This window comes from Afipia sp. P52-10, from assembly GCF_000516555.1.
In the GTDB taxonomy this organism is placed as follows: domain Bacteria; phylum Pseudomonadota; class Alphaproteobacteria; order Rhizobiales; family Xanthobacteraceae; genus P52-10.
This window is the reverse complement of the sequence record NZ_AZSJ01000003.1, coordinates 1,602,457-1,660,127: the sequence shown is the minus strand read 5'-3', so window position 1 is coordinate 1,660,127 and position 57,671 is coordinate 1,602,457. Positions and strand designations below refer to the sequence as shown.

The following is a 57,671-nucleotide window of genomic DNA, read 5'->3' as shown; positions in this document are numbered from 1 at the left end:
GATGGACTGGCACCTGCAGTTCCTCATCACCGCGCGTCAGCTCGTGCCGTTGGCAGCGCGCCTCAGCAAGTTGCCAGTCCCCTTCCTGATCGACCACATGGGCAGTGTGAAGACCACGCAGACGATGCAGAACGAAGGCTTTCGCACGCTGGTTTCGCTGGTGCGCGACGGCGGCTGGGTCCGCCTCTCGGGCGCCTATCGCAACAGCGCCGAGGGGCCACCGTATCGTGACACGGTCCCGTTCGCGCAAGCGCTGATCGAAGCCGCCCCCGACCGTTGCGTCTGGGGATCGGACTGGCCGCATGTCACCAACTGGGGCGTGATGATGCAGGTCGCCGACCTGCTCGATACGCTCGCCGATTGGGCGCCCGACGCAACACTGCGCAACCGCATCCTCGTGGACAATCCGCAGCGGCTGTTTGGCTTTCCGGAGGTCTGAGGGAGTAATGCAACCGGCGTGCGCGGGCCCTTTGTTTATTTAAGCATGATCTGTTCGGAAAACCGCTGCACCTTTCCGGATCATGCTTTAGCGCGCCAGCGCGTAGGAACCGCCGCGCGCCAGCGCGCGCAGATAGGCCGCCCTTGCGTGAATCTTCTCCAGGAATGCCATGCATTTCGGCCGGCCGGCCGAAAGCCCGCCGCGCGCGGACGCGGCTTCCAGCGGAAAACTCATCTGGATGTCGGCGGCGGAGAATTCGTCACCGGCGAACCACTCGGACTTGCCGAGCTCCTGCTCCCAGTAATCCATATGCCGCTTCAGGGCAGGATCGACGAGGTTGGCATTCAATTGCCTGGACACCATCGTCATTACCGGCCGCAGCAACACCGGCGCCCGGCTCGGCAACCGCGTGAACACCAGCTTCTGCAACAGCGGCGTCATCGCCGATCCTTCCGCGTAATGCAGCCAATAGGTGTAGCGCAGGCGTTCCGGCGTACGCGGCCGGGGGATCAGATGGCCGTTCCCGTAATTCTCGGTGACGTATTCAAGGATTGCACCGGACTCGGCGATGGTATGGCCGGCATCGGTGATCACCGGTGACTTGCCGAGCGGATGCACGGCGCGCAGCTCCTTCGGCGCCAGCATGTCCGGGCCGCGCTGATAGAACTTGATCTCGTAGGGGACTTCCAACTCCTCGAGCAGCCAGAGCACCCGCTGCGAACGGGAGTTGTTGAGATGATGGACGACCAGCATGGACAAGCCTATTTCGGTTCACAGGGCCGCCCGCCGGGTCGCTTAACCCCAAGTCAGGCAGCGAACGCCGCTTGCGGAACGACGGGAGCGAGATTCGCGAACCACACCTTACGCGGTTCGCGCGCAGAAAACGGCGGGCGATCATGCACGGTGGCGATGTTATCCCAAATGAAGATATCGTCGCCACGAACCAGCGAACGCCAGCGGCGCGGCGACGCCTCGACGATATCCCAAAGCTCGGTCAGGAGCGCCCGGCTCTCAGCCGCCTCCATTCCCAAAATCTTGGCGTCGCGCCTGACGGACAGGAACAGCGTGGGCTCGCCGGTGTTCGGGTTGCGCACCACCAGCGGATGGTCCGGCCCCGTTTCGCGGATATCAGCGGGAAGATCTTTCAGATCGCGATGAACGCCCGCCGACACGACCTCCGGATAGGTCGGATGGACACAGCGCAGGGGATCGATGGTCCGTTTCAGCGTCGCAGGCAGATCGCGATAGACCGCCTGCATGTCGATCCATGAATGCAGGGCCGGCTCGCCGGGATGGGTCTTGGTGTTGACGATCGCGTAAGCCGGCGGCTCGGCCAGCCCGGCCGAATCGTGGTGCAGGATCTGCGCCGCATCGCGATCCTTCTGCGGATCGGCGTCCGGCTTGCCTGCGCTCTCGAACTGGATGAGAGCATCGAATCCCGGCAGCCGCGGCCCGCGATTCACCGAGGGCGGACCGAGACGCGCGGCGATCGCCGCCAGCGACGCCGCCTGGAACGGCGGCGCATCGATGCGGATGACGAGGTGCTTCGCCAACAATCCGACCAGCGCATCGGCGAATCCGGGTTGCGCCACCAGCGCATCGAAATCGTCATGGGTGATGACGGCGCCGAAGCCGCCCGCCTCCGCACGAACAACAGAAGCAGGTTCGAACGTCACTTGTGCGGTCATGCGGCAGTTTCCTTCGCGGCCCACGAAAACGAAAATCGCACACAGACCTTGATGCGCCGGCTCATCACGGTCAATGCGCAAGGGCTGCGCCACGAGGAACGACACCCCTGCCGCATCGGTCATGCAGGGGGGCCGCGCGCGTGCGCTAGGCGATGGAGGGCGTTGGTAAACGAAACGGCCGGTCAGCCACCGAGCTGCCAGCCGGACGCCGCGGCAAAGCTCTTGAAGAAGTCGAGGGTATAGGCCGCTTCCGGATTTTCACGCACGCGCTTGTCGAGCAGATGCGCGTCGTCGCCAACCAGAATGCGCCAGCGATCAGCCTTCACACCGTCGAGGATGACCTTGGCTGCCGCCGCCGCCGTCATCGGCGCCTCGTCACGGAAGCGCCGCGCGCGGTCGGCGGACTTCGCCTGGATATCCGCATCGGACAATTGCGCGACGTCAACGCCATACGCCGCCAGCCGCTTGCGGGCGGCCTCGAGTTCCGCAGCGCTCAGCTCGCCCGACTCGCTTCCGGTCTGCACCATGCGGGTGTTGGAGACGATCGAGGTGCCGATATGGCCCGGCATCACCACCGAACATTTAATGTGCGGCGCGTTCATCGCCAGGTCGTTGATCAGCGCTTCGGTGAAGCCCTTCACGGCGAACTTCGCCGCGCTGTAGGCGGTGTGCGGCAGGCCAGGGCCAATCGAGGCCCAGAAGCCGTTGACGCTGGAGGTGTTGACGATGTGGCCCTCGTTGGCCTTCTGCAGCATCGGCAGAAAGGCGCGGGTGTTGTAGTAGACGCCGCCCCAGCAGACGCCGAAGGTCTTGTCCCACTGCTCGCGGCTGTTGCTGAGCATGCTGCCGCCACCACCGATGCCGGCGTTGTTGAACAACAGATGGATGCGATCGGTGGCTTGCTGTTCGGCGACCTCGTCACGGAAACGCAGCACCTGATCTTCGATCGAGACGTCGGCGATGTGTGTGGTCACGCGCAGGCCCTGCGGCAGCTTCTCCGCCTCGCACAGCCGCTTGGTCTCAGCCATGTTCTCCGCCGACACGTCGCACATCGCGACATTGCAGCCCTCGGCGACAAGCTGGCGCACCAGTTCGCGCCCCATGCCGGTGCCGCCGCCGGTCACGACAGCGATTTTACCTGCGAAATCCTTCATCGATGCGGCCCTCCCAAAGGCGCGGTGCTCTATCGTTGGTCCTCGTCTGCGAGGTTGTCTGAAACGCTCGTCACGGGGAGAAAGCCGGACCCTGGTTTCCGCAGCAAAGAAACAAGAGGCCGCGCGTCCTGTCCAGCCTGCCGGCGAGAACGCGAGCAGGCCAGCGCTGTGATCCTGATGGAACGGTGGAGCCGCATCAGAAACGCCGCATCCAGGCGCTCGGAAGCGCCGATCGCTTGGCTCCGAAATACGAGTGATCGGGATTGCAAGGAATATTGGGCGGCAGGCCAAGACGCTGACGCCGTCAGGACGTCATACCTTCAGGCTATACCCTGGGCAGCAAACAACGAGATGATTGGAATTTAGGAGATTGCTCTGGAGCGGGCGAAGGGATTCGAACCCTCGACCCCAACCTTGGCAAGGTGCCCGACGAGCTTTCGCCGCCATATCCGGCTTCACGCTACGGCACGATTTAACACTATAAATCAATATGGTATCTGACATCAGTCTCGCCGAACCTATCCGGAAGGTAGCCGCCGACTTGCTTCGAAATGCTTGGAATCGGCTTCGATAGAGGGTATGGTAAGGCGATTCTAAGCAAAAATTCGACAAGGTGTTGATATGGCGACGGAAAAGATCACAAAGCGGATCGTGGACGCGCTCAAGGCTCCGAAACCTTCGAGAGATGGGGTCAAGGTTCGGGAGCATTTCGTGTGGGATCGCGAGCTGCGCGGGTTCGGCGTGCAGGTGATGCCGTCGGGCCTCAAGAGCTTCGTCATCCAGTATCGCACCCCGGAAGGGAGGAACCGGAGAGCCGTCATCGGGCGATATGGGCTGATGACGGTCGAAGAAGCTCGCAAGCTCGCCCATGAGAAGCTGGTCGCGGTCTCCAAGGGCGTCGATCCGGTCGCCGAGGAAGCGAAGGCGGCGGGCCTGCTCACCGTCGCCGAAGTCTGCGACTGGTATCTGGCCGAGGCGGAAGCCGGGCGGATCCTCGGCCGCCGTCGGCGGCCGATCAAGCCGTCCACGCTGGCGATGGACCGCAGCCGCATTGAGGCGCACATCAAGCCGCTCCTCGGCCGCCGCCAAGTCGCGTCCCTCAAGCTCGGCGACGTCGAAGGCGCGCAGGCAGACATCGCGGCCGGCAAGACCTCGAAGCCTCGCGCGGGCAGCCGCGGCGGCGCCACCACCGGCGGCGACGGCGTGGCCGCGCGAACCATGTCGACGCTGCATTCGATTTTTGAGCACGCGGTTCGCCTCGGAAAGATCGAAGCCAATCCGGCGAAGGGCGTGCGCAGGCTCGCGAGCGCACCGCGCGAGCGCCGGCTCAGCCGGAGCGAGATCGAACGGCTGGGCAAGACGCTGCGGGCGGCTGCGCAGGAGGGCGAACATCCGACCGGCCTCGCCGCCATCCGCTTCCTCCTCCTGACCGGCTTCCGGCGCATGGAAGCGCTCGGGCTGCAGCGCACCTGGCTGGACGAAGAGGAATGCGCCATCCGCTTTCCGGATACCAAGAGCGGCGCACAGATTCGCGTGATCGGCCAGGCCGCCATCGATCTGCTTCTAGACCAGCCCAAAACCAAGTCCCCGTTCTTCTTTCCGGCCGATTGGGGCGAGGGTCATTTCATTGGCGTCGTGCGCGTTCTCGATCGCGTCTGTCAGAAGGCCGGATTGGCAGACATTACTCCGCACACGTTGCGGCACACCTATGCGAGCCTTGCGGGTGATCTCGGCTTTTCCGAGCTGACGATCGCGGCTCTCCTCGGCCATTCCGCCAGGGGCGTCACGCAGCGCTATGTCCACATCGACGAAGCACTCAGGATGACGGCTGACCAGGTGGCCGATGAGATGGCCGACCTGCTCGATGGGCGGGCGACGCCATCGCGTTCTCGCTCCTCTCGCCGTGGTCGGTCCGAGCGGAAGCTGGAAGCGACCGGGGCGTGAGTGTCCGAAGTTTGCCGCAGACTTCGGACAGCAGAGCAAGCCCTGTTTGTCCGAAAAATGTAGCAGCTTTCAGACATAATCTTGCATCTGTCCGAAAGATGTATCATATTTCGGACATGGCAACTTCAGCGCATGATATGGACCTCCGCTCCCGGCTCCTCGCCCGGATCGCCTCCAGCCCGAACGAGGTCTGGACGCCCGGCGATTTTGCCGACCTTGGCAGCCGCGCCGCTGTCGATAAGACCCTGCAGCGCCTTGCCGCCGCAGGCGATCTGCGCCGCATTGACCGCGGTCTCTACGACCGGCCCCGAAAGAACGAGCTGACCGGCCGCCCCGCCGTACCCGATTATCGCGCCGTCATCCGCGCCGTCACCCGCCGCGACCAGGCGCGCGCTGTGGTGGACGGCATGACCGCCGCCAACGATCTCGGCCTCACCACCGCAGTGCCCGCGCGCATCGAGGTGCTGGTTGATGCACGCCTGAAGCCGATCAAGCTCGGAAAGCAGGAGATCCATTTCAAGTTCGCCGCGCCCAGCCGCCTCTATTGGGCCGGCCGGCCGGCGATGCGCGTTGTCCAAGCGCTGCACTGGATGCAGGACATGCTCGCGCAGGACGATGAGCGCGCCCGCGTCCATGCCGCGCTGCGCCGCCTTTTCGCCGACCCGCAGCACGGGCAGCCTATCCGCGACGATCTGCGCGCCGGCCTATCGGCGCTGCCGATCTGGATGCAGGAGTTCTTGCGAGGCCTGCTCAGTGCAACCGATGCGGACGAGGGCCAGCCATGACCAGCGCCGCGTACAGGCAGGTCATCGCAGCGCCGCCGAATGACCGGCTCGATTTGTTTCTCACCACCGCCAATCGGCTCGGCACGCCGATCGGCAATGTCGAGAAGGATTTCTGGGTCTGCTGGACGCTGAATGCGCTCTATCACGAACGGCCAGCCGGCGGACCACGCCTGCTGTTCAAGGGCGGCACCTCGTTATCGAAAGCCCATGGCCTGATCGAGCGCTTTTCTGAGGACATCGACGTCACCGTCTTCCGCGACGACCTCAATGAGGTCGCTTCGGTCGAGGAACTGGAGGCTCTGTCGAACAAGAAGCGTCGCGCCAGGCTTGATGCGATCCGGGACGCGTGCCGTGCCTACATTACAGGCCCGCTTCACGAATTTCTCAGCGCCCAGCTCGCCGAGACCACCAATGGCGCCGGGCGCGTCGAGATCGACGAAGCCGATCCCGATGGCCAGACGTTGCTCGTCTGGTATCCCGAGGTCGAGCCACGCGACGGAACCTATGTGCGGCCGGCCGTGCGGATCGAATCCGGCGCAAAGTCGGCTCTCGACCCCAACCGCCCCGTCACGATCCATCCGTACATCAGCGAGGAAGCAGCAGGGCTCGACCTGGCGATCGGCGACGTGACCACCATCGAGGCAACGCGCACCTTCTGGGACAAGGTGGTGATCGCGCATGGCCTGCGCCGCTGGTACGAGCGGCGCGGCATTCTCCGGCAGGAAGGACAGCGCGTGTCGCGACACTATTACGACCTGCACTGCCTGCTTGGTTCGGAGGTCGGAAAAACGGCGCTTGCAGATCGCGATCTTGGCGCCGACTGCGTGCGCCACGCGCGCATGTTCTTCGACCGCCCCGATTATGATCTGGCCTCTGCCACCCCAGGCTCATTTGCCCTCGCACCTGTCGACGGAATGGTCGAGGCGCTCAGGCGCGACTATGGCAACACCACGGCCATGATCTTTGGCGCCGCTCCGGATTTCGCAGAGATTTTGGCGTCGATCGGCGAGATCGAGCGGAACGCAAATGGAGCGCTTGCTTGAGTGCTCGCTGGGGATCTTCAAATGTCTAACATTTCAGCCTCCCGCGCGTACTATATTAAGCTGGGCCGCGGCGGAAGCTGGGAAGCCGAGAGCCTGCGCAACTCGGTCTTGCGCTTCGGCTATCGTGAATCTCCCCACGACCTCTGCCTCGCCGGTGATTGGAATGGTGTGTGGGCTGCCATGAAGGAAATTCGTGGCGATGCCGGTGCCGCGACCCGCGACGTCTCGCAGATCCGCACCTTTTATGAGGCCGACGAGAACACCATTTTTATCACGTTCGTGGGTGGCCTCATGTACTGGTGCCGACCCGGCGGCCCCGTCGAACTTCTCGAGGATGGCAGCCACCGCCGCCCCACTGTCGATGGATGGCACAGCACGAGTTTGGGTGGCACCCCTCTAACTTCGGATCGCCTGTCTGGCCATTTGCTGAAAGTGCAGATGTTCCGCGGGACAATCTGCGACGTCAAAGCCATGAGCTACCTCATGCGAAAGCTCGGCGACGAGTTATCGCCAGAGGTCGCTGCAGCGGAAGAGGCCGAGCGCGCTCTGATGAAAGCCATCATCAGTCTCATGCGGCTACTCACTTGGCAGGACTTCGAGCTTCTCGTCGATCTGGTGTTCTCGACCAGCGGGTGGCGTCGAGTGAGTGTTGTTGGCAGAACTCAGAAAACCGTCGATCTAGAACTGGTTCTGCCGAGCACCGGCGAGCGTGCATTCGTGCAGGTGAAGTCGCAGGCCACGGCTGCGGCACTTTCCGATTACGTCGGCCGCCTCGCCGAAGCCGACGCTTACGACCGCATGTTCTTCGTATGGCACACGGGCAAAATCCCCGAGGATGAGAGCCACGATGGGGTGATCCTCGTCGGACCAGACAGGCTCTCTCGAATGATCCTTGATGCCGGTCTTTCATCTTGGCTGCGTGAAAAGGTGTCCTGACCCGGCATCGCCCTTCGGGCCGGGCTGTGGGCAGCCGGCCAGCAACGGCATTGCCGCAGCAAGAGCTCCCGTAAACCCGACTAAATACGACCCAATCTGACCAAACCAGCTTTATTTCGGTTTACTCTTGCTCGGTCGAGTGAAATACTTGCGCCCTGAATCGAGCTGGCTGCTGAAAGGCCGCACCATGTCCGACCGCTGGGTCTCCGTAGAGGAGATCGCTGAATATCTCGGTGTCAGCAAAGACACGGTCTACGGCTGGATCGCCAAGAAAGACATGCCAGCCCACAAGGTCGGTAGACTTTGGAAGTTCAAGACCGATGAAATTGATGACTGGGTCAGGACCGGAAAAGCATCGGACGATTATAAGGAAAATGAAGCGGCTGGGCTGACTTCACCGAAGGGGAAGCATGCAGGGGGAAAACAAGAGGATGAATGATATTGCATGCGTCGACCTTTTCTGTGGAGCCGGCGGGCTCACGCACGGCCTGATATCGGAAGGCATCAGGGTCGTCGCAGGCATCGACGTCGACGAAGCATGTCGTCACCCGTTCGAAGCCAACAACGCAGCGCGCTTCATCAAGGAAGACGTGGGGCGTATCTCTCCAAAGCGTATCAACGAGTTGTTTGGCGGTGCCGATATCCGGGTTTTAGCCGGGTGCGCCCCCTGCCAGCCGTTCTCGACATATGCCCAGCGTTACGACGTGGTCGGAAGCCCCCGATGGGGGCTGCTCTACCAATTCGGACGACTGATCAAAGGGACGCGCCCCGATCTTGTCACGATGGAGAACGTTCCGTCGGTTGCCAAGCACGCGGTGTTCGACGACTTCGTCGAGACGCTTCGGAAAATGGGGTACCACGTTCACCAGGATGTGGTTGATTGCTCCCTCTACGGACTGCCGCAAAATCGGCGACGCATGGTGTTGCTCGCCTCCCGCCTCGGCCCCATCGAACTGGTCGCCCCAACACATGATCGACCAACGACCGTTCGCGAAGCGATCGGCAAGCTCGTACCGATCACCCAAGGCGGAGCCCACCCGAAGGACCCGTTGCACGCGGCATCCAAGCTCTCCGAACTGAACCTCGAGAGAATTCGTGCATCTCGCCCCGGTGGCACTTGGCGGGACTGGCCGAAGCATCTCGTCGCCGACTGCCACCGTCGCGAGACTGGCCAAACCTATCCGGGCGTCTATGGTCGGATGCATTGGGACGAACCCGCTCCGACCCTGACGACCCAGTTCTACGGCTTCGGGAACGGCCGGTTCGGACACCCCGAACAGGATCGCGCCGTCTCGCTGCGAGAAGGGGCGATCCTTCAAGGATTCCCCAAGTCCTATTCCTTCATCCCGAAGGGAGGCCCCGTTCATTTCAAGGCCTTGGGCAGGATGATCGGGAACGCAGTGCCGGTCACGCTCGGAGAGGTAATCGGCCAAAGCATAGTGTCACACCTAGGGGCCGAGAGGACGAAAGGTAAGAGGAAGGGAGGCATCGCGAATGTCGCGCGTAAGTCCCTCGTCGCATGATGCAAGCCATCGGATGGCCCGCGTGCGGCAGAAGGGCACGCGAGCAGAGCTAGGTCTTCGCAAGGTTCTGCATGCCAGAGGCCTTCGCTATCGTCTCCACGTGCCGCTGCTGACCAAGCCCAGGCGCGTTGCTGATATCGTCTTCCCCAGTGCACGGATAGCCGTATTCGTCGACGGCTGCTTCTGGCACGGCTGTCCCCAGCACGCCTCCTGGCCGAAGAGCAATGCCGATTTCTGGCGCGAAAAAATCGAAACCAATCGCTCCAGGGATGCCGATACCGACCAGCGGCTGGAAGCGCTTGGTTGGGAGATCGTTCGGATATGGGAACACGAAGACGCCGGCGACGCCGCGAACCGGATCGCTGAGCTCGTCGAGGCGCGCAAGAAGAATGGGACCGACCTATGTCGATGACCGTAGAAGAAGTCGCAGCCAAGGTCGCCCATAATACCGCCCCCGAGCCTGGACAATTGGTTGAAGCACGGCGTCGCCAGTGGATCGTTTCAGAGGTGGATGGCGGCTCCGTTGCGCCAGGTCTCCCCAAGCGACACCTCGTCCGTCTTGCATCGATCGATGAGGACGCACTCGGAGAGGAAATTGAGGTTCTGTGGGAACTCGAACCGGGCGCTCACGTCATTGAGCGCGCCGGACTGCCTCGAGTCACGGGCTTGGACGATCCAGCGACGCTGCAAGCCTTTCTTGATGCCGTTCGTTGGGGTGCCGCTACTAACGCCGACCGTGGCTATCTGCAGGCACCTTTCCGCAGTGGCGTCAGCATCGAGGATTTCCAGCTCGATCCTCTTGTGCGCGCCATCGACATGGCTCGTACTAGCTTGCTGATCGCGGATGACGTCGGCTTGGGCAAGACCATCGAGGCTGGCCTCGTCGTTCAAGAAATGCTTCTTCGACACCGCGCCCGTACCGTCCTGGTGCTCTGCCCGGCCTCTTTGCAGGAGAAGTGGCGCATCGAGATGCAGGAGAAATTCGGGCTCGAGTTTCGGATCGTCGATACCGAATACGTGAAGCGTCTGCGCCGCGAGCGAGGACTGCACGCCAATCCGTGGACATCGTTTCCTCGTCTCATAACTTCGATGGACTGGGCCAAGCAGGGCGAAGGGCTGCGCCTCCTGCGCGACGCGCTGCCGCCGCACGTCAGCCATCCCCGCAAGTTCGATCTGCTAATAATCGATGAGGCGCACAACGTCGCGCCGACCGTCGGGCGTTACGCCGTCGAAAGCCTCAGGACACGACTGGTGCGTCTGGTCGCGCCCCATTTCCAGCACAAGCTATTTCTCACGGCGACGCCACACGACGGCTATACGGAGTCGTTCACGGCGTTGCTCGAGCTCCTCGACGACCAGCGGTTCGCGAGAAATGTCATGCCGAGTGAGCCTCAGCTCGCCCGGGTCATGGTGCGACGTCTGAAAAGCGATCTCGTCGATGCGAAGGGCAACCGCATCTATCCCGAGCGGCGTCTCGAAGCTCTTCCGATCGAGTATGCGGATGACGAGAGGAAGGTCCGACTCCTCCTCGATGCATATATAGCCAGCCGCGAAGGGGGATCGGACGGTGGGCGCGCCGTCGACCACTTCGTCCACCAATTGCTCCGCAAACGCCTATCGTCATCCCCGGCAGCCTTCGCAGCCACCCTCGAACGGCACATCGCGACCATCGAGGATCGGGCCTCCGGCGAGCGCAACCGGAAGAAACTGGATGATCGCATCCTTCGTCGAGCCATCGCGAAGACGGAAGAGGACTACGCGGACGATGCTCAGCGCGAAGCGGCCGAAGCGGAAGCGATCGAAGAAGCCGGCAAGCACGTGCGGCCACCAACCGACGAGGAACGGCGGATGCTCGGCCAATTGCGTTCTTGGGCACAGCAGGCGGCGCACAGAACAGACGCGAAGGCTCGCGCCGTGCTGGAGTGGCTGGCCACACACCTCAAGAACGGCGATCAGTGGACGAATGAGCGGGTGATCCTGTTCACCGAGTACCGGACCACCCAGCAATGGATGCATGAAATCCTCGCCGCACAGGATCTCGGCGGTGAGCGCTTGGCTTTGATCTACGGCGGCATGGATCCGAAGGAGCGCGAAACGGTCAAGGCGGCGTTCCAAGCCAGCCCTTCCGAGTCCCCCGTGAGAATCCTGCTGGCGACAGACGCCGCATCGGAGGGCATTGATCTCCAGAACCACTGCCACCTGATGATTCACTTGGAGATTCCCTACAACCCGAACGTCATGGAGCAACGGAACGGCCGTATCGACCGGCACGGCCAACGCTCCAGCGAGGTCGTCATCTGGCACCCAGTGGATGCCGAGGGCGGTCACGGTGACGATATCCTGCGGGCGCTCCGCAAGCTGGAGGCGATGCGGGCCGACATGGGCAGCGTAAACCCGGTCATCGCGCCTCAGTTGCCGGATCTCCTTGAGGGCCGCCGCCGCAACCTCGACACCCGTCTGGCCGAAGCCCGAATGGAGAAATCCCGGCGTTTCGTGAAGGCCGAACGCGACCTCCGTGACCGCGTCTCCAGGCTCCACGAACGTCTGACCGAGACCAGACAAGAGCAAAGCCTGTTGCCCGACCACATCGAACGGGCCGTCCGCACCGCACTTCGCCTCGCGGACAAACCCGACCTGGAACCCGTCACCCTTACCGGAGCGCCAGACGGGACGATCTTTCGCCTGCCGCCATTGTCAGGATCGTGGTCTCGCTGTCTGGAAGGGCTCGAACACCCCTATTCCCAGCGGGTCCGCCCCATAACCTTCGACCACGATGTCGCCAAAAGTCGTGACGACGTCGTTCTCGTCCACCTCAATCACCGTCTGGTTCAGATGAGCCTCCGTCTCCTGCGCGCGGAAATCTGGGCGCGGGACGATGTAAAAAGGCTCCACCGCGTAACCGTTCGCTCACTGCCCGACGGTCGCATTGAGGGACCGGCCGTGGTCGTCATGTCGCGGCTCGTGGTGACCGGAGGGAACCATCACCGGCTGCACGAGGAACTCACCGAGGCGGGCGGATATCTGCGCGATGCCGGGTTTCGGCGTGAGGATAGGGTCACAGAGGTGCGCCGCTGGCTTGACGACTCGCAACCGGCGACGCTTTCAGATTCGCTCTTCGACGCGTTGCGAACCCGGTTCGACAAACAGCGTGACGCCGTATTGGCGGCGATCGAAGCACGATCAAAGGACAGGCTGCGTTTCCTCGCCAACACGATCGACGCGCGGAAGCGTAAGGAGGCCGAGGACATCCGCCAAGTACTCGATGATCTAGAGCGGGCGCTCAGGACCGAACTCGCTGCGGAGCAGCAACCGCAGCAGCTCTCCCTCTTCTCTGAGGATGAGCGCACTCAGCTGAGACGCGACCGCGCAGCACTAGAGGCGCGCCTGGCACGAATCCCGCAGGAACGAGAGCAAGAAGTGCGCGCAATCGAACAAAGGCACTCGAACGCCATCGACCACACGTTTCCCGTAGCCGTGGTCCTGCTGGTCCCGAACTCTCTCGCGTCGGAGAAGCGCGGATGAGTAACGATCACGAGTGGCTGAACCTCATTGAAGTATCGGGGCCGTTCCTGGCGGTGCCGGTACTAAGGGACGTCTTCCCGCAAGGCCTCGAAGCCCTGCCTTCGGGTCGCCCGCAGCGCCTGCGCCGAACGTATGAGGAATGGCGCGACGCCGTAGACATGGACGACCTCGATTTGGCGGCGCTGCATGCGGCGTGGATCGACGAAGTCCTGGTCGGCGCACTCGAAATGGATGCCGAGGTATTACGACGCAACTCGGCCATGCCGGATCGCTTTGAGGTCTTGATGCCCGAGCACGGCGTGACGGTCGCGCCCGATCTGGCGGTGGTCAACCCGACGCAAGGGGACGAGCCACTCCTGCTCATCCACGTATATGAGCCCGACACTGATCTGGACGCGACGCGCCGCTTCGATGGCCTTGCTACGACACCAGCCGATCGGATGGTGTCACTGCTCCGGGCAACCGGCTGCCCAACTGGCATCGTAACCAACGGCGAACGCTGGATGCTCGCACACGCCCCCATTGGCAGCGTAGCCAGCTTTGCGAGCTGGTATGCCCGCTTGTGGGGCCAGGAGCCGGAAACCCTGCGCGCCTTCGTCAGCCTGCTGGGCATCCGCCGCTTCTTCGGGCCAGACGAGGGAAAGCTGCCAGCGCTCTATGAGCGGTCCCTCAAGCACCAGGACGATGTGACCGAAGCGCTGGGCGAGCAGGTCCGGCGCGCGGTCGAAGTACTCGTTCAAGCTCTGGATCGTGCCGACCAGGACCGCAACCGCGAACTTCTGCGCGATGTCGATCCGCAAGAACTCTACGAGGCTGGCCTGACGGTCATGATGCGGCTCGTCTTCCTGCTGGCAGCCGAGGAACGCGCCCTGCTGCTCCTCGGCGATCCGCGCTACGACTCTTTCTACGCCATCTCCAGCCTGCGGATGCAGCTGCGTGCGGATTCCGAAGAAATCCTTGAGCGTCGCCGGTCTGGTTGGTCGCGGTTGCTTGCCCTGTTTCGTGGCGTCTATGGCGGCATCGACCATCCGACGCTGCGCCTTCCGGCACTCGGTGGCTCGCTGTTCGATCCCGACCGCTATCCTTTCCTCGAAGGGCGCAAGAAGGGAACGAACTGGCGCAGTGATCCTGCGGAACCGTTGCCGATCGACGACCGCACCGTTCTGCTCCTGCTGGAAGCGATCCAGACCTTCGAAGGCCGCACGCTGTCCTATCGCGCACTCGACGTGGAGCAGATCGGCCACGTGTACGAGGGTCTCCTCGAACGGACGGTGAAACGCGTCGACGATGTGACCCTGGAACTCGACAGCGGCGCGAAGGCCAAGAGCCCACGTGTGACGCTCGGCGAGATTGAGTCGGCGCGTCTGGATGGCACGTCGAGGGTCGCCGAACTGTTGAAGGAACGCAGCGAACGCTCGGAGTCCGCCATTCGCAACGCCCTTGAGCGGGCAGCCGATGATCGTCTCGCCGCGCGACTCCTCACCGTTTGCCGCGGTGACATCGGTCTGCGCGATCGCATTCTGCCCTACGCCCCCCTCTTGCGGACGGATCCTTGGGGCTATCCGCTCGTGCACCACAAAGGCGCCTTCGTCGTCGTGCTCGGCGCGGATCGGCGCGAGAGCGGCACGCATTACACGCCAAGGAGCCTGACCGAGAAGATCGTCGAGGAGACCCTCACGCCGGTCGCCTATCGTGGGCCCGCCGAGGGCAAGGTGTCCGAGGACTGGGAGTTGAAGAGCGCTGAGGAATTGCTAGATCTCAAGATCTGCGATCCCGCCATGGGATCGGGCGCCTTCCTTGTCCAGGCGTGCCGCTGGCTCTCCGATCGGCTGATCGAGGCCTGGTCGGTGACCGAGGCAAGCGGCACGCGGATCGACAGCGAAGGCCGCCTTCTCAATGAAGGCGATGGCGCGGGTTTCGAGCCCCTGTCGCAGGATGCCGAAGAGCGTGCGATCCTCGCGCGGCGTCTCATCGCCGAGCGATGCCTTTATGGTGTGGATCGGAACCCGCTCGCCGTCGAATTGGCGAAGCTCTCGCTCTGGCTGACCACCATGTCCAAGGGGCGGCCTTTTGGTTTCCTCGACCACAATCTCCGCAGCGGCGACAGCCTTCTCGGTATTCACGATCTCGGTCAGCTCGTCGAGCTCGACATGAACCCGAAGGGAAAGGCTCAGCTACGGTTGTTCGGTCGGACCATCCGGTCAGCGGTCGACAAGGCGCTCGCACTTCGCGCGCGTCTGCGGGAGATCCCAATTCGCGACATAAAGGATGTCGAAGCGATGGCGGCACTCGATGCGCAATCGCGCGGCGAACTGGCGTTGCCGAATCTCATCGCCGATACGTTTGTTGGCATCGTTCTGGCCGAGGATCGGGCTGGCGATCGAACCGCAAGAATCGAGACATTGGCCGCATTCGCCGATGCCGCCGCGAGCGGCGACAGCCAAGCGAAGGATAAGCTCAAGCGCGATGCATCTAGCGACCTGGCCAAAGATTCCCCAGATGGGACGGTACGACGGCCATTCCACTGGCCACTCGAGTTCCCCGAAGTATTTCTGCGCGAGAACGGTGGCTTCGACGCTTTCGTTGGGAATCCGCCATTTGTCGGCGGCAAACGCATCAGCACTGTTGCCGGGACAGCCTACGGCGAGTGGCTGGTTCGCGCTCATTCTGGAAGTAGCAGGAATGCCGACCTCGTTGTTCATTTTTTCAGACGCACATGGAGCCATTTGCGCGAAGGTGGTGGCTTCGGTCTTCTTGCGACTAATTCGGTAGCCGAAGGAGACACTCGGCAAAGCGGGTTAGAATGGATGTTGCGGGACGGCGCTGTCATATACGGCGCATACCCAAATGAAGCATGGCCCGGAAAAGCGGCAGTCATAACCAGCCGGGTCCACGTGCACCGAGGTACATGGAGAGCTCCTTGCCACCTGACCGGAAGGGAGGTCGATTATATCTCCGCCTATTTGACCGAAGGTGAGGAGTGGAGCCCAACCAAGCTGCATCAGAACAGTGGACTTGCGTTCATTGGTTCATTCGTCAACGGCATGGGATTCGTCCTGACGGCCGACGACGCCCAACGCATGTTAGATGCAGATCCCAAAAATGCGGATGTAATCTTTCCCTATCTCAATGGTCAGGAACTTAACTCTGACCCCGAGCAAAAGCCGTCTCGCTACGTCATAAATTTTTGGGATTGGTCGGAAGAGAGAGCACGGCAATATGTGATGCCGTTCCAATGGCTACAAGATCACGTCTATCCAGAACGCCTTAAGAAGAGCAGAGAAAAATCGTACCGAGATATAATGTCAATATGGTGGCTGCACTGGCGACCACGCTCCGAGCTATACCACGCTATTGGGCGTGGGCATCACTTTGAACGGCATCCCACGGGATGGCGTGAGAGCAAGCGTCCAATGAGCCGTGTTTTGGCTGTGACGCGTGTAAGCAAAACGTTAGCGTTCAGTTTTGTTTCTCCAGAATTCGTCTATTCTGATGCGACCGTCATATTCGCAAGCGAGAAATGGGGGGATTTCGCTTCCGTTCAAAGCAGCATTCACGCGGCTTTCGCTTGGCAACACTCGTCGCGACTAAAGAACGATCTGCGTTACTCGCCTACAGACGCTTTGGAGCCGTTTCCTTTCCCGACTTCCTCCCTTTCGAATTCGCTGGAAGCGCTGGGTAACGAACTTGATCGGGCTCGTCGCGAGGTCATGACCGCCGACGGCATTGGCCTCACGAAGCTGTATGGCCGAGTGCACTCAGAAGCCGACAGTTCCAAGGAAACCAACCGACTTCGTGAGATACAGCGGGAGATCGACCATGCGCTCGCGGCCGCCTTCGAATGGGGCGACCTTGATCTCGGTCACGGTTTCCATGAGGTGCCCTACCTGCCCGAGAATGATCGTATCCGGTTCACGATCTCAGAGCCGGCGCGTCTAGAAGTTCTGCGTCGCTTGGCCGAGCTGAATCGGCAGCGTTACCAAGAAGAGGTCGATCAAGGCCTGCATAGCGAGACGGCTGGCTCCGGCAAGGCGCGTGGGCGCAGATCACGCGCTGCTTCTGCGTCCGAACCGACGCTCGACCTCGAAGATATTCTTCCGGTGACCATTGAGGGGGGCGATTGACCATGGCCGATCTGACCACGACCACCGAGCCATCCGTCAGCGCCTGGATCGTCAAGAGGACGTCCAGCGCGCCCCGTTATTCCGTGCGTATCGGCGTCGGGTCGACCGCTCACGGTGCAATCGAGGAGGGCCACTGGGCCGTCGTTCTGGACGATGGCGGCAACGTCTCCGAGGTGGGTCGTATCCTTCGCATCCGCTCGGACCTCGACGGCGCCACGATCCATTTCGACCATTGGCACGCCATAGGCCCGTCGGTGCCCCTCGTGGACCTCGGCCTGACCGCCCCGACGGGACCGGCCGCGCGACTGCTATGGGACGATTTCCTTCGCGTCCTGCCGCTGCTCGGCGTCGCAAAGCCGGGGGCGCTGCCGCTGATCGAAGACGTCGTCTACGTCCGGGATCTTCTCGAGCTGGCCGTGCGTGACGATCTGCTCGGCCCGGCCGGCGGGCCGCACGAGCTCATCAAGGATATGAGCGTCCGAGACCGCTACCTGGTCGGTAAGCTCGCACCACGTCGGCCCGATGAGGATGAAGCGCCCCGCGTCGAACCCGCTGCCGCAGCGGATGAAATTGGCGATCTCGAGGACGAACGAACGGCGCCGATCCACGAGCCTGGTGCCGAATTCGCAAGCGCATCGGGGCGTGTCGAACCAGAAGACGACGCTCTCGACGAGATCGACACCACGAACAACCAATCCCTCGTACCGTCGAGCATGGGTCTGACGTTCTGTGTTGCGCCCGATGTGAACTCGCTCGCCGTCGAGGCCCGATGGGGACGCTATGAGCGCGTGCCCAACGATGAGCATGATGTCGTAAAGGTCCGCAAAAATCGGGAGACCGGCAAGGAGGAAGAAACCAAGGTCAAGGTGTGGAAGCGAATTCCGTGCGGCGGTGTCGTCTCGTTGCCGCTCACAGACGGGCAGATAAGGCCCTCCACACCGGATCGGGAGCAGCCCGACGTTCGCCTCCAAGGCACCGTGCGGACCAACAGCAAAGGGGAACGGCTCGTCACCCTGTTCCTCGTGAACGGGCAGTTGGAGCCGGAAGACAACAAGGACCGGGCCTGGCTCTTCCAACCGGAGATCGCCGTCACCGCTCCCGAGGGTGCCCAGGATAAGTCGGTCTTCCGGCGACGTTCGAGCAGCGAGATCATCGTCGATGACCCCGAGCGCGACCGGCTAGCTCTGATTTACCGCGATCGTCTCGAGTTCGCGGTCGGGCACGGCGTGTCGGTTCATGCCGCGACAACGCCCGATGACGTTGCCAAGGCACATCACATTCGGACCGAGATCATCCCGCGCTATGAGGTCGCGGTGACGGAAACGCCGGGCCTCGATCCGAAGGACCGCCCGGCCATGCGCCGGATGGTCGATCAAGGCTGGCTCGACATGTCGCGCCTGGCGGAAATGGAATCGGACGAGCTGCGCGAAGCGCTCTCATGCTTGATCGACGACTACGCGCTCTGGATCGAAGAGCAGCGGAAGCGGCTGGAGACTGAAATCACCGGCTTCGACGATTCCGGCCGAGACGCGATCGCACGATGCGAGGAGACCTTGCGCCGTCTTCGCGAGGGTATGGGCACCCTCTTTTCTGATGACAGCGCATTGAGAGCATTTCGCTTCGCCAACCAGTCGATGGCTCTGCAACGGGTGCGCAGCCTCTATGCCCTCAAGCGGCGACGGAACGAGGAAGTCGACGTCACGACACTGGATATTCCAAAGAATAGGTCATGGCGGCCATTCCAGTTGGCGTTTCTGTTGTTGTCGGTACCATCGCTGGCCGATCCAGCCCACCCGGACCGCACGAAACCGGTAGAAGCGTTCGCCGATCTGCTGTGGTTCCCGACGGGCGGCGGCAAGACCGAGGCCTATCTCGGGGTGGCGGCGTTCGCCATGGCAATGCGCCGCTTGAAAAATGATCTCGGAGAGCTCGACGCATCCCGCGGGCTCGCCGTGATCATGAGATACACACTGCGTCTTCTGACATTGCAGCAGTTCCAGCGAGCGACTGCCCTACTCTGCGCGATGGAGGTGATCCGCCGCGCCGACGAGAAGATCTGGGGTAGGGAGCCCTTCTCGCTCGGGCTATGGGTCGGCAACCGAGTCACGCCCGGCAGGACCGAGGATGCGCATCAGGCGATCGAAGCTTTGCGCAATGGTGATCGGAACAGATCGGGCATCGCCTCACCCGCCCAGTTGACGAGTTGCCCGTGGTGCGGTTCCGAAATTTCTCCGGGCCGTGACATTGAGGTAGACAGGATCGTCGGCAGGACGCTCATCCACTGCGGTGACAAGCTCGGCCGTTGCGATTTCTCCAAAGCGCGCTCGAACGGCCAAGCTCATCCCGGCCTTCCGGTAAAGGTCGTGGACGAGGAGATCTATCACCGCCCTCCGACAATGATGATAGCGACCGTCGACAAGTTCGCCATGATGGCATGGCGGCCCGAGGTCCGAAATCTCTTCGGCCGAGTAGATCAGGAGTGCGAACGCCACGGTTTGCTTTGGCCGGGCCACGACTGCGGTACGGGCCACCGCGCTCGCGGCGCACATCCTGCCGCGAAGGTGAAGCCGGTACGGGCCATCCGGCCTCCCGACCTCATCATTCAGGACGAGTTCCACCTCATCAGCGGCCCGCTCGGCACGATGGTCGGCCTCTATGAGAGCGCCGTCGATGAGCTGAGCAGTTGGCCGCTTGGTGAGACCAAGGTCCGGCCAAAAGTCGTTGCTTCCACTGCAACGGTGCGGCGCGCCGAGGACCAGGTGCGCAACGTCTTCATGCGGCGAATTTCTGTGTTCCCACCTTCCGGCCTCGATGTCGAAGACAACTTCTTCTCCGTTCAGCGGCCCATCGAAGAAAAGCCCGGCAGGCGGTACATGGGAATATGTGCGCCCGGCAGCTCTCGCCCCGCCGTTCTGATCAGAACGTACACGGCCTTCCTCACCGCGGCCCAAGCTCTCTTCGACCGGTTCGGCCCAGTCGCCGATCCGTATATGACCCTCGTCGGCTACTTCAACTCGCTGCGTGAACTCGGCGGAATGAAACGCCTCGCAGAAGACGACGTCCAGACGCGTTCCTTCCGCGTGAGCATGAGCCTCGTCGATCGACCGGGCTTGTCGCAACGCCGGGTCGACGATGTCCGTGAGTTGACGTCGCGCGTCTCCAGCCACGATATCCCGCGCTACCTCGATCAGCTCGAAGTGCCCTTCGACGGGACATTCGATCCGGCCACAGGCAAATGGGCTTCGAGCAGGAATCCGGGAGATCCTCGCCCGATCGATGTCGTCCTGGCGACGAACATGCTTTCGGTCGGCGTCGACGTGAACCGGCTAGGCGTCATGGTCGTCAACGGCCAGCCAAAGGGCACGGCCGAATATATCCAAGCTACCAGCCGCGTGGGCCGCACGCCCCCCGGCCTGGTCGCCACCGTACTCACGTGGGCGCGGCCGCGTGATCTCTCGCATTACGAGACGTTCGAACATTATCACGCGACCTTTTATCAGCACGTCGAGGCGCAGTCGGTCACACCATTCTCACCCCGAGCGCTGGACCGCGGACTCACCGGCGCAATGCTCTCGATCATGCGCCACTCCTACGACCCGTTCGCCCCGAACACCGGTGCTGGTGCAATGAACAGCCCGAGCCGCAGCGAGATGCTGGAAACCATTCGAGCCGTCGCCGCCCGGACGTGGGAGGTCACGGAAGACTCGGGCAAGAAAGCATTGACCGAGGCGGAGTTGAAGAGCCGCGCAGACGAATGGGCCAATGAAGCTGGTGTCGGTGGCCGCACGCTCGTCTATCAGAAATATGGTGCGGGTCCGACTGCTTATCCGCTGCTCGAAGCACCAGGTGTCAAGCCTTGGACCGACTGGACCGTCCCGATGTCGATGCGTGAGGTCGAGCCCGGAGTGAGATTGGTGATGGAAGACGCACGCTCGACGAATGATCCGGCTTGGCGAGCTCGGGTGACCGAAGCGGACGGGGACGACCTATGAGCAAGACCCCCGTAGGCGAAGTCCGGCCCAGCCAGCTCTTGTGGACCTACGGTCCCGGTGCGCTGATAGACCTGCCCAACCTCTCTGTGGTCACCATGGGGATCGACCGTTGGGAAAGGGATAGATGCCAACCGATCCAGGAAGCTCGGCTGCTGGCGAACGTCCGAAGCGCGCTCGGTCCGCAAGTAGACTCCTTGCGTATGCCGCCGATCGGTGAACGCGACATCGTTGATCCATTCTCCGCCGCTGCACTGATCGGCGTTCCAGTGAAGCCTTTTCCGAGATGGCTGCGCTGCGTGAAATGCGGCTTGCTATCGCCGTATGACGCCGGCTTGTTCAAGCTGAAGGAAAACAGATATCGCCCGGAGCTGACCCGATTCGTCCATGAGGGTTGCCGCGGCTCGAACAATGATCAGCGAGCACGAGATGCCGACGCCGTTCCGGCCCGCTTTCTGATGGCTTGTCGCGCCGGGCATTTGGACGATTTTGCGTGGCATTGGTTCGTTCATGGCGGTCCGAGCGATTGTCGAGCAACGCTGAGATTCTTTGAGAGCGGCGCTTCGCTTCAGACCGAGAATCTGTGGGTCAAATGTGATGGCTGCGGCGCCTCGAAGAACATGGCCCAAGCCTTTGGACAGGCTGGTCGCGACAATCTCCCTAGCTGCCGGGGAAGGCATCCGCACGTCGATCGCTTCGACGATGATTGCTCCGAAGAGCCGCGCGCCATTCTGCTTGGCGCCACCAATAGCTGGTTCCCGGTGACCTTATCGGTCCTCGCCATCCCGCAAACCGGTAGCCCCTTGGCCCAACTCGTCGGAGACGGCTGGACTTTTTTTGAAGACGTCTCGTCTCCTGATGAGGTCGGTTTCGTCGTCAAGACGCTCAAGAAGACCGCACAGCTTCCCGGCATCGAGCAGTTCACGAACGATCAGATATGGGCTGCCATAGAAGCCCACCGGAATGGAGCGGCCGACGTCGGCCAAAGTGATCTCAAGGGTCCGGAATGGGATGTCCTCACCGCCGAGAATCCGCCGACCGACTATCCACATTTCATGAGCAAGAAGGTCGGAGTTCCACCGGGCTTCGAAACGACGATCACACGCGTGCTGCTCCTGGAACGGCTGCGCGAGGTGAATGCACTGCTGGGATTCACGCGTGTCGAATCTCCCGACGAAGGAACAGGGGACGTCGCCGCGCCACGTGCTCCGCTCGGGCGTTCGGCTCCCGATTGGGTGCCGGCAACCCAGGTCCATGGCGAGGGAATTTTCATTCGCTTCAACTCCGACGCCCTGAAATCATGGGCGAACAAGGATGCTGTCAAGTCGCTCGACGCCCGTTTGCGCACGGGGCATCGCGGGTGGCGCCATAAGCGAAATCTGGATCCGAATGAGGGCTATCCTGGCGCACGATATGTGATGCTCCACACGCTCGCGCACATGCTGATTAGGGAATTGGCCCTCGAGTGCGGTTACAATGCCGCCAGCATTCGCGAGCGAATTTACGCCGAAGTCGACGGCGACGAGGATCAAGCTGGCTTCCTCATCTACACCGCTGCCGCTGACTCTGACGGAACGCTCGGTGGACTGGTCGAATTGGGGAAGCCCGAGAACCTCGGGCGGTTGCTTCACCAAGCTCTGGATCGCGCGCATATCTGCGCGTCCGATCCTTTGTGCTCCGAGCACGACCCTAGCAAGGATCAGTCGCTGCATGGGGCGGCTTGTCACGCGTGTTCGTTCGTTTCGGAGACATCCTGCGAACGAGGCAATCGCCATCTGGATCGCGCCCTGGTGGTTCCCACGTTGGAAAATCCCGACGCTGCCTTCTTCGGGAGCTCGTGATGGCACCGCTCCTGCAAGCGGTCTCAGAACTCGTGGCCATGCTTTCGCCGTCGAAGATCGAAGCGATTGCATCGCGACTCCGCGGGACCGCTCCATCAGAACGGGATCGCGGGCTGCATCAGATGGTCGGCACGCCGGCTGCACGCGCCGCTCTGGATTCTCTCATCAGCATGTGGGAGCAATCTGCCCTTCCCGGCGATGTCGTGGCTGGAATCTTGATTGGTGCCGCTCACGCCCGGCTGCGGGCGCAACGCGATAGCAGCGTCGAATTGGTTTGGACTGGCCCGACGACACCGTTCGTGGCTACCCGACGCACCGAGCAGGTGCTTTTGGATCTGATCCAGCGTGCGAAGACGGAACTCTTCATCGTCAGCTTCGTCGCCTATGACGTCCCGTCAATCATCGCCGCGATCAATTCGGCGATCGATCGGGGCGTCGAAACCCGAATTCTCGTGGAGGCTTCATTGACTCAGGGCGGCAGCTTGCTTGTCGATCCTGTGGCGACGATGAGAGGCTGCGTTCCCTCAGCTCTGCTGTACGCATGGACCGACCGGCCGCATCCATTCACCAACGGCCGGGTGCATGCAAAGGTAGCCGTGGCTGACGACAGCATCGCATTCCTGACGAGTGCGAACCTCACCGGCCACGCGCTCGAAAAGAACATGGAGGCTGGCATCTTCGTGACAGGCGGGCACATTCCAGTCAGCTTACGGGCGCATCTCCACGCACTGGTCGAAACGAAGGTCATTCGCCCGGTTTGATGATACCGTTCCGCGTATCGCTGCCCGACCTTCACCGCTAAGAGATGTTGCGGCTACATGAAAAGGCGAACTGGATAGGAATGTGGCTCCAGCTTCGGCATACGCTTGACGATCGTGGCGAGTGTCCCGGCGAAATTTAGGGTGACCGGTAGCCGATCATACGGTCCGTCGTTGTTCCAGTCCATTTTGGTCAACGCCAGCGTCTCCCGACAAAGATCGTCCATCGGACCCAAACCAGCGTGCCGAACCAGCATCAACGGCTCGGGCGTTCCCTTCCCCTCCTTGTAATAGTCCTTACCACCCGCGACTTCGGGAAGGTTACCCTGCGTCCACAGCAGAGCCTCGTGCGGGCCGAGCTGAAATGTCGTGCCGCGCCGACACGGATAGCCATGCGGTTGCTGTGGCTTCTGGATCAGGATGCCCCGCCACCCACAGCTCTGCTGGACGTGAACCAGCTCGATGTTGTCGGCGTTGGGGAAGGCATCGAATACGCCTTCGACTTCCTCATCGCGGAACTCGGTATTCTTGTGGACCACGATGCGTTTCGGCGGATCACCCGAATGCTTGCGCTGATAGATGGCAAGGCTACGCGTCATCACCTTCAGCATCTGTTCCCGGCGCAGAAATGGGTTCTTCCCGAACATCTTGACCCCGTCTGCTTCATAGGCGACGAATTCCAGTCCCGATCCCTCGGCATCGAACACTTGGCTACAGCAAATGGCGAACCGTGTATCCCGTCCGTCGCCAGCTCGCAGAGCGTAGTCGATGCCGATGAACGCCGCGCCGGGATCGGCGTCTGCGAGCACCCAAGGCACACCACCGGCCTTCGTGTAGAGCGCAATTCCCAGCCGCCAGGCGACGCTGCATCGGCAGAAATAGTCGAGCGCACTTACATCCCGTAGAAACTGCACGCAGATTCCTTCGGAGGCCGCATAGGCCTTCACATAATCGTGTAGATCGAAATCATCACCGACCGGCCCGCGAAACCCGGTCTTCCATTCCTCGGTGAGCAAAATAACGACGACATCGAAAGCGTCGCGAAGGTTACGCAGTGCGAAAAGCGCCTGGGTCAGCGCCTCGGCAAGAACGATATGCGGCGTAGGTGAGGCCGCTATGCGATCGGAAAGGTCCGCCGGCAACTCGATGCTGGTGCCTGTCCCCCCACGAGTGAGGCGAACTCCAAAGATACTCTCGAAGCCGCGATACTGGGGCAGATAGGTCTTGCGTTCACGGGGTTGGTGAACCTGCTCCAATTCGCGGATCTGCCCCACCAGACGATCGGTCTGTCCAGCAGGCGCGATCATTCCGATCCGGATGGGGTTGGAGACGGCCGAAAGTTTGTCTTTGCTGTAAGGGCCGAAGCGTAACAAGCCTTCCATGGGATGGACATCGACATCGCGCTGATCCTTCGAGCCGAAGCGCAGCCGCGGCTCTTGCAGAACGATGTGACCCGGCAGGCGGTAGGGCTTGGCCTCGGCGTTCATGGGCGTCCCACCCCGCTGAACCCCGATGTCCGCAGAAGTTCGAATTCAGCATCGACACCGTCGCCGATATCGAAGGCTCGTAACCTCACGCTCTGGCCCTTGCCGATGATCAATGTGATCCATCCGTCGAGCAGGGCGTTGGCGTGACGGTTGTGCCGCCGGGCGCGACGCTCCCGAACGAACTCACGAACCAGTTCTACATGTTCTTCCGGCGTCTCCTCGGGAATATCGGTTATGATCGTCGGTTCGAGGAGAAGCCAAAGGCGATCGAATCGATGGTCGACGCGCAATCCACATGCTTCGGTCCACCCGATCTGCGTGCCCGAAACCGTGCCGGCGAGCCGGTCGACGGGTTTGACACGATCGGTGCCGAAGATCGAAGGCTGCACCTGCCGAGCATCTGGGACGAGAAAGAACCTCCGCCCCCTGCGCTGCAAAGTCACGCCAGGACACTTGCCGAGCGCGCGAAACAAGGCGTCGCGGACGATCGCTCGTTCTCCCGTTTCCTTGACGAGACGCCGGGACGCCAGCGGGTGGGTATCGAACACCTTGATCGCGAACGGTTCGAAGGTCTTTCGAACATCGGTGTCGCGTCCGAAGGCGAGCACCCCATCACGTATTCTATGTGCATCGATATCTACGCCCGCAGCACTAATCGCGTCCTGAATGTCCTGATAGCCGCCGATCTGGCAATCCACGAGGCGGCACAAGGCTGGCTGAGAGACCAGTGGAAGCGCGTTGGTTCGGATGGCAGGTGTGTTTCCCGTACTCGTGCGCGGTGTCGATTTCGCAAGTCGTGGACGTGTCGCACCTGCCAGGGCCTGCACCTTGTCCGCTGTCTGCGGCAAATAGCGCACGAGATCGGAGAAAAATTCGTCGAACGATTCGGTTTCGACGAAATGCGCCTCGACGCCCAGCGCCCGAGCGCGTTGAAGTAGTGCATCAACCGCAGGATAAGGCTCATCCTGGCTCCGCTTGAACCAAAACAGCCCACCGGGGAAACCACGGCCCTCATCCAGGGCCTCGGTCAGCGCCTCGATGATCGAGGCATCGCGCCCGCTGTAACCCACCACGGCGAGCCCTTGGCGACGGCATGCATCGATCAGATTGCGTCGCATCTCCACGTCCTGCGCACGCAATTCGGCATCGGTATTCTTCAGCGCGTCGGAGTGATAGTCGCCATGCAGCTTGCCATAGACTGGCCAACGCCCCTCATCATAGGCGCGTCGGAATTTCTCGGGCTCACCGAGATCGGCCGCGACCAGACACCCTGTGCTTCCCAAAACCTGAGCGGCTGCGTCCTCGACCGTTCGATCAAAGTTGGTCGTCCAGACGATGCGGCAGAGTTTCTCGCGCATCAGCAGGGCAAGAGCCAGATGACCGAATGAAGGCTTACCACGGCTGAGCAACTCGTCCAGGTAGGCCCGCCGGTCTTTTGCGGACGGATATGTCGCCTCGAAATAGGCAGAGTATTCTGTCTCCGACCCCGCCGGTGGAAGCTTGCCGATCGTATCGAAATGCGCTTGCAGCTTTCGTTGGACTACCACCTCCCCAATGTCGGTTATGGCGGATGGCGACAGCTTTTTCTGCGAACGGTAGAGTCGCTGCTTGAAGTCCCAAATCATGTCGCCGGCCGTTTTAATGCCAGCCGAACGCGAAGCGCCCGCGCCTAGGAACCACATGATCTGCGAGCCTCTCAACTGGAAAAGCCGCAAGAACGAGGGCAGATCCAACCTTGAGGCAACTGCCAAGGATTCGACCGAGCTACCCCGGTCGACGGGAGGGGGGACGAGATCGTTGACGTTGGATCCGTGCAAGCTCGAGGGCTTCCTTTCTCAAAAGCCACGACAAGGGAACGACCGTGCATCTCCGCTCAACGTAGCGAAGAATCGGGCACCATGGGATATCCTAGCGGCGCGAGAACAAAAAGGAAACCAGAGACCTGGGCGTCGCCCTTCGGGCCGGGCTGTCGGCAAAGCTGAAGCCCCGACAAGCGGGTCTTCCCCCTCCGGGCTTCGATCCCTGACGCGAGAATAGGGGCAAGTCGTACGCCGCGAATACGTTTCTGCGTCTCTACGCCTTTGAACGGGCGAGAGTGAGAGTGCGGACCGGGTTTGCCGTGACGGGTTGATGGCTGGAGGAGAGGCCTCCGGCGCCCGTCGCGGAGACCCGCGATGTCCAGACATGCTCCTCGCGCCCGTTCCGACTCCGACCGGACGAGCCTCTATGACGAAATCACCGAAAAGATCCTCGCCGAGCTGGAGGCCGGCCGGCTACCCTGGGTCCAGCCCTGGGGCACGGCGGCGGCGAAGGCGCCGCTCGCCATGCCGAAGAACGCCGCCACGAGCCGAGCTTATTCCGGCATCAATGTCCTGATCCTCTGGGGCGCTGTGATTGAGCGTGGCTTCCCGTGCCAGAGCTGGCTAACTTTCCGTCAAGCCCTCTCACTCGGTGGAAATGTGCGCAAGGGCGAACGTGGAACCACCGTCGTCTATGCCGATCGCTTCGTCCCCGACGATGAGAAGCAGCGTGCCCGCGAAACCGGGGAGGAAGCCCAGGCGATCCCGTTCCTGAAGCGCTTTACGGTTTTCAACCTGGCGCAATGCGAGGGCCTGCCCGACGACCTCGCCATTGTCGCACCGCCGCCCGAACCCGGCCTGATCGGGCCGAAGGTGGAGGCGCTGATCAAGGCGAGCGGGATCGATTTCCGTATCGGAGGCAACCGTGCTTTCTATGTGCCGGCGCACGATTATGTGATGGTCCCGCCGCCCCAGGCCTTCTTCGAGCCCATCAACTGGCATCGGACGGCCCTGCACGAATGCTCCCATGCCAGCGGGGCGCCGCATCGCCTGAATCGCGACCTTTCCGGTTCCTTTGGCACGAAGAAATACGCCTTCGAGGAGATGATAGCCGAGATTTCAGCGGCATTTTGCTGTGCTGCGCTCGGCATCGTGCCGACCGTGCGCCACGCCGACTACATCGGCTCCTGGGCCGAAGTCCTGCGCGAGGACAATCGCGCCATCGTCCGTGCGGCGTCGCAGGCCAGCAAGGCGGCCGACTGGCTGCTAAAGTTTGTGCCCGAAGATGGGCGCCCTGCTCAAGTGTCCGCCGACGCCGACGAGCGGGAGGCAGCCTGATGCGCGCGCCGACTTCAGCAGGCCGGCGACGCCTCCGGCAGGAGGCTGCGTCATCGCCCGCGGCCGGTCATGCGTCCGCGCCGGCGTGCAACTGCCCCACGCGCTGGCGGGGGAAATATCTCTTCGACAATGCGGTTGAGTTCCTCGCCGGGGCGCGCCACCTCGTGACGGCGGGCGATCCCCATTCGCGCGAGGTTCTCTTTCATCTCATCGGATGCGCCGTCGAACTGTCGCTGAAATCCTATCTGCATTTCGCGGGATGGAACGACGATCGGTGCCGCGATGAGGTCCGGCACGATCTGGTCAAGGCGTTGGCCGCCACGGAACGGCTCGGATTGCATCGGCGCCACCCGGACGTGCGGAGGCTGACGCGGATCTTGTCGCCCTACTATCGCTGTCATCGCATCCGCGAGCTGGCGAGGCTCGACCCGGCGCCGATATCGCCCGAACGGGCGATGCGGGCGGCCGAAGGACTGCTCGACGATGTTCTGGCCGCCGTGGCGAAGCGTCCCCGTTCCCGGCGCTGACACGATGACGGTGCCTGTAGCGCACGGGCCGCCGATCCTCCCTTCTCAATCCCCTCGGCCTTCGCTTTCGCCGCCGCGAGAGGAAGAGGGCCGAGGGGATTTTCGTGACGGGTTGGAGGCCGGGAGAGAGGCTTTCGGCCGCCCGTCGCGGAGAAAATCCCGATGGCTACTGCCGTTCAGAAGATCACCCTGTCGTCCTCGCGCGACATCCCCTTCAACAAGCTGGTGCTCAGCCAGTCCAACGTGCGGCGCGTGAAGGCCGGCGTCTCGATCGAGGAGCTGGCCGAGGACATCGCCCGGCGCGGCCTGCTTCAGGGCCTCAACGTCCGCTCCGTGCTCGACGCCGAAGGCAAGGAAACCGGCATGTTCGAGATTCCCGCCGGCGGCCGCCGCTACCGGGCGCTGGAACTGCTGGTCAAGCAGAAGCGCTTGGCCAAGAACGCGCCCGTGCCCTGTGTGGTGCGCGATGCGGCGACCAATATCCTCGCCGAGGACGATTCGCTTGCCGAGAACGTCCAGCGCGCGCCGCTCCATCCCCTCGACCAATTCCGCGCGTTCCAGGCGATGCGCGAGAAAGGGCGGTCCGAGGAGGACATTGCAGCAGCGTTCTTCACCTCGGCCAATGTGGTGAAGCAGCGCCTGCGGCTCGCCAGCGTCTCGCCGAAGCTGCTCGATCTCTATGCCGAGGATGGCATTTCTCTCGAGCAGTTGATGGCCTTCACCGTCAGCTCCGATCATGCCCGCCAAGAGCAGGTTTGGGAGACAATCTCCGGCTCCTGGTCGAAGGAGCCCTATCAGATCCGCCGCATGCTGACGGAATCGACGGTGCGCGCCTCCGACAAGCGCGCCGTCTTCGTCGGCATCGACACCTATGAGGCGGCTGGCGGCATCGTCCTGCGCGACCTGTTCCAGTCCGACGATGGCGGCTGGCTGCAGGATGCGGCGCTGCTCGACCGGTTGGCCGCCGAGAAGCTGAAGGTCATGGCCGACGAGATCGCCAATGAAGGCTGGAAGTGGATTGAGGTTGCCGTCAGCTTCCCCTATGGCGTGACCCATGGCTTGCGCGAACTGGAAGGCACGCCGATCGATCGCACGACCGAGGAACAGGCGACGCTCGACGCCCTGGGCGCCGAGTATGACAAGCTCCAGGCTGAATATGAGGAGGCGGACGAGCTGCCGGAAGAGGTCGATGAGCGCCTGGGCGAGATCGAGACCGCGATCAACGCCCTGGAAACCCGTCCCGTCCGCTACGATCCGGCCGACATCGCACGCGCCGGCGTTTTCGTCAGCATCGATTCCGATGGCTCGCTGCTCGTCGACCGCGCCTATGTGAAGCCCGAGGACGAGGCTCCGGCCACCGATGGCGGCGAGGATGGTGACGGGAAGACGGCGGGCGATCCCGACGGGGACGGTTCCAGCCAGCGCACGATCATCAGCATCGGCGGACAGCCCGTCGAGACGGATGACGAGGAGGAAGACGTCATCAAGCCTCTGCCGGATCGTCTCGTGATGGAATTGACCGCCGAGCGGACGCTGGCGCTCAGGGACAAACTTGCGGGCGACCCGGCAACCGCCTTCCTGGCCGTGCTGCACAAATTCTGCCGCGACGTCTTCTCGCGTTACAGCGCCCACGGCGTCGCGATGGAAGTCTCGGTGCGCGGCACGGTGTTTCAGGCGCAGTCGCCGGAACTGCGGGACACGCCCTATGCGCGTGCGATCGAGGCGCGCCACAAGGATTGGGAAGCGCGCCTGCCGGTCGATGTCGCCGACCTCTGGGATGCGCTCGCCGCGCTTGCCGGCACTGAGCAGGCCGAACTGTTCGCCCATTGCGCGTCGTTCGGCGTCAACGCGCTCTATGAGCGGGCCGACCGCTATGGTGGCGGCGCGATCTCCGCGCATGGGGTTCAGTTGCGCCTTGCCGAGGCCGATCACCTTGCCCGCGCCACCGGCCTCGACATGGCCGTGGCGGGCTGGCGTCCGACCGTCGGCAATTATCTCGGCCGCGTCACCAAAACGCGCATTCTCGAAGCCGTGCGCGAAGGCGCGGGCGAACGGGCCGCGCAGCTCATCGACCATCTGAAGAAGGGCGATATGGCCAAGGAAGCCGAGCGGCTGCTCGCCGACACCGGCTGGCTGCCCGAGCCGCTGCGCCTTGCCGGTGCCGAGCCGGCTCCTGACGTGGCGACGACGGAGGGAGAAACCGAGGCATTGCCGGACTTCCTCGCCGGCGATGACGACGAGTCTTCCACCAGCGCCGACGGCGAGGATGACCCGGCCCGCATGATCGCAGCGGAATAGCCGAACCATGCGGGGCGGCCCCGGCCGCCTCGCATCCCTTCACCCCATCCGCTTATCCGAGCCCGGCCCTCCGCAACGGGGAACAGCCGGGCTCCTCTCGTTTCAGGAGCCTGACATGGCCGACTATTTCACTCATTTCTCATGCCTGCTCGATGTTGGCACGCCGCAGAACGCAGCCCGCGCGCTCGACCTTTACAACAGGCTATCCGAAGACGGCGCGGCGGAAGACCCGCCCTCCGACGGCTTCCTGCTTTCGATCCAGCCCGAGCACGGCGGCACCCGGCTCTGGATCCGCGATGACGTGGCCGGCGACCCACAGCGCGTCATCGACTTCGTGCTGCTCTGCGCGAAGACCTTCGGCCTCACCGGCCGTTGGGGTTTCCAGTACGCCAACACCTGCTCGCGTCCGCGCACCGATGCCTTCGGCGGCGGCGCGCATGTGCTCGATCTCGGCGCCGGCCAATCCGTCGCGCGGATCGGCACGCACGGATGGCTCGCCGACATGCTTGCGACGGGAGGGTCGGACGATGCCGAGGATCGTTGAAACCACCGTCTATCAGCTCGGCGAGCTGTCCGTGGAGGCAAAGGAGAAGGCGCGCGCCTGGTTCCGCGAAAGCATGGACACAGATGGTTGGTACGAATTCGTCTACGAGGACTTCGAGGCGATCTGCGCCATTCTCGGGGTCCGGCTCAAGACCCGCACCGTGCGCCTCCATGGCGGCGGCACACGGCAGAAGCCGCGCGTTTATTTTCGCGGTTTCTGGTCGCAGGGCGATGGCGCCTGCTTCGAGGCCTTCTATTCCCATGCGAAAGGCGCTCCCCGCAAGATCAGGGCGCACGCGCCGCAAGATGGCGAGCTTCACCGGATCGCGGACGCCTTGCAGGCGGTCCAGAAGCGGAACTTCTATCAGCTTCGCGCCGATGCCACCCATCGCGGCCACTACTATCACGAATACTGCATGGCGCTCTCGGTCGAGCGCGATAGTCCAACCTGCCAGGGCATGACCGCCGATGCGGAGGAAGCCGTGACGGAGGCGCTGCGCGATCTTGCCCGCTGGCTCTACCGCCAGCTCGAACGGGAATATGAGTATCAGACATCGGACGCCGTGGTCGACGAGGCGATCATCGCCAACGGTTACACCTTCACCAATTCCGGGCGCCGCTTCGGCTAAGCGCCAAGGGTCCATCATCGGTCCGTTCAGAGGAAGAGGTCGGCCGGGACGGGTTTGAGCCGGTGCGGTCGAGAGAGAGCGCCAGCCGGTTCGTCCCGTCCCGCTCTCCTCGAGGTTCCCTCCATGACCATTGTCTCCGCTTCCGCGGTCGCCCTTGCGGCCACGTCTCTCCCGCTCGCCCCTGTCACCGATCCGGCCGCTCGCATGGCCGAGGCGGCGCGGCTTCTTCTCCCCCATCTCGAACGCGGCCAGCGCATCGACGCGGGCGTCCTGCGCACCGCCATGGAGGCAGCCTTCGGCGCCTCCGATGCGACCGGCACGTGGGACTGGAAGACCGCCTATGACGCCTGCGAGGCGGCGACCGTGCTGTTCCTGCGCAAGTACGGAAAGGCGCTTTCCCGCAAAGCCGGCTCTCCGGCTGCCATGCTGCCGATGCTGGCGAAGATCGCCGGCCTCCTTCCCACCCATACGCGCCGTTCGGCCGAGAGCGAGACCTTCCAGCAATTTTCCACTCCGATCCCGCTCGGCCTCGCAGCTGCGACCGCCGCGTCGATCACCGCCGCCGACTGCGTGCTGGAGCCCTCTGCCGGCACCGGCCTGCTCGCCATCCTGGCTGAGATCGCGGGCGGATCGCTGGTCCTGAACGAGCTGGCCGAGACCCGCGCCAGTCTCCTCTCCCACCTCTTTCCGGCCAATCCCGTCAGCCGCTTCGACGCCGCGCAGATCGACGATCATCTCGATGCGGCCGTCGTGCCGTCCGTCGTGCTGATGAACCCGCCATTCTCGGCGATGGCGAGCGTCTCGGGCCGGATGGCCGACGCCGCCTGTCGTCATGTCGCTTCAGCACTGGCGCGCCTGGCCGACGGCGGGCGGCTGGTGGCGATCACCGGCGCGAACTTTTCTCCCGACAACCCGGCCTGGGTGGCGGCGTTCACCCGCCTGCAGGCACGCGGGCGTGTGGTGTTCACCGCCGCCATCAATGGCTCGGTCTATGCCAGGCACGGCACCACCATCGACACGCGCCTGACCGTCATCGACAAACTGCCTGCCGATGATCCGGCGGTGTTCCCGACCTCGCCAGGCGTCGCGCCCGACGTCGCCACGCTGCTTGGCTGGATCGACACGCATGTTCCGGTACGGCTGCCGGTCGCCGTTTCCGCAGGCGTTTCCGTCATTCCCGCCGTCACGCACACCACCGCGCCGCGCTTCGTTCGGGGATATGCCGCACGGCCATCCACGCCCGTTCCGGCCAACCTCGCCGAGCCCGATGCGGTCGAACTCGATTATGAGACGGTGGACTGGACGCTGCCCGAGGGCGCCCGCCTGACGGACGCGATCTATGAGGAATACGCTCTTCAGTCGATCCGTATTCCCGGCTCTCAGGCACATCCCACCAAGCTGGTGCAATCGGCGGCCATGGCCTCAGTCGCGCCGCCTAAGCCGAGCTATCGGCCGCGCCTGCCGGCCAACATCGTCACCGATGGCCTGCTGTCGGACGCCCAGCTCGAGACGGTGATCTATGCGGGCGAGGCCCATGGCGAATTCCTCGCCGGGTCGTGGACCGTGGACGAGACCTTCGACATGGTCTCGGCCGCGCGTGACGATGCGCCGAATGCCGTGCGATTCCGGCGCGGCTTCATGCTCGGCGACGGGACCGGCGCGGGCAAGGGCCGCCAGTCGGCCGGCATCATCCTCGACAACTGGATGCAAGGGCGTCGCAAGGCGGTCTGGATCTCCAAGGCCGATCTCATCGAGGACGCGCGCCGCGACTGGTCGGCGCTCGGCATGGAGCGGCTGCTGGTGACGCCGCTGTCCCGCTTCCCGCAGGGCAAACCCATCACGCTCCAGGAAGGCGTCCTATTCACCACCTATTCCACGCTGCGGTCCGACGAGCGCGGCGAGAAGCTTTCGCGGGTCCGGCAGATCGTCGAATGGTTGGGCTCCGACTTCGACGGAGTGATCATTTTCGACGAAAGCCACGCCATGCAGAATGCCGCTGGCAGCAAGGGCGACCGTGGCGAGCAGGCCGCCTCGCAGCAGGGGCGTGCCGGCCTTCGCCTCCAGCACGCGCTGCCCAATGCCCGTGTGGTCTATGTGTCCGCCACGGGCGCGACCACCGTCCACAATCTCGCCTATGCGCAGCGGCTCGGCCTCTGGGGCGGCGAGGATTTCCCCTTCATGACCCGGGCCGAGTTCGTCGAGGCGATCGAGGCCGGCGGCGTGGCGGCAATGGAAGTTCTGGCGCGCGACCTCAAGGCGCTCGGTCTCTACACGGCCCGGTCGCTCTCTTATGACGGCATCGAATATGAGTTGGTCGAGCACCAGCTCACGCCGGAGCAGACCCGCATCTATGACGCCTATGCCGGGGCTTTCGCCATCATCCACAACCATCTCGATGCGGCGATGCAGGCCGCCAACATCACCGGCGAGCATGGCACGCTGAACCGGCAGGCGAAGTCGGCGGCACGCTCCGCTTTCGAATCTACCAAGCAGAGGTTCTTTGGCCATCTGCTGACCTCGATGAAGACGCCGACGCTGATCCGCTCGATCGAGCGCGATCTCGAACAGGGTCACGCCGCGGTCATCCAGATCGTCTCGACCGGCGAGGCGCTGATGGAACGGCGCCTTGCGGAAATTCCGACCGAGGAATGGAACGACGTCCGCGTCGACATCACGCCCCGCGAATATGTGCTGTCGTACCTGCAGCACAGCTTCCCGGTGCAGCTCTACGAACCCTTCACCGACAGCGAGGGCAACTTGTTGTCGCGGCCAGTATTCCGTGACGGCCAGCCGGTCGAAAGCCGCGAGGCCGTCGCCCGCCGCGATCGCCTGATCGAGAAGCTCGCCTCCTTGCCGCCCGTTCCCGGCGCGCTTGATCAGGTCGTTCAGCATTTCGGCACCGACACGGTGGCGGAAGTCACCGGCCGCTCCCGCCGTATCGTGCGCAAGACCGGCGCAAACGGTTTCGACCGCCTGATGGTCGAGAATCGCGCCGCTTCGGCCTCGCTCGCCGATGTGGCCGCCTTCATGGACGATCAGAAGCGCGTGCTTGTCTTCTCTGACGCGGGTGGGACGGGCCGCAGCTACCATGCCGAATTGTCGGCGCGGAACCAGCGGCTGAGGGTCCATTATCTGCTCGAGCCGGGCTGGAAGGCCGACGCCGCCATCCAGGGCCTGGGGCGGACCAACCGCACCAACCAGGCGCAGCCGCCGCTCTTCCGGCCGATCGCCACCGACGTGAAGGCCGAAAAGCGCTTCCTATCGACGATCGCGCGGCGGCTCGATACCCTTGGCGCGATCACACGCGGCCAGCGCCAGACCGGCGGTCAGGGCCTGTTCCGGCCCGAGGACAATCTGGAAAGTCCCTATGCGCGCGACGCGCTGCGGCAGCTCTACCTGCTGCTGGTGCGTGGCAAGGTCGAGGGCTGCTCGCTCCAGATGTTCGAGGAAGCCACCGGACTCTCGCTCATGGACGCGAACGGCATCAAGGACGAGTTGCCGCCGATCACCACCTTTCTCAACCGGCTGCTGGCGCTGACCATCGACCTCCAGGGCATCCTGTTCACGGCGTTCGAGCAGCTTCTGAATGCCAGGATCGAAGGCGCCATCGCATCTGGCACCTATGACCTGGGGCTGGAGACGCTCAAGGCCGAGAGCTTCGTCGTCACCGGTCGGCGCACTATCCATGTCCATCCCGGCACCGGCGCGGAAACCCGGCTGCTGACCATCACCCAGCGCGAACGCAACCGGCCGGTCGCGCTCGATCAGGCCCTTGCCCATCTTTCGGATCGCGCCGTGCTGCTCGTTAACGAGCGGTCTGGCCGGGCCGCCGTTCAGATCCCGACCAGCAGCGTCATGCTCGACGATGGCGAGATCGAACGGCGTGTCCGCCTGATCCGGCCGATGGAGGCGCACAATATCCCGGTGAAGATGATGGGCGAGACGCACTGGATCGAGGCCGACGAAGGCACGTTCGCCAAGGCATGGAACGCCGAGCTAGCCGAAATTCCGGAATTCTCTGACAGTACCATCCATGTCGTCGCTGGGCTGCTCTTGCCGATCTGGAAGCGCCTGCCGAACGAGTCGACGCGGGTCTATCGGCTTCAGACCGATGACGGCGAGCGCATCGTCGGCCGGCGGGTTTCACCGGCATGGGTGGCGGAAGCGACCGCCACCGGCGCCACGACGCTGACGCCGGACGATGCCTTCGCGGCCCTGATCGACGGCCGGACGATCCTCGACCTTGCCGAAGGACTTCAATTGCGCCGGGTCCGCGTCATGGGCGCCCATCGCATCGAGCTGTCGGGCTTCACCGACACCATGCGTGACCGGCTCCGCGCATACGGCCTGTTCCACGAGATCATTTCGTGGAAGCTGCGCATGTTCGTACCGACTGATGCGAGCGGCGCCAGTGTGCTGGCGAAGGTGCTGGAGCGCTACCCGGTCGAGCGCGTCTCCGAACGGGAGGCTGCGTAAATGGCTCGCCACGACGCATCCGAACTGGCGCGACGACTTGCCCGCCAGGCCGAGGCGGTGTGCCGGCACTATCTGCCCGCCGGTCATCGCGAGGGCCGCTACTGGCTGGTCGGCGATGTTCGCAACACGCCCGGCCGCTCCATGTTCGTCCGACTCACCGGGCCGGAGTCCGGCAAGGGCGCGGCGGGGNAATGGACGGATGCCGCAAGCGCGGAACATGGCGACCTGCTCGACGTCATTCGAGAAAGCTGCGGTCTCACCGATTTCAGGCAAGTCGCCGACGAGGCTCGGGCCTTTCTGAGCCTGCCGCGTCCCGAACCCGAACCGGATCGTCAACGGCGGCCAACGGCGGCGCCCACCGGATCGTCGGAGGCCGCGCGACGGCTCTTCGCCATGTCGCAGCCGATTACGAGCACAGTCGCAGACGCGTACTTACGGAAACGCGGCATCACGGCTTTGCACGGAACCGGATCACTCCGCTTCCACCCGCGCTGCTTCTACCGGCCCGACGAGCATTCGCCGACCGAGACGTGGCCGGCGATGATCGCCGCCGTCACCGACTTGGGCGGCAAGCTCACCGGCGCACATCGCACCTGGCTCGACCCTGACGGCTTCAGCGAAGCGACACTCGGCAAGGCCCCGATCGACACGCCGAGACGGGCTATGGGCGATCTTCTCGGTCACGCCGTGCGCCTCGGCGCGGCGGGCTCGGTGATGGCGGCAGGTGAAGGCATCGAGACCATGCTGTCGCTCAGATGCGCCCTGCCGACCATGCCGATGGTGGCCGCGCTCTCGGCCGCCCATCTCTCCGCCATCCTCTTTCCGGACATCCTGCGCCGGCTCTACATCGCGCGCGACGACGATCCGGCAGGCGACGGCGCGATGGCGGCATTGATCGACCGGGCCGAACAGGCCGGTATCGAGGCGATCGTGCTGTCGCCGGCGCTCGGGGACTTCAACGAGGATCTGCGGGTGCTCGGCATCGATGCGCTGCGGGCAGGAATCCGCGTTCAGATCGCGCCGCAGGACGTCGCCCGCTTCATGGAGCTGGCAGCGTAGCCGGAATGGGATGCGGGGCGGCTCGTTGTCGACCGCGTCGCCGGATGCTCCCCCATCGCAAGAGGCCCGCGCCTCGGCCTTCGAGAGGGCGATCGGCCGTCAAGCGGCCCGGCCGGGCAACCTTGTGGCCGACTATTTTCCGGCGGCCCTTCGGGCCTTTCCATCGCGAACCAAAATAGTCGGCCCCTTCGGCCCTCCGCTGCGCTTCGGCCCTGCGCTGTCGCTCCGGGTGCCAATCCGGCCCGCCCGACGGCTTCGTCGCCATGAAGGCCGCGACGGTCGCGGTCCAAACCGACGGAGCATCCCATGAGCGAGCATGACGACCATGAACCTCACCACACCTCTTCCCCGACCGACCACGCCCTGATCGAGCTTCAGCTCTATGGCTACCGCCCCTTCGCGGACGAACCCGATCCGCGACCGCTGCCCGAGGGCAACATCGTCGCCGGCGCCATCGCCGACATCTTCGACGCCCTGATCGCCACCCTTGGCGACACCCGCCTCGAACCCGACTTGGACGATCTCCTCTGGTCGACAGTGAACGTCTTCCACCGCGCCGCCGAGCGGATTGCCCGCGACCTCGACGACAATGAGCAGGCGCAGCGCCGGTCCCAGCGGGAACAGGATGGCACCGAAGTCAAATCGGTCGAACTCGAGCGCCTCATCGCGGAAGGCAGGACGCTGGTCGAGCGGCAGGATGCGTTCGAGCTGATGCGCGACCGGGCCGGCGAGCACTACGAGCGTCACGCCGGCAAGCCCTGGCTCCCGCGCAACGGGTCGAGGGTCAATCACCGCAATCTCACCTCGGCGATGATCGACAGCCGCGACTTCCTCGCCGCCAGGAAACGCACCGAACAGGAAGTGCTCCTGCCGTCGGGTCCGAAGATCGCCTTCACCGGCGGGCTCGAATTCAACGATCACCGGCTGATCTGGGCGAAGCTCGACCAAGTCCGCGCCAAGCATCCTGACATGGTTCTGATGCACGGCAAATCGCCGAAGGGTGCCGAGAAGATCGCCTCCCGCTGGGCCGACCACCGCGGCGTGCCGCAGATCGGCTTCGCGCCCGACTGGACGAAGCACGGCCGCGCCGCACCTTTCAAGCGCAACGATCAAATGCTCGAAGTGCTGCCGATCGGCGTCATGGTCTTCCCGGGCACCGGCATCCAGGACAACCTCGCTGACAAGGCGAAGAAGCTCGGCATCCCGGTCTGGAGGTTCGGCGGCGCGTGAGCGCCGCCCAATCTCCTTCGACGCCCGCGTCGCACCCACAGGTGCTGAGGTGCAGAGGAACGTCTAGTTTTGTGGGTCCGATTTCAAATGCTTGGTCGCAAACCAGCGATTGCCGATTTCCTTGAACGCGACCTCGATGGCGGTCACTTCATACGGGGCACAGTTGATCGCATCAGCATCGTCCGGACTGAACAGGACGACGTTGAAGCCTTTCTCGCCGAACTGGCTCTTATAGACGATGGCCTCGTACCCGCTGTCCCGAAAAAGCTCGGCCAGTATCTGCGTCGGCACGTAGTCAGCGGCGTCATCCGAGACAGTCACTGGCCGCGAAAAGGCATTATCGATGTCGATCCAAACTGACTTTTCCTTCACCTCGGCACTGACAGGCGTCCCATCGAGGAAGTGCCTGAGACCGACTTCGCTGAACGACGATTTTCCGTGACCTCGCGAGAGATCGATCGCCCTGAGCGCCCGCAAGAGCTTGAACTGGGCGACCGAAATGGAAGCGCCCACCCAAGGCCTCACCTCCGAGATGACCGTCTGCTCGGTTGTGCCGAGATAAAGAACAGGGATGCCTGCCGGATTGGCGCGCCCCTCGATGGCTTGGTTGGGCCGGGGTTTCATGCGCGCGGCGCCATAGCCGACAGGCTCCTCCCCCAATTCGTTCCCGTCGTCATCTTTCGGCGTGTGCCAATCGATACCCCGCTGCGCGCGGAAAAGGATCATGCCCTCGGGCAACTCGACATCCCGACCGCGGTTCGTCGCGCGGACGGTCGCAAGAAATGCCTCCTCCTCCCGGGTCAAGACGTAGCGACGTTCGTGCCGCACGCGACGGGCGAACTTCGTATAACTGGCCCACGACGCAAATTCCGGCTTCTCTGGATCGTCAAGCTCCATCGAGCATCCCTCCAAAATTGGTACTCCTTAACATACACTGGCTGGTTCTTCGGCACTCGCGCCGTGTTGGGAAGCAACTCGGCTTTGTCGTTTCCGCCTCAGAGGATCAGCGTTCGGCTCAGATCGCGGGTATCCACCCCCGCTTCCAGTGCGCTGATCCTTGGTCCAGCCGATGGCCTGACGCCATCAACCCATGAAGGGTCCGCTACGCGAGCGTGCGGCCTTGAGGCTTCGCCTCTGCGGTGATTGCGGCCCTCGGCCGGACACATCGGGCGCCTGTCGCGCGGGGGATGGTCCCCCGCCTCCAGACAGGAGCCGGAACAATGTCCCTCAACGACGCTCACGCCTTCGCCTTCAGCCTCGCCACCACTCTCATGGTCGCCATCATCATCTTCCGGGCCGGCGACGGCAGTCTTTCGGTCGTCCCCGCCAACGAATACGACGGCGACACTGCCGCCATCATCCATGAATTCGATCCCTTCCAGCCCTGACGGAGGGAGCGGCCGGTCCGGCGAGCGGAACTTCCTAGCCGATTTCCGCTCCCGTGGCCGCTCATCTTCGGCTATGCTGCCGCTCGCGCCGCGGTGGTGGTGGATGGCGCAACCGTCAGACCTTTTCTCACGGAGACCACCACCATGATCTTCCTTGGCATCATCTTCAGCGTCGCGGCCATCGGCGTTCTCTGCTGGCTGCTGTTTACGCTTGCTATCTACGCGCTCCCGGCCTTCGCCGGCGTCACCGCCGGCATGTGGGCCTATGACACCGGCGCGGGCTGGCCGGGCGGCCTCGCGATCGGCCTGGTCGCGGCCGGGCTGATTTTCGGCGTCGGCCAATTGCTGCTTGCATTCGCACGCCCGCTCTGGCTGCGCGTCGCCATTGCGCTTGCCTTCGTAACCCCGGCGGCGATCGCGGGCTATCACGCAACCCATGGCATCGTGAAGCACACTATGCCGTCCGAGGGCTGGCAGATCGCCTTTTCGGTCGTCGGCGCGATCGCGGTCGGCATTGCGGCATTCCTGCGGATCGCAGCGATGGCCGCGCCCGAACCGGCCGGACGGGGGATGGCGCGGGGCTGACACCGTCACAGCCGTTGGAGCATGGCCAGCAAGCCGGCACGCTTGCCATCCTCGACGCCGGAGTTGGACAATACCGACCGTCAAGCAGATATCGCAATGTGAGGCCAGAGATAGCGCAAGGCCCGTTGAAGCGGCGCTGAACGGGTAGCCTGCCCCGGCACAGCCACTCGATGCCGCAGGCGAGGATGGCGTCGCACGAGCCTATGGCTGCGGGAAGTCCATCGCGATCATCGCCAGGACAGGTGGAACGTCATCACCGGCCGCGATCCGTTGCCAGGATTCTGGCGGCTGCACGGGGCCGCCACGTTCTTCCTTGATCATTCTGTCAGGTCGACCGCTCCAACACGGCCTCTTCAATGGGCTGATCTGGCCGGAGCCCGGCTTCGCCTCGATCGCCTATGCCGCAATGGCGCCGATCGACTTTCTTCCCCTGCCGGCTACGCCGTCATTCCTCGCGAAACAACAAAGTCGCCTGGCTGCTATCCTCCGCTGGCGCTGCGGCCCTGGCGGGTGCGGCGTCGATCGCCTCCGGCCCGTCGATCGCCATCGAGGCCGCATGGTGCGGGCTCGAAGCTTCAGATCAAGGAGAACTGACATGGCGACCATCGGCACCTTCAAGAAGTCCGGCAACAACGAGTTCACCGGCGAAATCGTCACCCTCTCAGTCCAGGCCAAGGGCGTGCGCATCGTCCCCGAGACCCGGGCCACCGGCGAAAACGCCCCCAGCCACCGCGTCTTCGTCGGCCGCGCCGAGATCGGCGCCGCCTGGTCCAAGCGCTCCAACGAGGGCCGCGACTATCTGGGCCTCAAGCTCGACGATCCGAGCTTCACCGCCCCGATCTTCGCCAACCTCTTCGACGACGAGGACGGCGAGGGCTACAGCCTCATCTGGTCCCGCCCCAGCCGTCGCAACGGCGACTGAGGCGCCGCGACGCCCCGCCCGGCTGGTCCGGGCGGGGCCTGCCGGGCGACCGAATCAGGCACAACGCCGATCGCGCCGAAGGACGCCGGTAAAGCGTTTTGTGGCTGGCCGCTCGTCCATAGAACGACTAATATAGTCGTAGTTCTGGCGTGCGTATTCGTGTCGGTGGGAGGTGATCATGCATGATCACCGCCCGACAGACACGGGCCGCACGCGCGCTGCTTGGTTGGACGCAGGAGACGCTCGCTGAAAAGGCCCTGGTATCCCTGACCGCATTGAAGCGCCTCGAGTCCGAGAGCGGCCTCAAGGTGTATGAGACGACGCGCGATCAGGTGCGCCGGGCGCTCGAGGCCAACGGCATCGTCTTCCTCAACTCCGACCAAGGGGAAGGAGTGATGTTCGTTCGTGCGAAAATCGACAGCCGCAGATCACCCTGACATCCCGTTTGGCGCCTCGGCGATGCCTCCGGTGCATCGCGCGATGCACCAATGGCCTTCTCTGTGCCCGTCGAACGCCCGGTTAACAAATGGGGCGGGGGCGGATATGGTAAGGTGCTGGGGGCTGACGTGATGCAAGTACATTTCCTCGATGAACCGCCGCAAAGCGCGGCGCTCACGACCTATGACCGTGAGCACATGAAGCTCTATATGCGGCTGCTCGACGCGGCGACCGATGGCGCCGACTGGCGCGAGGCCGTCACGATCCTGTTCGGCCTCGATCCGGACCGCGAGCCGGACCGCGCTCGCCATGTCCACGACACCCATCTCGCCCGCGCCCGCTGGATGACCGAGCACGGCTATCGCCTGCTCGTCCGCGAGGGCCGTGCCCACTAGCCAGAATTGCGATGCCTCGGCCGCATCGCCCGTTGCCACCTTCGGGACTTCCGGCGGCCTCTGCAACCGGCGATGGTGCTCCTCCCGGTAGCCAACGGGCAGAGGACGCCCATGACCCCTGACATATCCCGGTGGCGGTCGACATCGACCTACGACTATCTCGACGAGCTCGCATCGCCCGATCTTGGCTGGGAATGGCTGCGGCGCAACGGCGACTATCAGCGTGATTATGCCGAGACCAGGCGTTCGGCGTGCGATCTCCGGCAACTGACGAACCGGGTGCGGAAACGCTGGGGGCTGCAATTTCGTTGCCCGCCCATCGCTCAACGCCACTGAAGCGCCGGTCTTCTGGTGTCCGGAGGATGACACCAGCACCGTGCTGCTGGCCGCCGCGCCGTCCATCCTTCCGGCCGACGGCAATCTCTTTTCCGCCATCCGGGAGACCGCCGCCCGCGCCGACGAGCAGGGCGTTCATTTCCTGCACGACCCCGGAGACGGGCAGCTTCTTCATCTCCTGCGGCTGGCCGGCGTCGCAGCCGGCGAACCGCTCGCCGCGCTGATCCCGCTCGACCTTGACGGCCTCGACCGGCTCGAAGCCGTCCAGCGTCTGCTCAAGTCCCTGCTCGGTCGCGCCGTGTCCGCGGACACCCGGCTGACCAAGCAGCAACGCCGGCGCATCCGCCACATGCTGCAAGCGGTCGACGGACGCATGAACGGCGCGAGCTATCGCGAGATCGCTGGCGTCATTTACGGTGTGTCCCGCGTTGCATCCGATCCCTGGAAGTCCTCGGCGCTGCGCGACGCGACCATGGACCTTGTCAAGGACGCCTTCGCCATGATCGCCGGGGGCTATCGCGCGCTCCTTCGTCATCGTCGCCGATCGTGACCCGATGTCGGAAAGGGGGTGCGAATTTGGCGCGCCCTTCTCCGCACTCCCCCCTCGCGGCTCTCCTTCGCCACCGTGGCCTGCGTCCGCCGCTCACTGCCAGCGGCCTCAAGGAACCCACGGAGGCCCGATCATGTCGCCCAATCTCGCCGGCTTGCCGCCGCGCTTTCTCAGAACCCCCGAAGCCGCACGTTTCCTCGGCCTTTCCGGCCGGACGCTGGAAAAACATCGCACCTATGGCACCGGCCCGGCCTATCGCAAGCTCGGCGGCCGCGTCGTCTATGCGATCGAGGACCTCCAGGCCTGGGCCGATCGGGGCGCCGTCACCTCGACCTCCGATCCGCGTGGGTCTGTGCTGCCCGCCAAGCGTCACGACCCGATGCCGGCGGCCCCCGCCGGCCGCTCCCATCGCTGAGACGTCCGATCATGAAGCGGCGTCGCCTCATCACCTCGACCGAGCGGGCCAGGCTCGATCCCTTCATCGTTGCAACCGGCGACGCCAGTCCGCGCGATCAGCGCGATCTCATGGAACGGCCGTTCTTCTCGCTCGCCAAGGCCAAGCGCATCGCGCCGATCCTCTATGAAGCCGGCGGAGTCCGCGTCGAGGTCTTCGCCGTGCCCGAGCACGGCATGGCGACGATCTGGGACGCTGACATACTCATCTGGGCCGCCTCGCAGATCGTCGAGGCCGAGAATCTGGGGTTCAAGACCTCGCGCTTCCTGCGCTTCACGCCCTATCAGCTCCTGATGGCAATCGGCCGGGAAACCGGCCAGCGCGAATACAAGCTGCTGAAGGGCGCGCTCACCCGCCTGCAGTCGACCGTCATCCGCACCACCATCCGCCAGGGCGAGCATTGGCGCCGCCACCAATTCTCCTGGATCAACGAATGGGAGGAATGCGTCACGCGCGACGGGCGCGTCGAGGGCATGGAGTTCGTGCTGCCCGACTGGTTCTATCGCGGCGTCACCGACCGCTCGCTGGTGCTCACCATCGACCCGGCCTACTTCCGGCTGACGGGCGGCATCGAACGCTGGCTCTACCGCGTCGCGCGCAAACACGCCGGCCGCCAGCCGCGGGGCTGGATATTCGAGTTCGCCCATCTCCACGAAAAGTCCGGCAGCCTCATGCGCGTCTCCGACTTCGCGCTCCAGCTCCGGCGCATCGTCCCGCGCCAGCCACTGCCCGGCTATCGGCTGCACATCGAGCGCGAAGGCCGGCGCGAGCTGTTGCGCATCCTGCCGGCGAAGTCATCCACGGGACCTGTGGATGGTGCTGTGGACGCGGTCGGGACTTCGCACGCAAACGGTATCGGGATTTCGCACGCAGGACCATCGGGACTTCGCACGCAGAGATCGCAGTTAAGTCTCTGGCCGGAAACGACGATTCCAGGCCTTAACTTAGAATCTAACGGAGAATCTAACTCTTATGTTGCGCGCAGCGATGTGGAAAACACCATCGCCGCCGCCATCGACGGGCTCCTCCGAAAGACATCCGGGGCGCGGCCATCCGGCAGTGACGCCGCTCACCCATCGCGGCTCCCCCTCGGGCGCAGGCCGGGAGGGTCACGATGATCGTCGCGGTCCTCAATCAGAAAGGCGGCGTCGGCAAGACGACCCTGGCGCTCCATCTCGCCGGACAATGGGCACGGCAGGGAAGGCGCGTCACCCTGATCGACGCCGATCCGCAGGGCTCGGCGCTGGACTGGTCGCAGCAGCGGGCGCGCGAAGGCCTTCCACGCCTGTTCGGCGTCGTCGGCCTCGCCCGTGACACGCTCCACCGCGAGGCGCCGGAGCTGGGGCGGGACGCCGATCACATCGTCATCGACGGACCGCCCCGAGTCGCCTCCCTGATGCGCTCGGCGCTGCTCGCGGCCGACCTGGTGCTGATCCCCGTGCAGCCGTCGCCCTTCGATGGCTGGGCTTCGGCCGAGATGCTCTCACTCCTTCAGGAAGCGCGCATCTATCGCCCGCAGCTTGCCGCCCGCTTCGTTCTGAACCGCTGCGGCGCGCGTACCGTCATCGCCCGCGAGACGGCCGAGACGCTCGCCGATCACGATCCGCCGGTGCTGGCGGCGCAGATCGGTCAGCGTGTCGCTTTCGCCGATACCGCGCAATCCGGGCGGCTCGTCTTCGAGATCGACGAAGGCAGCCCCGCCGCGCGCGAGATCGCGGCCCTCGGTGTCGAAGTGGGGAGGCTCGCGCCATGAGCGGCCGCGCTCCCAAGCGCGGTTTCGCGTCGCGCCCCGCCGATCCCGAGCGCTGGATCAAGGCATCGGATGCACCGCCGGCGCGCGACGCGGATGTCGCGGGCTTCACCGCCCGGCTGACGATCGACGTCACGCCCGAGCTGCGCGGCCGGATCAAGATCGCAGCGTTCCGGCGCGGACAGACCGTCGCCGACATGCTCCGCGACCTGCTCACCCGCGAATTTCCGCCAGACCAAGGAGACAAAGAATGACCGGCAGCGCGGACCCCCGCATGCGCGGCGGCCACTCGTCGGCCAGCCCCGTACCATTCACGACGCTCGTCGAGCTGATCTGGCAGGAGAAGAGGATCGAACACTGGATCCGATTCGGCCGCGAGACCTACGAGCAGATCCTCGACCGCCGGCGCCGTGTCGTCGGTTTTGCTCCGAACAGCCTCTTTGCCTTCGTCCGCTGGGCGTCCAACGACTACGGCACGATCATCTCGCGCGTCGACATCGTGCGCGTCATCGGCCGCGGCGAACCCTATCAGACGCTGCCTTTCGTGCGGCCCGGCGGCGACATCCTCTTGAAGATCGAGGGATGGCCCAAGGTCGAGCGTGTGCTCCGGATCATCGATGCCATCGAGGCGCTCGGCATCGATCCGGCCGATGTTTCGCCGGACCACTGGCGGCACGTCCACAACCGCCTGGCCGCCGGCCATGAGCCGCGCGCCTACACCGCCCAGCACCATCGGGCCTTCCTCCTGCGCCGGAGCACCGCGCCATGACCCGCTTCGGCTATGTGATGCTCACCTGTCTTATGACCATGGGCGTCGGCGCATCGGCGCTCATCGAAACGCCGAAGAAGCTGATCTGGAACGCCTCGGCGAGCGCACCGATCGGGCTCTATTCGATCGAACCGGATGACCGGCTCGAGGCCACGGACCTCGTCGCCGTCGATGCGCCCGAGCCGCTGGCGCGCTTCCTCGCCGAGCGCGGTTACCTGGCCCCCGGTGTGCCGCTGATGAAGCGTATCGCCGGTCTGCCGGGACAATGGGTCTGCCGCTCGGGGCTCGCCATCACCGTCGACCGGATCGAAATGGGCAGCGCGCTGAAGCGCGACCGGCGCGGCCGCGACCTGCCCGTCTGGCAGGGCTGCCGGCGCATCGCCGTCGGCGAGGTCTTCTTCATGAACTGGGAGGTTCAGGACAGCCTCGACGGCCGCTATTTCGGCCCGCTTCCGATGAGTTCGATCATCGGCCGTGCTGTCCCGCTCTGGACCGATGAGGACGGCTCCGGCCGCTACGAGTGGCGCGCGCAAACCCGATGATTAGCCCGATGACTGACCCGCTGATCGGCGTGCCGTTCGCGTCGAGCCTGTTCACCCACCGCAGACGAAAGGAACCTGCAATGTCGCAAATCGGTCGATTCACCAGCACCAAATCCGGCTATTCCGGCCGCATCCATACGCTCACTCTCGATACCGAATTGGTGCTCGTTCCCGCCGAGCATTCCGACGCCGAGAACGGGCCCGACTATCGCATCCATCTCGGCGATGCCGACGGACAGGATGTCGGTCCGGAAGTCGGCGCCGCATGGAAACGTACCGGCGAGAAGGCGGGCGACTACGTCTCGCTGCTCATCGACGATCCCGCCTTCCTGCAGCCGATTCGCGCCAACCTGTTCCAGTCCGGCGACGACAAGTCGGCCTGGTCGCTGCACTGGAACCGCCCGCCTAGGCGCGGGGAGCGGGAGTGACGCCATGCCGATCTTCCGAAATCACGATGTCGCCGGGCGGCTTCACGCCGCCCGCCGCATCACCCTCCTTCTCCTTTTCGGCCTCGCATTCACCGTCACACCGACAGTCGCCACGCTGGCGCAGATCGCGCCGCTGGAACGGCCGGTTTCGACCGATCCCTACACCGCTCATGTTGCCGAAGCCTCGCAGCGCTTCGGCGTTCCGGCTGCATGGATTCGAGCGGTCATGCGCGCGGAAAGCGCGGGCGACGTGCGCGCGATCTCGTCCGCCGGCGCCATGGGCCTGATGCAGATCATGCCCGATACCTGGGCGGACTTGCGCGTCCGTCATCGGCTCGGCAGCGATCCTTACGACCCGCGCGACAACATCCTGGCGGGCGCGGCCTACTTACGCGAAATGCACGATCGCTACGGCTCGCCCGGCTTCCTCGCCGCCTACAATGGCGGCCCCGGCCGCTACGAGGAATATCTGTCGGGAGGGCGTTCCTTGCCGGCCGAAACCCGCGCCTACGTCGCCGCGCTCGCACCTCTTGTCGGCGGCGGGGACGTCGCCGGCCCCGTCATCGTTGCCACAGCCGAGCCGTTGTCATGGACCCGTTCGCCGCTCTTTGTCGCTCGCGCGGTTGCCGCGCCGGCTGCAGATGCTGTGCCGCCCGATGGTCGCCCCAACGGCGCTGCGAATGGGCCAAGTGTGCGCGATGTTTCGGGCATCGCGCCGCAATCGAGCGGCCTGTTCGTCGCCCGGCCAAACGCGGGAGAACCGTGATGATGGCGCTCGCCCGCAATCGCAGTCTGGCGTGGCGCGGCGCATCATGGAGAGTGCGGCGGTGGGAGGCAGGCAACACGACCGGACGATGGCGGGATAAAAGGCCGCGAGGTGCGGCTTGGTCCGGTCGTGGTTTTTCAACGACTTGCGCGGCGAATGCACGAGGTGCGCCTGATCGGCGAACCTCGCGCATCCAGCGTTTTCACAGGAATTTCCGCGCGTTGATGCGATGTGCGGAGCTCCGTCGATGAGCGGCGAGGACGATTTCCGCATCCGCCCTGGCCGAATCCGCTCCTCCGGTTCCCAGCGGGTGAGGCCCTTCATCGCCCAGGCGCTCGCCGCCGCCCAGAAGGCCGGTGGCCGCGTCTCGCGTTCGGGCAGGATCACATCCGGCAACCGCTCACGCTTCGGGCGCGGCGTGCGCGCCAGCGTGCAGGCGAACCGTTTGCTGACCGGCCGCTCGCGCGGCGCCGTCATCAAGACCCGCGTCGTGCGCCACACGGCACGGTCCGCGCCGCTCGCCGCGCATCTCGGCTACCTCCGGCGCGAGGGCGTGACCCGGGACGGGGAGAAGGCCCGGCTGTTCGGTCCCGAGACCGACGACGCCGATCCCAGGGCCTTCGCCGAGCGCTGTGAGGACGACCGCCATCACTTCCGCTTCATCGTCTCGCCCGAAGACGCGGTGGAGATGTCCAATCTCAAGGCCTTCACCCGTGAGCTGATGGGCCAGATGGAGAAGGACCTCGGCACGAAGCTCGACTGGGTCGGCGTCGATCACTGGAACACCGAGCATCCACATATCCATGTCATCGTGCGCGGCCGCGCTGATGATGGCCAGGACCTCGTCATCTCCCGCGACTACATCAAGGAGGGGATGCGCGCCCGCGCCCAGGATCTGATCACTCAGGAACTCGGACCGCGCACCGATCACGAAATCCGCCGGACGCTCGAACGCCAGATCGATACCGAGCGCTGGACACAGCTCGATCGCCAGCTCGCCCGCGACGGCTATCGCACCGGCGTCATCGACCTGGCGCCGCACCCCGATCGGCAACCCGACGAATTCCATGCGCTGAAGGTCGGCCGCCTGCGCAAGCTGGAATCTCTCGGGCTCGCCGACCAGATCGGTCCGGGCCAATGGGTGCTGTCCGAGAACGCTGAAGCTACGCTTCGCGAACTCGGCGAGCGCGGCGACATCATCAAGCGCATTCACCGCGGCCTGATGGAGCGGGGCATCGAGCGCAGTGCGTCGGCTTATGTACTCGCCGGCGAGAGCCTCGACGATCCGGTCGTCGGCCGGCTGGTCGATCGCGGCCTCGACGACGAATTGAAAGGCACCGCCTATGCCGTGGTCGACGGCGTCGATGGACGGACCCACCATATCAAACTCCCTGACCTCGACGCTGCCGGCGACAGTGTGCCGGGCTCGATCGTCGAACTGCGGAAGTTCGACGACGCGCAGGGGCGGCGGCGGGTGGCGCTCGCCGTGCGTTCCGATCTTTCCGTCGAACATCAGGTGACGGCGACGGGCGCCACCTGGCTCGACCGTCAGGCCATCGCCCGCGAGCCCGTCGCGCTCGGCGGCGGGTTTGGCGCCGAAGTCCGCGAGGCGATGAACGCCCGGGCGGATCATCTGATCGAACAGGGCCTCGCCGAGCGGCAGGGCCGCAGCGTGATCTTCGCGCGCAACCTGATCGATACGCTGCGCCGCCGTGAGGTGGACGCGCTTGGCGAGAAGCTCGCCGCCGAGACCGGCCGGCCGTTCAGCCGATCCGCCACCGGCGAATATGTCGCCGGCACCTACCGGCAGCGCTGCGCGCTCGCCTCCGGTCGGTTCGCCATGATCGACGACGGCCTCGGGTTTCAGCTCGTGCCCTGGTCGCCATCGCTGGAGAAGCAACTCGGCCGCCACGTCTCCGGCGTCGCGCGCAGCGACGGGGGTATCGACTGGGGCTTCAGCCGCAAGCGAGGGCTTGGGTTGTAGAGAAGCGTCAGCTTAGGCGACAGCAAGTCAGCCAATCCTGCCCACGGGTATCAACCCGCGCAGCAGGAAAGTTTCGTTACATCCTTGTCGAAGCCCTGTGCGGCGAGCTTCAATCCCTCCACCGTCGTAAGATACGGAAAGATCGTCTCCCCGAGTTCCTTCGTCGTCATTCCATATTTGATCGCCAGCACCACGGTCTGGATGCTGTCCGCCCCCTCGGGCGCGAGGATCTGCGCCCCGAGTACGCGGTCGGTGTTCCTGTCTGCCACGAGCTTGATGAGTCCGCGCGTGTCACGGGCGGCGAGCGCCCGCGGTACTTGGTCGAGCGGCGCAACTGACGTCTTCACATCGAAACCGCGCTGTCTTGCCTGGCGTTCGGAAAGCCCGACGCCTGCGGCCTGCGGATCGGTGAAGACCACCCAGGGCATGGCGGTATTGTCATAGACAAGACTGTCGCCGTTGAGCGCATTGCGCGCGGCGAGCTTGGCACCATAGGCCGCCATATAGACGAACTGATCGCGTCCGGTCACGTCGCCGGCGGCATAGACGCCGGATTTCGAGGTGCGCATCCGGTCATCGACGACAATCCCGCCATTGGGCGCCAGCTTTATGCCGGTCTCTTCCAGACCAAGACCTGCCGTGTTGGGCGTGCGTCCGGTCGTCACCAGAACCTGCTCGGCGGCCAGCGTCTCGGCGCGCCCATCCACATCAATGGTCAGCGTGATTTCACCGTCTCGGCTCTTGATCCTGGAATAGGTCAGTCCGGTGCGAACCGTAATGCCTTCGTCGGCCAGATAGCCGGCGAGCGCCTGCGCTATTTCCGGCTCCGCCTCGGGTAGCAGGCGCGAGCGCGTGACCATGGTCACGGAGGTCCCGGCGCGGGCGAACATCTGAGCCAGCTCGCAGCCGATATAGCCGCCCCCGATGACCAGAAGCGAGCGCGGCGGCTGCTCAAGTTCCAGCGCCGTGGTGCTCGTGAGGGTGGGGACATTCTCAATGCCGGAGATGCTCGGCATGGCCGGTGACGCGCCGGTGGCGACGATGATCTTGCCAGCAGTGACGGGGCTGTCGTTCACAAGCACACCCGCTCCATTCAGCCGCGCGGCGCCCTCCAGATAGGCGATGCCGTTATATTCGGGCAGCAGATCGACATATTTCTTCTGCCGCAGTGTTCCGACGAGATCGTCCTTGGCCGCGATCAGAGCTCGCCAGTCAGCGACATGGGCCTCACCGGCGACTCCGGGAAACCGGCTTGCCGCGCGTGCGCCGTGCAATGCTTCAGCGGCGCGGATCATGGTCTTGGACGGCACGCAGCCAACATTGACACAGGTGCCGCCGATGAGCCCATGCCCAATGAGAGCCACATTAGCGCCTTGGTCGGCCGCGGCAATCGCAGCGGAAAAACCCGCCGAACCCGCGCCGATGACAGCGAGATCATAGCCACTCTTCCGGCTTCCGCCTGTGCTGCAGCAATCGGCCATGTCAGGCCCTTCCCTTGTTCGATTGTGTTTCTGAGGCGCAGCACGCCGCCGCCCGCTGCCGCCGCCAGAGCCCATAGGCAGTAATCGCGAGAAAGAGGACGAGTGCTGGAATGAGCACATAGTCGACCCACCCGAGCCAGGCCGACAGGCTAAGAGCGCCGAGCGCGATGACCAGGATCGGTGTTGCGCAGCAGACCGCCGCGATGACCGACCCGATGATGCCGGTCTTGAGGATCGTCGTGTCCTTCATCTTCCCGGACCTAGCTTCTCACTGTTGCCGGATAGCCGGCATTGGTCGAGGCCGCCGCGATCGCTTCCGGCGTCGCGATCGAAGGATCGAACACGACGGTCGCTGTCTTGGCATCGAAATTGATCTCGACCGACTTCACGCCGTTCACGCCCGCCATGGCCGATTTGACCGTGACGGGGCATAGCGCGCAGGTCATGTTCTCGATGCTGAAGCTCACCGTCCGGACGGCAGCGACTTGGGCTGCCGCCGATTGCGCGGCAAGAGGCGAGACGGCGACCATGGACAATATGCTGCCGGCGCCCAGAGCGAGCACGCTCGCGCCGATGATGAGGGATCGTTTCATGTCAACTTCTCCTAATAAAACAGCGGCGCCCACCAGTTGATCGTCAAGGCCAGGACGACAAGCACGGTCGCCAGCCAGAGAGCGGTCTTGGTGATGACGGAGGATTCCGGCCGGGCGCAGTAGGATCCCTCCACGCAAGCGGATTTCGGCTTGAAATAGACCTGCCGAAAACCAAGCCCGATGAAAACCAGCGCTACCACTGCGAAGTAGGGCTTGTAGGGTTCGAGCGCCGTTAGATTACCGATCCAGGCCCCGGAAATGCCGAGCGTCAAGAGCACGAGCGGCGCGATGCAGCAGGTCGAGGCGAGGATCGCGCCAATCACGCCGCCGGCCGCGAACCAGGTCTTCCTCCGGTCCTCGGTTTTCTGGGGCGCGCTCAGTGGTGCTGCCTCGAAATCCGTATTGCTCATGCGACTCGGCCCTCGATTTTCATCCAATCGCACGCTACGGTCTGTAGCAACTACAGACTCAAGAGGTTTTTTTACGATGAGCGATCACGGTTCGGGGAAAGGGCTGCAACGGGCCGAACTTGCCCGGCGCACGGGCTGCAATCTCGAAACCATCCGCTACTACGAGAAGGTCGGCATGATGCCCGATCCGCCGCGCACGGCATCGGGCTACCGCATTTATGCCGAGAGTCATGTCTCGCGCCTGCGCTTCATCCTGCGCGCCCGCGAACTCGGCTTCGCCATCGAGGAAATTCGCGGCCTGCTCGACCTCGTCGATGGCGGCACTCAGACCTGCGCCGAGGTGAAGGAGCGGACCGAGAGGCATCTGACTGATGTGCGCGCCAAAATTGCCGATCTCCGACGTATCGAAAAGGTGCTAGCGGCGACCGCCGCGCAGTGTTCCGGGGATGACGTCCCAGAATGCCCGGTCCTGGAGGCACTCGCATCGTGATGGCAACGCTGACGACTTATGCTGGAGCTGCTTTGGCTGAAATTGCCGGCTGCTTTGCCTTCTGGGCCTGGCTGCGCCTGGATCGATCCCCACTGTGGGTCGCACCGGGCATGGCGAGCCTTGCGCTCTTCGCGTATCTCCTCACTCGCATCGACAGCGACTTCGCGGGACGAGCCTATGCGGCCTATGGCGGCGTCTATATTGCAGCGTCGCTATTTTGGCTGTGGGCGGTCGAAGCGCAACGACCAGACCGCTGGGACGTCACGGGGGCCGTCGTGTGTATGGTCGGTGCGGCAATCATTCTCTGGGGGCCGCGCGGCGCTTAATTGTCAGATAGCTGGTCGCAATCGCGATACCGAGGCTCCTGCGCTATCGCCTGTATTTATCCTCCAGGGCACGACATCTTCGCAAGACTCGCTCATCGGTCTTGAAATCAGCCGCCATCGCGGCCGACCTCTTCTCCAGAAGGAGAAGAACCTGTGTCCGCGACCAGAATCCTCTGGGGCCAGATCCTCGTCGTCTTTTTCATCGTGCTCACCACGACCTGGGCGGCGACGCAGTGGACGGCATCGCAGCTCGGCTTCCAGCCACAACTTGGTCGGCCCTGGTTCGAACTGCTCGGCTGGCCCGTCTACTATCCGCCCGCCTTCTTCTGGTGGTGGTATTTCTACGACGCCTATGCGCCGGAGATTTTCGTCGAGGGCGCATTCATCGCCGCGTCCGGCGGCTTCATCTCGATCGCCGTGGCGATCGGCATGTCGGTCTGGCGCGCCCGCGAGGCGAAGAACGTCGAGACCTACGGTTCGGCCCGATGGGCGCGGCCGGAAGAGGTGAAGGCCGCCGGTCTCCTCGGACCCGACGGCGTCGTGCTCGGCAAGCTTGATCGCGGCTATCTGCGTCACGACGGGCCGGAGCATGTGCTTTGCTTCGCGCCGACCCGCTCCGGCAAGGGTGTCGGCCTGGTCGTGCCGTCACTGCTGACCTGGCCGGGCTCGGCGATCGTTCACGACATCAAGGGCGAGAACTGGCAGCTCACCGCCGGCTTTCGCGCGCGGCATGGTCGGGTGCTGTTGTTCGATCCGACCAATGCGAAATCTGCCGCCTACAATCCGCTGCTCGAGGTCCGTCGCGGCGAATGGGAGGTCCGCGACGTCCAGAACATCGCCGACATTCTGGTCGATCCCGAGGGCTCGCTGGAGAAGCGGAATCATTGGGAAAAGACCAGCCACGCACTTCTCGTTGGCGCGATCCTGCACGTGCTCTATGCCGAGCCCGACAAGACGCTGGCGGGCGTCGCCGCCTTCCTCTCGGACCCGAAGCGGCCGATCGAGTCGACGCTGGCCGCCATGATGAAAACGGCACACCTCGGCGACGCCGGTCCGCATCCGGTGATCGCCAGCGCGGCGCGCGAGCTGCTGAACAAGTCGGACAACGAGCGTTCCGGCGTGCTGTCCACCGCCATGTCGTTCCTCGGCCTGTACCGCGATCCCGTCGTCGCCGAGGTCACGCGCCGCTGCGATTGGCGCATCACTGACATCGTCGGTGGCGCGCAGCCGACCACGCTCTATCTCGTCGTGCCGCCTTCCGACATCAACCGCACGAAACCGCTCATCCGGCTGATCCTCAACCAGGTCGGCAGGCGATTGACCGAGGATCTGCAGGCCAAGGCCGGACGGCATCGATTGCTGCTGATGCTCGACGAGTTCCCCGCCCTGGGCCGCCTCGATTTCTTCGAGAGCGCGCTCGCCTTCATGGCGGGTTACGGCCTCAAAAGCTTCCTGATCGCGCAATCGCTGAACCAGATTGAGAAGGCCTACGGCCCGAACAACTCGATCCTCGACAACTGCCATGTTCGTGTCAGCTTCGCCACCAATGACGAGCGCACGGCAAAGCGCGTGTCCGACGCACTCGGCACGGCGACGGAAATGCGGGCGATGAAGAACTATGCCGGGCATCGTTTATCGCCCTGGCTCGGCCACCTGATGGTCTCGCGCTCGGAGACCGCACGGCCGCTGCTGACGCCCGGCGAGGTGATGCAGCTCCCGCCCGCCGACGAGATCGTCATGGTCGCGGGCACGCCACCCATCCGGGCGAAGAAAGCCCGCTACTATGAGGATGCGCGATTCCAGGAACGCATCCTGCCGCCACCGGCGCTGGCGAAGCCCAAGGAGGCCAAGGCTGACGATTGGAGCGCGCTGCCGCTGCCGCCGCGTCCCGAGATCGAGGAGACGCCGCCGCGTGACAGCCAGGACGACGACGATCCGACCGGATCGGAACGCCGGCATCAGCCCGAATTGAGCACGTCGAAGACGGTCGAGAGGAAAGAGCCGATCGACAACGAGTTCGCGCCCGATCCGGACGATGACATGGAGGACAATGCCGCGCGCGTCAGCCGGATCAACCAGCGCATGCGTCAGGTCGCCCGCCAGGCCTCGCTCGATCCCGGCGACGGCATCGAGATGTGAGACAACCATGAAGAAGCCTCCGAAGAAACAGCGCCTGTCGGTCTATCTCGATCCCGACGTCATGAAGAATCTCGCCGACTATGCCGCACGGCGTGACCATTCCCGTTCGCTAATCGCCGAGGCCGCGATCGCCTCTTTCCTGTCGCCAGACGCCGCCGAGCGGCAAGAGGCCGCGACCACCAGACGCCTCGACCAACTCGACCGCCGGATCACCCGGATGGAACGCGACCTCGGCATTGCCGTCGAGACGCTCGCGGTCTTTGTCCGCTTCTGGCTGACGACCAATCCGCCGCTGCCGGAGCCGGCGCAGGCGGCAGCCCGTGCCAAGGCCGGCGAGCGCTATGATGCCTTTGTGACCGCCCTCGGCCGTCGACTCGCCAAGGGGCCGAAGCTCCGGCAGGAGATTTCGGAGGATGTCGGCCCCGCGCAAGCGGACTGAAGCCACCAGACTTTCGGGTGCCCGTTCGCAACCCTCACGTGTCACCGGCGACCGACGCGATGAAGGACTCGATTGAGCCCATTGCGGACCATTCTGCCTCTGTTTCCTTGCCGCCTGCTGTCGAGTATTGTTTGAGCATGAGAACGGGCGCAATTCCTTTCCAATTTGACCTTAACGACCTTCTTGCCAAGGCGCGGCGTCAGTTCGCGGGTCGCGTCGGCGACGTTTCTTTCAACCTGCCTTTCGTCAGCTTTTCGGTCAGCCCGAAGGACCACGAGAAGCAGATCGCCCGTGAGCTCGTCATCCGCCTGCGCGACAGGCGAGTGTTGTCCGCGTGGGAGTGCTGCGACGACTGCATCGACAACGCCCTCGCATCGCTGCGGGAGATCAGGCAGACTCTGGTGGAGAAGCAGGTCGAGTTGTCGGGCGCGCAGGACGGCCCGCTCTACCTTCTGATCGACGCAATGCTTTTGGGCATCCGCCAGTTCATGACCTACGAGGAGGTGCTACGCCGCAGCCCCCAGGCGCCGCCCCATCCCCGCTTTGACAAGTACTGCCTACCCGAACACCGGCAGGGATACTTCGACGGCCTCGAACTGCTGCGTGGGCACCTCAGCCGCTGCCTTGGACAGATCTCCGCGATTGCCGGAATGGAGACACCCAAGGAGGGGCTGATCGCGAATTACCAAGGTCCGTGGGACAAGCAGGCCTATCTTCCCGGATGATCCCGACAGTCTCAGTCGATCTTTTGATGCTCGCTGACCGAAAGGTGGCCGAGGATCACGAAGCGGGTCTTCCGCCTGACCCAACCGTGTCGGTCGTCTCAGCCCTGCATAGCAAGTGCAAGCCGGAGGAGATGATCGCGATCGAGAGGCGGTTATTCGCGCTCGCCAACCTTATTGTCGAAGGCGATGGGAAGGCTTGGACGGTCAATGTTGAAGGCAAGGAATACACCCTCGTCCACGATGCGCTGATCCGCGCGGCAGCCACCGCGCCTCTGGCCGAGACGAAGATGATGAGCGACCTGCGATTTGGATCCGAGATTCTCGATATCGCGCTGCAAAGTGCCGAGCCGGACGGCACAGCGTAGTCGAGGACCCACGAGCAATACCGCGCTCCTTAAGCGTCCGCTTTAGCTTCCACGCTCTCGCCATTGACGGAGGTTACGTGAACTTCCGCTCGTCACCCAAGGCAGTCGCTGACAGCGCTGATGATGCAGCTCGTGTGTGACTGAATATCCTTCCGTTCCGCCGTTTCCCTGTCTTTCTTCGCCACGTCGCTACTACGCCCACAGCCTTGTTGAATCGGCCCAACTTCTGCCTCTTCTAATCGTCCCCGATCCAGGGCCGCGCGT

General features: G+C 64.0%; 52 protein-coding genes and 1 pseudogene (1 of these 53 running past the window's edge). 43 read left to right on the top strand and 10 right to left on the bottom strand.

Translation table 11 applies throughout. The annotated features are described in order from the left end of the window. On the top strand, window positions 1–439 hold the final stretch of the coding sequence (locus tag X566_RS09205; RefSeq protein WP_034465444.1) for an amidohydrolase. 455 nt of this gene lie to the left of the window's left edge; 439 of the gene's 894 nt are visible here — the last part of the coding sequence; its start codon lies off the left edge, out of view; the stop codon is at window positions 437–439. A gap of 87 nt (window positions 440–526) precedes the next feature. On the opposite strand, the gene X566_RS09200 is transcribed toward X566_RS09205, so the two are convergent. From X566_RS09200 to X566_RS09190, 3 genes are all read right to left on the bottom strand, one after another. Then, window positions 527–1,192, bottom strand: a complete 666-nt coding sequence (locus X566_RS09200; protein WP_034465442.1) for a glutathione S-transferase — start codon at window positions 1,190–1,192, stop codon at window positions 527–529. Window positions 1,193–1,245: 53 nt separating this feature from the next. Continuing rightward, on the bottom strand, window positions 1,246–2,127 hold the full coding sequence (locus tag X566_RS23890) for a TauD/TfdA family dioxygenase (protein ID WP_160170459.1): 882 nt from the start codon (window positions 2,125–2,127) through the stop codon (window positions 1,246–1,248). 182 nt (window positions 2,128–2,309) lie between these two features. Continuing rightward, complete coding sequence (locus X566_RS09190) at window positions 2,310–3,281, bottom strand: SDR family oxidoreductase (protein WP_034465440.1); 972 nt, start codon at window positions 3,279–3,281, stop codon at window positions 2,310–2,312. Window positions 3,282–3,902: 621 nt separating this feature from the next. Here X566_RS09190 and X566_RS09185 point away from each other — a divergent pair. From X566_RS09185 to drmC, 12 genes are all read left to right on the top strand, one after another. Then, on the top strand, window positions 3,903–5,225 hold the full coding sequence (locus X566_RS09185; RefSeq protein ID WP_034465437.1) for a site-specific integrase: 1,323 nt from the start codon (window positions 3,903–3,905) through the stop codon (window positions 5,223–5,225). A 137-nt stretch (window positions 5,226–5,362) separates the two neighbouring features. Then, window positions 5,363–6,010 carry a DUF6088 family protein gene (locus X566_RS09180; RefSeq protein ID WP_244434709.1) on the top strand — a complete coding sequence of 216 codons (648 nt, stop codon included), beginning with the start codon at window positions 5,363–5,365 and terminating at the stop codon, window positions 6,008–6,010. Continuing rightward, window positions 6,007–7,053, top strand: a complete 1,047-nt coding sequence (locus X566_RS09175; RefSeq protein WP_034465435.1) for a nucleotidyl transferase AbiEii/AbiGii toxin family protein — start codon at window positions 6,007–6,009, stop codon at window positions 7,051–7,053. The genes X566_RS09180 and X566_RS09175 overlap by 4 nt, the downstream gene beginning before the upstream one ends. Window positions 7,054–7,074: 21 nt before the next feature. After that, window positions 7,075–7,989 carry a restriction endonuclease gene (locus tag X566_RS09170; protein WP_034468229.1) on the top strand — a complete coding sequence of 305 codons (915 nt, stop codon included), beginning with the start codon at window positions 7,075–7,077 and terminating at the stop codon, window positions 7,987–7,989. 187 nt (window positions 7,990–8,176) lie between these two features. After that, complete coding sequence (gene mads1, locus X566_RS09165; protein WP_051443967.1) at window positions 8,177–8,428, top strand: methylation-associated defense system helix-turn-helix domain-containing protein MAD1; 252 nt, start codon at window positions 8,177–8,179, stop codon at window positions 8,426–8,428. Beyond that, a complete protein-coding gene (locus tag X566_RS09160; RefSeq protein ID WP_051443966.1) occupies window positions 8,421–9,512 on the top strand; it encodes a DNA cytosine methyltransferase in 1,092 nt (363 codons plus the stop codon). The genes mads1 and X566_RS09160 overlap by 8 nt, the downstream gene beginning before the upstream one ends. Next, complete coding sequence (locus X566_RS09155; protein WP_034465433.1) at window positions 9,484–9,924, top strand: very short patch repair endonuclease; 441 nt, start codon at window positions 9,484–9,486, stop codon at window positions 9,922–9,924. The genes X566_RS09160 and X566_RS09155 overlap by 29 nt, the downstream gene beginning before the upstream one ends. After that, window positions 9,915–13,034, top strand: coding sequence for a DISARM system SNF2-like helicase DrmD (gene drmD / locus X566_RS09150; protein WP_081740108.1), 3,120 nt, complete (start codon window positions 9,915–9,917; stop codon window positions 13,032–13,034). Before X566_RS09155 ends, drmD begins: the two co-directional genes overlap by 10 nt. Beyond that, a complete protein-coding gene (locus X566_RS09145) occupies window positions 13,031–17,158 on the top strand; it encodes an Eco57I restriction-modification methylase domain-containing protein (RefSeq protein ID WP_193786189.1) in 4,128 nt (1,375 codons plus the stop codon). Before drmD ends, X566_RS09145 begins: the two co-directional genes overlap by 4 nt. Before the next feature lie 2 nt (window positions 17,159–17,160). Continuing rightward, entirely contained in the window at window positions 17,161–21,150 is a 3,990-nt protein-coding gene (drmA, locus tag X566_RS09140) for a DISARM system helicase DrmA (RefSeq protein WP_034465429.1), read from the top strand. Next, entirely contained in the window at window positions 21,147–22,988 is a 1,842-nt protein-coding gene (gene drmB, locus X566_RS09135) for a DUF1998 domain-containing protein (protein WP_034465427.1), read from the top strand. The genes drmA and drmB overlap by 4 nt, the downstream gene beginning before the upstream one ends. After that, window positions 22,988–23,749 carry a DISARM system phospholipase D-like protein DrmC gene (gene drmC / locus X566_RS09130; protein ID WP_034465424.1) on the top strand — a complete coding sequence of 254 codons (762 nt, stop codon included), beginning with the start codon at window positions 22,988–22,990 and terminating at the stop codon, window positions 23,747–23,749. Before drmB ends, drmC begins: the two co-directional genes overlap by 1 nt. Window positions 23,750–23,802: 53 nt before the next feature. Here the strand turns inward: drmC and X566_RS09125 are convergent, their stop codons facing one another. Then, window positions 23,803–25,233: a Piwi domain-containing protein gene (locus tag X566_RS09125; RefSeq protein WP_034465422.1), complete on the bottom strand. Its 1,431-nt coding sequence runs from the start codon at window positions 25,231–25,233 to the stop codon at window positions 23,803–23,805. Beyond that, on the bottom strand, window positions 25,230–27,050 hold the full coding sequence (locus tag X566_RS09120; RefSeq protein ID WP_152539828.1) for an SIR2 family protein: 1,821 nt from the start codon (window positions 27,048–27,050) through the stop codon (window positions 25,230–25,232). Before X566_RS09120 ends, X566_RS09125 begins: the two co-directional genes overlap by 4 nt. A gap of 357 nt (window positions 27,051–27,407) precedes the next feature. Between X566_RS09120 and X566_RS09115 the strand changes: the two genes are divergently transcribed. From X566_RS09115 to X566_RS09080, 8 genes are all read left to right on the top strand, one after another. Further along, window positions 27,408–28,370, top strand: a complete 963-nt coding sequence (locus X566_RS09115; protein WP_034465417.1) for an ArdC family protein — start codon at window positions 27,408–27,410, stop codon at window positions 28,368–28,370. Next, the gene (locus X566_RS09110; RefSeq protein WP_034465415.1) at window positions 28,370–28,897 is read left to right on the top strand and encodes a hypothetical protein; all 528 of its coding nucleotides are present in this window, start codon (window positions 28,370–28,372) and stop codon (window positions 28,895–28,897) included. Before X566_RS09115 ends, X566_RS09110 begins: the two co-directional genes overlap by 1 nt. 162 nt (window positions 28,898–29,059) lie before the next feature. Next, the gene (locus X566_RS09105) at window positions 29,060–31,195 is read left to right on the top strand and encodes a ParB/RepB/Spo0J family partition protein (RefSeq protein WP_034465414.1); all 2,136 of its coding nucleotides are present in this window, start codon (window positions 29,060–29,062) and stop codon (window positions 31,193–31,195) included. A gap of 115 nt (window positions 31,196–31,310) precedes the next feature. Further along, entirely contained in the window at window positions 31,311–31,739 is a 429-nt protein-coding gene (locus X566_RS09100; RefSeq protein ID WP_034465412.1) for a hypothetical protein, read from the top strand. Beyond that, window positions 31,723–32,367 (top strand): hypothetical protein, encoded by a 645-nt coding sequence (locus X566_RS09095; protein ID WP_034465410.1) that lies wholly within the window; start codon window positions 31,723–31,725, stop codon window positions 32,365–32,367. The genes X566_RS09100 and X566_RS09095 overlap by 17 nt, the downstream gene beginning before the upstream one ends. A 123-nt stretch (window positions 32,368–32,490) precedes the next feature. Then, on the top strand, window positions 32,491–36,843 hold the full coding sequence (locus X566_RS09090; RefSeq protein WP_034465408.1) for a strawberry notch family protein: 4,353 nt from the start codon (window positions 32,491–32,493) through the stop codon (window positions 36,841–36,843). Then, window positions 36,844–37,902: a toprim domain-containing protein gene (locus X566_RS09085; RefSeq protein WP_034465407.1), complete on the top strand. Its 1,059-nt coding sequence runs from the start codon at window positions 36,844–36,846 to the stop codon at window positions 37,900–37,902. A gap of 306 nt (window positions 37,903–38,208) precedes the next feature. Next, window positions 38,209–39,132: a DUF2493 domain-containing protein gene (locus X566_RS09080; RefSeq protein WP_034465406.1), complete on the top strand. Its 924-nt coding sequence runs from the start codon at window positions 38,209–38,211 to the stop codon at window positions 39,130–39,132. Between the two features lie 63 nt (window positions 39,133–39,195). On the opposite strand, the gene X566_RS09075 is transcribed toward X566_RS09080, so the two are convergent. Next, window positions 39,196–40,029 carry an RES family NAD+ phosphorylase gene (locus tag X566_RS09075; protein WP_034465404.1) on the bottom strand — a complete coding sequence of 278 codons (834 nt, stop codon included), beginning with the start codon at window positions 40,027–40,029 and terminating at the stop codon, window positions 39,196–39,198. Window positions 40,030–40,352: 323 nt separating this feature from the next. On the opposite strand from X566_RS09075, the gene X566_RS25145 reads away from it, so the two are divergent. From X566_RS25145 to X566_RS09000, 16 genes are all read left to right on the top strand, one after another. After that, on the top strand, window positions 40,353–40,520 hold the full coding sequence (locus X566_RS25145; protein ID WP_173402568.1) for a hypothetical protein: 168 nt from the start codon (window positions 40,353–40,355) through the stop codon (window positions 40,518–40,520). A gap of 144 nt (window positions 40,521–40,664) precedes the next feature. Continuing rightward, window positions 40,665–41,105: a hypothetical protein gene (locus X566_RS09070; RefSeq protein ID WP_034465401.1), complete on the top strand. Its 441-nt coding sequence runs from the start codon at window positions 40,665–40,667 to the stop codon at window positions 41,103–41,105. A 595-nt stretch (window positions 41,106–41,700) separates the two neighbouring features. Then, entirely contained in the window at window positions 41,701–42,027 is a 327-nt protein-coding gene (locus tag X566_RS09065; protein ID WP_034465394.1) for a DUF736 domain-containing protein, read from the top strand. A gap of 182 nt (window positions 42,028–42,209) precedes the next feature. Beyond that, window positions 42,210–42,464 (top strand): helix-turn-helix transcriptional regulator, encoded by a 255-nt coding sequence (locus X566_RS09060; protein WP_034465392.1) that lies wholly within the window; start codon window positions 42,210–42,212, stop codon window positions 42,462–42,464. A 132-nt stretch (window positions 42,465–42,596) separates the two neighbouring features. Continuing rightward, window positions 42,597–42,860, top strand: coding sequence for a DNA -binding domain-containing protein (locus X566_RS09055; RefSeq protein WP_034468224.1), 264 nt, complete (start codon window positions 42,597–42,599; stop codon window positions 42,858–42,860). Window positions 42,861–42,971: 111 nt separating this feature from the next. Continuing rightward, entirely contained in the window at window positions 42,972–43,196 is a 225-nt protein-coding gene (locus tag X566_RS25200) for a transcriptional regulator domain-containing protein (RefSeq protein ID WP_034465390.1), read from the top strand. Between the two features lie 40 nt (window positions 43,197–43,236). Continuing rightward, window positions 43,237–43,746: a DUF2285 domain-containing protein gene (locus tag X566_RS09045; protein ID WP_034465388.1), complete on the top strand. Its 510-nt coding sequence runs from the start codon at window positions 43,237–43,239 to the stop codon at window positions 43,744–43,746. A gap of 133 nt (window positions 43,747–43,879) precedes the next feature. After that, on the top strand, window positions 43,880–44,161 hold the full coding sequence (locus tag X566_RS09040; protein WP_034465387.1) for an AlpA family transcriptional regulator: 282 nt from the start codon (window positions 43,880–43,882) through the stop codon (window positions 44,159–44,161). Between the two features lie 11 nt (window positions 44,162–44,172). Then, window positions 44,173–45,318: a replication initiator protein A gene (locus X566_RS09035; protein ID WP_034465386.1), complete on the top strand. Its 1,146-nt coding sequence runs from the start codon at window positions 44,173–44,175 to the stop codon at window positions 45,316–45,318. Next, entirely contained in the window at window positions 45,315–45,953 is a 639-nt protein-coding gene (gene parA, locus X566_RS09030) for a ParA family partition ATPase (RefSeq protein WP_034465385.1), read from the top strand. Before X566_RS09035 ends, parA begins: the two co-directional genes overlap by 4 nt. Continuing rightward, a complete protein-coding gene (locus X566_RS09025; RefSeq protein WP_034465383.1) occupies window positions 45,950–46,204 on the top strand; it encodes a hypothetical protein in 255 nt (84 codons plus the stop codon). The genes parA and X566_RS09025 overlap by 4 nt, the downstream gene beginning before the upstream one ends. Then, window positions 46,201–46,719 (top strand): DUF2840 domain-containing protein, encoded by a 519-nt coding sequence (locus tag X566_RS09020; protein WP_034465381.1) that lies wholly within the window; start codon window positions 46,201–46,203, stop codon window positions 46,717–46,719. The genes X566_RS09025 and X566_RS09020 overlap by 4 nt, the downstream gene beginning before the upstream one ends. Next, on the top strand, window positions 46,716–47,261 hold the full coding sequence (locus X566_RS09015; RefSeq protein WP_034465379.1) for a S26 family signal peptidase: 546 nt from the start codon (window positions 46,716–46,718) through the stop codon (window positions 47,259–47,261). The genes X566_RS09020 and X566_RS09015 overlap by 4 nt, the downstream gene beginning before the upstream one ends. Window positions 47,262–47,341: 80 nt before the next feature. Further along, window positions 47,342–47,689: a DUF736 domain-containing protein gene (locus tag X566_RS09010; RefSeq protein WP_034468223.1), complete on the top strand. Its 348-nt coding sequence runs from the start codon at window positions 47,342–47,344 to the stop codon at window positions 47,687–47,689. A gap of 4 nt (window positions 47,690–47,693) precedes the next feature. After that, window positions 47,694–48,455 carry a lytic transglycosylase domain-containing protein gene (locus X566_RS09005; protein WP_034465377.1) on the top strand — a complete coding sequence of 254 codons (762 nt, stop codon included), beginning with the start codon at window positions 47,694–47,696 and terminating at the stop codon, window positions 48,453–48,455. A 247-nt stretch (window positions 48,456–48,702) separates the two neighbouring features. Further along, window positions 48,703–50,439 (top strand): VirD2 family relaxase/mobilization nuclease, encoded by a 1,737-nt coding sequence (locus tag X566_RS09000; protein ID WP_034465376.1) that lies wholly within the window; start codon window positions 48,703–48,705, stop codon window positions 50,437–50,439. A gap of 50 nt (window positions 50,440–50,489) precedes the next feature. On the opposite strand, the pseudogene merA reads toward X566_RS09000, so the two are convergent. The 4 genes and pseudogenes from merA to X566_RS08980 form a co-directional block, all read right to left on the bottom strand. Then, window positions 50,490–51,896 (bottom strand): annotated as a pseudogene (gene merA / locus X566_RS08995) (mercury(II) reductase); the annotation flags it as partial. Between the two features lie 25 nt (window positions 51,897–51,921). Further along, window positions 51,922–52,170 carry a mercury resistance system transport protein MerF gene (gene merF, locus X566_RS08990; protein WP_034465372.1) on the bottom strand — a complete coding sequence of 83 codons (249 nt, stop codon included), beginning with the start codon at window positions 52,168–52,170 and terminating at the stop codon, window positions 51,922–51,924. Window positions 52,171–52,180: 10 nt separating this feature from the next. After that, a complete protein-coding gene (locus tag X566_RS08985) occupies window positions 52,181–52,513 on the bottom strand; it encodes a heavy-metal-associated domain-containing protein (protein WP_034465370.1) in 333 nt (110 codons plus the stop codon). A gap of 11 nt (window positions 52,514–52,524) precedes the next feature. Then, window positions 52,525–52,923 (bottom strand): mercuric transporter MerT family protein, encoded by a 399-nt coding sequence (locus tag X566_RS08980; protein WP_034465369.1) that lies wholly within the window; start codon window positions 52,921–52,923, stop codon window positions 52,525–52,527. A 76-nt stretch (window positions 52,924–52,999) separates the two neighbouring features. Here X566_RS08980 and X566_RS08975 point away from each other — a divergent pair, with 76 nt between their 5' ends. From X566_RS08975 to X566_RS08950, 6 genes are all read left to right on the top strand, one after another. Beyond that, on the top strand, window positions 53,000–53,413 hold the full coding sequence (locus X566_RS08975) for a helix-turn-helix domain-containing protein (protein ID WP_034465367.1): 414 nt from the start codon (window positions 53,000–53,002) through the stop codon (window positions 53,411–53,413). Further along, the gene (locus X566_RS08970; RefSeq protein WP_034465366.1) at window positions 53,413–53,739 is read left to right on the top strand and encodes a YnfA family protein; all 327 of its coding nucleotides are present in this window, start codon (window positions 53,413–53,415) and stop codon (window positions 53,737–53,739) included. Before X566_RS08975 ends, X566_RS08970 begins: the two co-directional genes overlap by 1 nt. 153 nt (window positions 53,740–53,892) lie before the next feature. Then, window positions 53,893–55,878, top strand: a complete 1,986-nt coding sequence (locus X566_RS08965) for a conjugal transfer protein TraG (protein WP_034465365.1) — start codon at window positions 53,893–53,895, stop codon at window positions 55,876–55,878. A gap of 7 nt (window positions 55,879–55,885) precedes the next feature. Beyond that, window positions 55,886–56,317, top strand: a complete 432-nt coding sequence (locus X566_RS08960; RefSeq protein WP_034465364.1) for a hypothetical protein — start codon at window positions 55,886–55,888, stop codon at window positions 56,315–56,317. A gap of 59 nt (window positions 56,318–56,376) precedes the next feature. Then, window positions 56,377–57,042: a hypothetical protein gene (locus X566_RS08955; RefSeq protein WP_034465363.1), complete on the top strand. Its 666-nt coding sequence runs from the start codon at window positions 56,377–56,379 to the stop codon at window positions 57,040–57,042. Window positions 57,043–57,173: 131 nt separating this feature from the next. Beyond that, complete coding sequence (locus X566_RS08950) at window positions 57,174–57,407, top strand: hypothetical protein (RefSeq protein WP_152539827.1); 234 nt, start codon at window positions 57,174–57,176, stop codon at window positions 57,405–57,407. The last annotated feature ends 264 nt before the right edge of the window (window positions 57,408–57,671 follow it).

Bases quoted from the DNA above. Each gene is read 5' to 3' on its own strand.
- X566_RS08980 (WP_034465369.1), bottom strand. From the start codon at position 52,923: ATGAGCAATACGGATTTCGAGGCAGCACCACTGAGCGCGCCCCAGAAA.
- X566_RS08950 (WP_152539827.1), top strand. From the start codon at position 57,174: ATGATCGCGATCGAGAGGCGGTTATTCGCGCTCGCCAACCTTATTGTC.
- X566_RS09025 (WP_034465383.1), top strand. From the start codon at position 45,950: ATGAGCGGCCGCGCTCCCAAGCGCGGTTTCGCGTCGCGCCCCGCCGAT.
- X566_RS09115 (WP_034465417.1), top strand. From the start codon at position 27,408: ATGTCCAGACATGCTCCTCGCGCCCGTTCCGACTCCGACCGGACGAGC.
- X566_RS09055 (WP_034468224.1), top strand. From the start codon at position 42,597: ATGCAAGTACATTTCCTCGATGAACCGCCGCAAAGCGCGGCGCTCACG.
- X566_RS09105 (WP_034465414.1), top strand. From the start codon at position 29,060: ATGGCTACTGCCGTTCAGAAGATCACCCTGTCGTCCTCGCGCGACATC.
- X566_RS09080 (WP_034465406.1), top strand. From the start codon at position 38,209: ATGAGCGAGCATGACGACCATGAACCTCACCACACCTCTTCCCCGACC.
- X566_RS09095 (WP_034465410.1), top strand. From the start codon at position 31,723: ATGCCGAGGATCGTTGAAACCACCGTCTATCAGCTCGGCGAGCTGTCC.
- X566_RS09100 (WP_034465412.1), top strand. From the start codon at position 31,311: ATGGCCGACTATTTCACTCATTTCTCATGCCTGCTCGATGTTGGCACG.
- X566_RS09020 (WP_034465381.1), top strand. From the start codon at position 46,201: ATGACCGGCAGCGCGGACCCCCGCATGCGCGGCGGCCACTCGTCGGCC.
- X566_RS25145 (WP_173402568.1), top strand. From the start codon at position 40,353: ATGTCCCTCAACGACGCTCACGCCTTCGCCTTCAGCCTCGCCACCACT.
- X566_RS09060 (WP_034465392.1), top strand. From the start codon at position 42,210: ATGATCACCGCCCGACAGACACGGGCCGCACGCGCGCTGCTTGGTTGG.
- X566_RS08985 (WP_034465370.1), bottom strand. From the start codon at position 52,513: ATGAAACGATCCCTCATCATCGGCGCGAGCGTGCTCGCTCTGGGCGCC.
- X566_RS09010 (WP_034468223.1), top strand. From the start codon at position 47,342: ATGTCGCAAATCGGTCGATTCACCAGCACCAAATCCGGCTATTCCGGC.
- X566_RS09125 (WP_034465422.1), bottom strand. From the start codon at position 25,233: ATGAACGCCGAGGCCAAGCCCTACCGCCTGCCGGGTCACATCGTTCTG.
- X566_RS09005 (WP_034465377.1), top strand. From the start codon at position 47,694: ATGCCGATCTTCCGAAATCACGATGTCGCCGGGCGGCTTCACGCCGCC.
- drmD (WP_081740108.1), top strand. From the start codon at position 9,915: ATGTCGATGACCGTAGAAGAAGTCGCAGCCAAGGTCGCCCATAATACC.
- X566_RS23890 (WP_160170459.1), bottom strand. From the start codon at position 2,127: ATGACCGCACAAGTGACGTTCGAACCTGCTTCTGTTGTTCGTGCGGAG.
- drmB (WP_034465427.1), top strand. From the start codon at position 21,147: ATGAGCAAGACCCCCGTAGGCGAAGTCCGGCCCAGCCAGCTCTTGTGG.
- X566_RS25200 (WP_034465390.1), top strand. From the start codon at position 42,972: ATGACCCCTGACATATCCCGGTGGCGGTCGACATCGACCTACGACTAT.
- X566_RS09040 (WP_034465387.1), top strand. From the start codon at position 43,880: ATGTCGCCCAATCTCGCCGGCTTGCCGCCGCGCTTTCTCAGAACCCCC.
- X566_RS09185 (WP_034465437.1), top strand. From the start codon at position 3,903: ATGGCGACGGAAAAGATCACAAAGCGGATCGTGGACGCGCTCAAGGCT.
- X566_RS09110 (WP_034465415.1), top strand. From the start codon at position 28,370: ATGCGCGCGCCGACTTCAGCAGGCCGGCGACGCCTCCGGCAGGAGGCT.
- X566_RS09015 (WP_034465379.1), top strand. From the start codon at position 46,716: ATGACCCGCTTCGGCTATGTGATGCTCACCTGTCTTATGACCATGGGC.
- drmC (WP_034465424.1), top strand. From the start codon at position 22,988: ATGGCACCGCTCCTGCAAGCGGTCTCAGAACTCGTGGCCATGCTTTCG.
- X566_RS09000 (WP_034465376.1), top strand. From the start codon at position 48,703: ATGAGCGGCGAGGACGATTTCCGCATCCGCCCTGGCCGAATCCGCTCC.
- X566_RS08960 (WP_034465364.1), top strand. From the start codon at position 55,886: ATGAAGAAGCCTCCGAAGAAACAGCGCCTGTCGGTCTATCTCGATCCC.
- X566_RS09175 (WP_034465435.1), top strand. From the start codon at position 6,007: ATGACCAGCGCCGCGTACAGGCAGGTCATCGCAGCGCCGCCGAATGAC.
- X566_RS09200 (WP_034465442.1), bottom strand. From the start codon at position 1,192: ATGCTGGTCGTCCATCATCTCAACAACTCCCGTTCGCAGCGGGTGCTC.
- X566_RS09090 (WP_034465408.1), top strand. From the start codon at position 32,491: ATGACCATTGTCTCCGCTTCCGCGGTCGCCCTTGCGGCCACGTCTCTC.
- X566_RS08955 (WP_034465363.1), top strand. From the start codon at position 56,377: ATGAAGGACTCGATTGAGCCCATTGCGGACCATTCTGCCTCTGTTTCC.
- X566_RS09190 (WP_034465440.1), bottom strand. From the start codon at position 3,281: ATGAAGGATTTCGCAGGTAAAATCGCTGTCGTGACCGGCGGCGGCACC.
- X566_RS08970 (WP_034465366.1), top strand. From the start codon at position 53,413: ATGGCAACGCTGACGACTTATGCTGGAGCTGCTTTGGCTGAAATTGCC.
- X566_RS09145 (WP_193786189.1), top strand. From the start codon at position 13,031: ATGAGTAACGATCACGAGTGGCTGAACCTCATTGAAGTATCGGGGCCG.
- X566_RS09180 (WP_244434709.1), top strand. From the start codon at position 5,363: ATGGACCTCCGCTCCCGGCTCCTCGCCCGGATCGCCTCCAGCCCGAAC.
- mads1 (WP_051443967.1), top strand. From the start codon at position 8,177: ATGTCCGACCGCTGGGTCTCCGTAGAGGAGATCGCTGAATATCTCGGT.
- drmA (WP_034465429.1), top strand. From the start codon at position 17,161: ATGGCCGATCTGACCACGACCACCGAGCCATCCGTCAGCGCCTGGATC.
- X566_RS08975 (WP_034465367.1), top strand. From the start codon at position 53,000: ATGAGCGATCACGGTTCGGGGAAAGGGCTGCAACGGGCCGAACTTGCC.
- X566_RS09065 (WP_034465394.1), top strand. From the start codon at position 41,701: ATGGCGACCATCGGCACCTTCAAGAAGTCCGGCAACAACGAGTTCACC.
- X566_RS09035 (WP_034465386.1), top strand. From the start codon at position 44,173: ATGAAGCGGCGTCGCCTCATCACCTCGACCGAGCGGGCCAGGCTCGAT.
- X566_RS09170 (WP_034468229.1), top strand. From the start codon at position 7,075: ATGTCTAACATTTCAGCCTCCCGCGCGTACTATATTAAGCTGGGCCGC.
- X566_RS09160 (WP_051443966.1), top strand. From the start codon at position 8,421: ATGAATGATATTGCATGCGTCGACCTTTTCTGTGGAGCCGGCGGGCTC.
- X566_RS09075 (WP_034465404.1), bottom strand. From the start codon at position 40,029: ATGGAGCTTGACGATCCAGAGAAGCCGGAATTTGCGTCGTGGGCCAGT.
- X566_RS09155 (WP_034465433.1), top strand. From the start codon at position 9,484: ATGTCGCGCGTAAGTCCCTCGTCGCATGATGCAAGCCATCGGATGGCC.
- parA (WP_034465385.1), top strand. From the start codon at position 45,315: ATGATCGTCGCGGTCCTCAATCAGAAAGGCGGCGTCGGCAAGACGACC.
- merF (WP_034465372.1), bottom strand. From the start codon at position 52,170: ATGAAGGACACGACGATCCTCAAGACCGGCATCATCGGGTCGGTCATC.
- X566_RS09070 (WP_034465401.1), top strand. From the start codon at position 40,665: ATGATCTTCCTTGGCATCATCTTCAGCGTCGCGGCCATCGGCGTTCTC.